Below are 55,064 nucleotides of genomic sequence, written 5' to 3'. Positions count from 1 at the left end.
GCCTGGGCGTCGAGATCGACGAGGAGCGCGTCATCGAGGCCAGCAAGAACCCGCCCGACTGGCGCAACCCCGTGTGGCGCCACGCCGACGGCTCGGTCGCCGAATGGTGATGGCTGCCGCCCGGCTCATCGCGCTCGACTGGGGCAGCACGCGGCTGCGTGCCTTCCTGCTGGGCGACGGCGGCGAGGTGTTGGCGACGCGCCAGTCCAACGACGGTGCGGCCACGCTGAAAGGGGCCGATGCCTACGCCGCGGCGCTGGCCGCGCTGGTGGGCGACTGGCGCGCCGAGCACCCGGCGCTGAAGCTGCTGGCCTGCGGCATGGTGGGCAGCCAGTACGGCTGGCGCGAGGCGCCCTATGTGCGCTGCCCGGCCGACGCGGCGGCGCTGGCGGCGCAACTGCTGACGCTGGATGACCAGCTCGGCATCGTGCCCGGCCTCGTCGACGACGCGGCGCAGCCCGACGTGATGCGCGGCGAGGAGACGCAGATCGTCGGCGCGCTGGCGCAGCATCCCGAGCTGGCTGAAGAGGCCTGCCTGGTGCTGCCGGGCACACATTCCAAGTGGGCGCGCGTGAAGGCCGGCCGCGTGACGGGCTTTGCCACGCACATGACCGGCGAGCTGTTCGCGCTGCTGCGCCAGCATTCGGTGCTGAACCGCCTGATGCCGGCCGACGGCAGCTCGCCGGCATCGCCCGAGGCCTTCCTGAAGGGCGTGGACGCCGCGAAGCAAGAGGGCGGTCTCGGCCACCAGCTGTTCGCCGTGCGCACGCTGGGCCTGTTCAAGCAGCTGTCTGCCGAGCAGCTGCCCGACTACCTGTCCGGCCTGCTGATCGGCCATGAACTGGCGAGCGAGCTGAAGGGCGATGTGCCCCGCGTGGCGCTCATCGGCGACCCCGCGCTGTGCGCCCGCTACGCGCAGGCGCTGACGCACTTGGGCCAGCCCGCGCCGCTGCTGCTGGACAACACCGCGCCGGCCGGCCTGTGGGCGCTGGCGCAAACGATGAATTTCTGAACCGACATGCTCGAACAAGCCCTGCAACACCTGCCCCTCGTCGCCATCCTGCGCGGCGTCAAGCCCGATGAGGTGGAGGCGATTGCCGACGCCGTCTACGCCGAGGGCTTTCGCGTCATCGAGGTGCCGCTGAACTCGCCCGACGCGCTGGACTCCATCGCCCGCCTGGCGCGCCGCATGCCGGCGGACGCCGTCGTCGGCGCCGGCACCGTGCTGAGCGTGCAGGCCGTGGCCGACGTGCAGGCCGCGGGCGGCCGCGTCATCGTCATGCCGCATGCCGACGTGGAGGTCATCCGCGCTGCCAAGGCGCGTGGCCTGTTCTGCGTGCCCGGCGCGGCGACGCCGACGGAGGCCTTCGCCGCCGTCAACGCCGGCGCCGATGCGGTCAAGCTGTTCCCGGCCGAGCTCATCACGCCCGCCATCGTGAAGGCGATGCGCGCGGTGCTGCCCAAGGCCTTGAAGCTGCTGCCCGTGGGCGGCATCACGCCGGACAACATGGGCCCGTACGTCAAGGCCGGCGCGGCCGGCTTCGGGCTGGGTTCGGCGCTGTATGCCCCGGGCCTGACGGCGGCCGAAGTCGCCCAGCGCGCCAAAGCCTTTGCCCAAGGCTGGCGCTCGCTCTAAGAAAAAAGCAAAACCTGGAGACTGCATGTTCTGCATCCGTCCGCTGACCGCGGCGCTGCTGCTGGGGGCGCTCGCCTCTGCGGCCGGCGCCGACACGCTGCTCAAGCTCGACGCCCGCGCCGCCGTGCCGGCGCCGACGACCGGCTACCTGAAGCTGGGCGCGGCCACGTCGCCCAAGGGCGAGACGCTGGCCGCCAACAGCCAGTACCTGCTGAAGGACGGCAAGCCCTGGCTGCCGGTCATGGGCGAGTACCACTTCACGCGTGCGCCGGCCTCGCAGTGGGCCGACCAGTTGCGCCTGATGAAGGCCGCGGGCCTGGACGTCGTGGCGACCTATGTGTTCTGGAACCACCATGAGGAACAGCCCGGTGCGTTCAACTGGCGCGGCAACCATGACCTGCGCCGCTTCGTGCAGCTGGCGCAGGCGGCGGGCCTGAAGGTGGTCGTGCGCCTGGGCCCGTGGTGCCACGGCGAGGTGCGCTACGGCGGCATCCCCGACTGGGTGGTGGACGCCATGCCCACGCGCGGCAACGACCCCGAGTACCTGGCGCTGGTGGACCGGCTCTACGGCCAGATCGGCAAGCAGATCCAGGGCCTGCTGTGGAAGGACGGCGGCCCCGTCATCGGCGTGCAGCTGGAGAACGAATACAACCTGCGCGGCCCCGGCCGCGGCGAGGAGCACATCAGTGCGCTGAAGAAGCTCGCGCTGAAGGCCGGCATGGACGTGCCCATGTACACCGTGACCGGCTGGGACGGCGCCGTCTACCCGTCGGGCGAGGTCATGCCCGTGTTCGGCGGCTACCCGGACGAGCCCTGGGCGACCAGCACCCGGGAGCTGGCTCCGAAGGAGACGCACGCGTTCCGCTTCAACACCCGCGTCAGTGGCGACCTGGGCGCGCAGACCAAGTCCCACGGTGCCGGCACCGCCGAGACCGACAAGGACAAGGTGCCCTTCTTCGGCGCCGAGTACGGCCCCGGCCTGCCGGCCATGTACCGCCGCCGCACGCTGGTGTCGCCGGACGACATCGCCGCCATGCTGCCGGTGCAGATCGGCTCGGGCGTGAACCTGCTGGGCTATTACATGTTCCACGGCGGCCGCAACCCGGTCGGCGCGGGCGGCACGGGCCTGGAGGAAAGCAGCTTGAGCGGCGGCTACAACGACACGCCGCGCATCAACTACGACTTCCAGGCGCCGCTGGGCCCGGATGGCCAGCAGCGCGAGGTGCTGACCAGGCTGCGCCCGTTCCACTACTTCCTGCGCGACTACGGCGCCGCGCTGGCGACGATGACCGTGCGTCAGCCCGAGCGCTCGCCCGCCAACCCGGCCGACCTGCAGACGCCGCGCTGGGCCGTGCGCGCCAACGGCGACAGCGCCTTCCTGTTCTTCAACAACCATGTGCGCCAGTACGCCATGCCGGCGCAGGTCGGCGTGCGCTTCGAGGTGCAGCTGCCGGGCGGCCCGGTCACGCTGCCGAGCAAGCCGGTGGACCTGCCGAACGGCGCCTACTTCGTCTGGCCCGTCAACCTGGACCTGGACGGCGTGAAGCTGCGCTACGCCGCGGCCCAGCCGGTCGCGCGCGTGGACGCCGGTGCGCAGGGCATCGTGCACGTGTTCGCGGCCACGGCCGGCGTGGAGGCGGAGTTCTCGCTGCCCGACGGCCTGAAGGCGCTCAAGCCCGACGCCACGCAGCTGCAGCGCCTCGGCACCGGCGCCAACGGCCGCGCCGTCAGCGTGCTGCTGCTGGCGCCCGAGCAACTGGCCCAGCTGAACGTGCTGGAACTGGCTGGCCAGCGCCGGCTTGTGTTCTCCGAACAACAGGCCTGGGTGGCCGACGGCCGCCTGCAACTGCGTGGCGTGGGCCCGCAGCCGCTGCGCGCCGCCGTGTTCCCGGCGCTGGCCAAGCCGGCTGCCGCCGGCCTGAAGGTGTCGCAGGACGGCGTGCTGCAGCGCCTGGATGTGGCCGGCGACCCCGCCCAGCCCGCGCTGCACATCGCCGCCACGCGCGCGGCCGGCAATGCGCCCAAGGTGCTCAAGGGCGGCCTGGCCGGTGCGGCCGTGCAGCCCATCCCCGAGGCATTCGCCACGGCGGCGACGTGGTCGCTGCAGCTGCCCGCGCAGCTGCCCAGGGACGAAGACGTGCTGCTGGAGCTGGACTTCGTCGGCGACATTGGCCGCGTGTTCTCCGGCACGACGATGCTGGACGACTGGTACTACAACGGCCAGCGCTGGCAGATCGGCCTGAAGCAGTTCGGCCTGAAGCCCGGCGCCGAGCTGAAACTCAGCGTGCTGCCGCTGCGCGCCGACGCGCCCATCTACATCGACGCCGCCCACCGCCCGGCCTTCGCCGCCGGCCAGACCCAGGTGGCCGAACTGCGCGGCGCGCGCCTGCTGACCGTCCGTCGGGTCGCCATCGCGCCGTGACCTATACGGATTTCAGATAGTTAAGACCTGATATTCGATTAGTACGGAATGAAACAGATCCGTAACTTACGGGCTGCCGGACGCTGAGCCGGCAGGGCTCCCAGCCCATCAACGATAAGACCCGGAGATCCGATGTCCCGCCGAACCCTCAACCCGTCCCGCCACCGCTTTGCCCTGGCCGCCAGCATGCTGTTCGCTGCCCCGGCCTGGGCCCAGCAGGCCGCGCCTGCCGCCCCCGCCGCCGAGTCCCTGGAGACCGTCGTCGTCACCGGCATCAAGGCCAGCCTGTCCAAGGCGCAGGACCTCAAGCGCAACGCCGACCAGATCGTCGACTCCATCGTCGCCGACGACATCGGCAAGCTGCCCGACGCCAACGTCGCCGAGGCGCTGCAGCGCATCGCCGGCGTGCAGATCTCGCGCAACCGCGGCGAAGGCGACCGCGTGCAGGTGCGCGGCCTGTCGCAGACGCAGACGCTGCTGAACGGCCGCTCCATCTTCACCGCCGGCAAGGAACGCGGCCTGTCCTTCCAGGACGTGCCCGCCGAGCTGCTGGCCGGTGCCGACGTCTACAAGACGCCCACGGCCGACCAGGTCGAGGGCGGCATCGCCGGCCTCATCGACCTGCGCACCCGCAAGCCGTTCGACTTCACCGGCACCAAGCTGGCCGCCACCGTCAAGAGCACCTACGCCGACCTGGCCGGCAAGAACAAGTTCGAAGGCTCCGTGCTGGCCAGCAACCGCTGGGACCTGGGCGGCGGCCAGCAGTTCGGCGCCCTCGTCAGCCTCGCCAAGCAGAAGCGCGCCTACCGCGCCGACACGCAGGAGCTGAGCGCGCCGGCGCAGATCGCCGACGGCTCCGGCCCGTTCGCGCCCACCGGCGTGTGGAACGCCTACGAGCTGGGCACGCGCGACCGCACCGGCGTGACCGCCGCGCTGCAGTACCGCCCCAACCGCGACACCGAGTACGCGCTGGACCTGCACCACACGCGCCTGAAGACGCAGACCGACACCTACGGCTTCTTCGGCTCGCCGTTCTGGGCCAACTTCAACGCGACGACCAACCTCGGCGCGCTGTGGCCCAACGGCGCCATCACCAAGGACGCCAACGGCAACCTCGCCAGCGGCAAGTTCTGGGGCGCCAGCATGAGCACGTCGGCCTTCGTTGCCGACAACGACACCAAGACCACGCAGGCCGCCGTCAGCGGCAAGTGGAAGGTGCAGGACTGGACCGTCAAGTCCGAACTGGGCCACACCCAGAGCGACTTCAGCCGCATCTACCAGGAAGCCCGCCTGGGCGTGTGGACCAACAACCCCGGCTTCGGCTTCGACCTGACGACCGAGCTGCCGTCGGCCTACCCGGTGCTGGCCGGCGCGGCCGACCTGACGACGCCGTCGCAGTACTGGGCCGACAAGGCGCTGTACTTCAAGCAGGAAAACACCGGCAAGGAAACCACCTTCCGCCTGGACGGTGACCGCCGCCTGGACGGCGTGCTGGCGCGCGTGCGCACGGGCCTGCGCCTGTCGGACCGCAAGGCGACCAGCGCCGAGATCAACACCATCGACAACCTGTGGAGCGCCACTGCCACGGGCCCGGTCGCGGGTGCTGCGCCGGCGCTGGCCGCCAAGATCGGCGTCATCGGCTACGACGACCTGCTGAAGAACGCCGGCGCCGGCAACACGCCGCGCCAGTGGCTGTCCGTCACCGACCTGGCCTGGCTGCGCGACCCCGCCACCGCGCGCGCCGCGATGGGCCTGACCGTGCCGGCCTTCGACGCCGCGCAGACCTTCGACTACCGCGAGAAGACGCAAGCCGCCTACGGCGTGGCCGACTTCGACAGCGAGCTGGCCGGCCTGCCGCTGTCCGGCAACGTCGGCCTGCGCTACGTGCGCACGCAGGGCGAACGCCGCTACACCACGGCCGCCGGCACGCCCACCACGCTGAAGACCAGCGACAACGAGTGGCTGCCCAGCCTGAACGCGCGGCTGGACCTGACGGACAAGCTGGTGGCCCGCTTCGGCGCGTCCAAGGTCGTCACGCAGCCCAACTTCGACCAGCTCACGCCGTCGCTGAGCCTGAACGCCAACGACCGCACCGGCTACCTCGGCAACCCGACGCTGGGCGCGCTGCATGCCCGCCAGCTGGACCTGTCGCTCGAGTACTACCTGAACAAGAGCGACCACGTCTACGGCGCCGTCTTCCACAAGCGCGTGGACGGCTTCCTGCAGACCCAGACGCAGAGCCTGGCCTACCAGGGCACCACCTACACCGTCTCCACGCCCGGCAACGGCGAGGACGGGAGTGTCAAGGGCATCGAGGTCGGCTACCAGGCCTTCTTCACCAGCCTGCCCGGCGCGCTGCGTGGCCTGGGCCTGCAGGCCAACGCCACCTACGTCGACAGCTCGGCGCCCGGCCCCATCAACGGCCAGAAGACGCAGCTGGAAGGCCTCTCGCGCAACAGCTACAACCTGGTGGGCATGTACGACTACGAGCAGTTCGCGCTGCGCCTGGCCTACAACTACCGCAGCAAGTACCTGGCCGGCACCAGCAACTACTACCCGAGCAACGGCACGGTCATCGCGCAGACGCCGATCACGATCAAGGGCTACGGCATGCTGGACGCCTACGCCAGCTGGGCCATCACGCCGCAGCTCAAGCTTGCCGTCGAGGCCAACAACCTGACGCGCACGGTGCGCCGCAGCACCTACGGCGTGGGCGACCTGGCCCGCGGCGCCTATGCGGACGACCGCCGCTACGCGGTGTCGCTGCACCTGGACCTGTGATGCAGCCAGGCGGCGAACTCGACCTGGCGCTGCCGTTCGGCGCCACCCTCGGCGAAGGCCTGCAATGGCAGGCCGGGCGCTGGTGGTGGACCGACATCGAGGCGGCCACGCTGCATGCGTGGCGGCCCGGTGCGGCGGCGCCCGAGTCCTGCCGCCTGCCGGACCGGCTGGGCAGCTTTGCCCACACCCGCTCCGGCCGCGTGCTGCTGGGGCTGGCCAAGCGCCTCTGCATCGCCACGCTGGGGGACAACCTGGCGCTGATGCAACTGCAGACACTGGTGCCGGTGGACGCCGCCGAGCCGCGCACCCGCATCAACGACGGCCGCACCGACCGGCGCGGCTACTTCGTGTTCGGCACGCTGAACGAGGCGAAGGAAAAGCGGCCCATCGCCAGCTTCTACCAGTTCTCGCTGCAGCATGGCCTGCGCCGGCTGGCGCTGCCGGCAGTGGCCATCGCCAACAGCATCTGCTTCAGCCTGGACGGCCGCACGATGTACTTCTGCGACTCGCTGAGCCAGCGCATCCAGCAGTGCGACTACGACGCCGAGACCGCCCAGGTCGACAACGTGCGCCCGTTCACGCAGGTCGAGGCCGGTGCCTCGCCCGACGGTTCGGTCATCGACGCCGAAGGCTGCCTGTGGAACGCGCAGTGGGGTGCCGGCCGTGTGGCACGCTACGACCCCGCCGGTCGGCTGTTGGGCGCATGGCGCGCCCCGGCCGCCCACACCACCTGCCCCGCCATCGGCGGCGAGGATGCAGACCAGCTGATGCTCACCACCGCCCGGGCGGAGCTGGGCCGCGATGCGCTGGCCGCGCAGCCGCTGTCCGGCAGCCTGTTCGGTCTGCGCCTGCCGAAGGCGCTGGGTGTTGAAGACACTTTGTTCGAAGACTAAGGAGACGACCATGAAGATGCAACGACGCGCGCTCACCCTGGCCCTGCTGGCCTCGCCCTTCGCGGCGCGGGCCGCCGATCCCGTCAAGGTCGGCTTCCTCGTCAAGCAGGCCGAGGAGCCCTGGTTCCAGGACGAATGGAAGTTCGCCGAACAGGCCGCCAAGGAGAAGGGCTTCACGCTCGTGAAGATCGGCGTGCCCAACGGCGAGAAGACGCTGGCCGCCATCGACAACCTGGCCGCGCAGAAAGCCGTCGGCTTCGTCATCTGCGCGCCCGACGTGAAGCTGGGCGTGGCCATCAACCGCGCCGCCAAGCGCCACAACCTGAAGGTCATGTCGGTCGACGACCAACTGGTCGACGGCGCCGGCAAGCCCATCGCCGACATCCCGCACATGGGCATCTCGGGCTACGAGATCGGCAAGCAGGTCGGCGCCGGGCTGCTGGCCGAGATCAAGGCCCGCGGCTGGAAGCTCGACGAAGTCGGCGTGCTGCGCGTGGCTTTCGACCAGCTGCCCACCGGCCGTGACCGCACCATGGGCGCCGCCGACGCGCTGAAGGCCGCCGGCATCCCGGCCGCCAACGTCGTCGACGCGCCGCAGGCCAAGACCGACACCGAGAGCGCCTTCAACGCGGCCAACATCGCGTTCACGAAGAACGCCAAGTTCAAGAAGTGGGTCGCCTTCGGCCTCAACGACGAAGCCGCCTTAGGCGCCGTGCGCGCCGGCGAAGGCCGCGGCATCAAGGCCGACGCGATGCTGGCCATCGGCATCGGCGGCAGCCAGACGGCGCTCAACGAGTTCACCAAGCCCACCGCCACCGGCTTCTTCGGCACCGTGCTGATCAGCCCCAAGCGCCATGGCTACGAGACGGCCGTCGCCATCTTCGAATGGGCCACCAAGGGCAAGACGCCGCCGCCCGTCACGCTGACGAGCGGCGTGCTGATGACGCGTGCCAACCAGGCCGAGATCCGCAAGCAGATGGGCTTGTGATGGTGCGCCGCGCGCACGCCGTGCCGGCTCGGCACCGGCCCGGCGCGCGGCTCGCAAGTGCCCAGAATCCAAAGTGAATCACTGAGATGTCTTCCCTGCAGTTCGACAACATCAGCAAGGTCTTCCCCGGCGTCAAGGCGCTGAACGGGGTGAGCTTCGAGGCGCATCCAGGTCAGGTCATGGGCCTGCTCGGCGAGAACGGCGCCGGCAAGAGCACGCTGCTGAAGATCCTGGGCGGCCAGTACAAGCCCGACGGCGGCCGCCTCGTGGTGGACGGCCAGGAGCGCCACTTCACGTCCGCCGGCGATGCCATCGCGGCCGGCGTGGCCATCATCCACCAGGAGCTGCAGTACGTGGCCGAGCTGACCGTGGCCGAGAACGTGCTGCTGGGCCGCCTGCCCACGCGCTTCGGCCTCGTCGACCACAAGGCCGCCCGCAAGATGGTGGCCGAGCAGCTGGCGTCCATCGGTGTCGAGCTGGACCCGGCGGCGCGCCTGTCGGACCTGTCCATCGCGCAGCGCCAGATGGTGGAGATCTGCAAGGCTGTCATGCAGGACGCCAAGGTCATCGCCTTCGACGAGCCCACCAGCAGCCTGTCGCACCGCGAGACCGAGATCCTGTTCAAGCTCGTCAAGCGCCTGCGTTCTGAGGGCCGCACGCTGATTTACATCTCGCACCGCCTCGAAGAGCTGTACGAGCTGTGCGATGCCTGCACCATCTTTCGCGACGGCCGCAAGATCGTCACGCACGACGTGATGGCCGACGTGCCGCGGGACCGCCTCATCAGCGACATGGTGGGCCGCGAGGTGAAGGACATCTACGACTACCGCGAGCGCCAGCATGGCCCCATCCGGCTGGAGGCGCGTGGCCTGCACGGCGACGAGCTGGCGGAGCCGCTGAGCTTCTCGGTGCGCGGCGGCGAGGTGCTGGGCTTCTTCGGCCTGGTGGGCGCCGGCCGCAGCGAGCTGATGCGGCTGCTGTACGGCGCCGACCCGCGCCGCGCCGGCACCGTGCTGCTGGACGGCCAGCCCGTCAACGCGGGCAGCCCCGCCGACGCGATCGCCGCCGGCATCGTGCTGTGCCCGGAGGACCGCAAGGAGCAGGGCATCCTGGCCCACTCGTCGGTGGCCGAGAACATCAACATCAGCTGCCGCCGCCACGGCCTCGCCGGGGGCGTCTTCCTGCGCCACGGCCAGGAGGCGCAGCGCGCCGACGACTTCATCAAGAAGCTGCGCATCAAGACGCCCAACCGCGAGCAGGAGATCCGCCTGCTGTCGGGCGGCAACCAGCAGAAGGTCATCCTTGCGCGCTGGCTGGCCGAGCCGGGCCTGAAGGTGCTCATCCTCGACGAGCCGACGCGCGGCATCGACGTGGGCGCCAAGAACGAGATCTACAAGATCATCCACGACGTCGCCGCCTCGGGCTGCTGCGTCATCGTCATCTCCAGCGAGCTGCCCGAGGTGCTGGGCATCTCCGACCGCCTCATCGTCATGCGCGACGGCCGCATCAGCGGCGAGCTGGACCGCGCCAACGCCAGCGAGACCGCCGCGCTCGCGCTCGCCCTTCCTGACGGAGCGCCTGTCGCGCCCCTGCACTGACATGAACACGACCACCCAAACGACCCCTGCGTCGCCGAGCCCTGCCATGAACTCAACCTCCCGCGCCCTGCTCAAGGAACACAGCATGACGCTGGGCTATGCCCTGCTGTTCGTCGTGCTCGCGCTGACGGTCGAGAACTTCTTCTCCGGCGCCAACATCGTCGGCCTGCTGCTGTCGGTCGCGCAGATCGGCATGGTGGCCTGCACCATGATGCTGTGCCTGGCCTCGCGGGACTTCGACCTCTCCGTCGGCTCCACCATCGCCTTCGCCGGCGTGCTGGGCGCCATGGTGCTGGAGCGCACCGGCAGCGTGGGCCTGGCCATCGGTGGCGGGCTGCTGGCCGGCGCGCTGATCGGCGCGGGCAACGGCGTGCTGATCGCCTACCTGCGTGTCAACGCGCTGATCGCTACGCTGGCGACGATGCTGATGGTGCGCGGCCTTGCGTTCATCGCGTCGCAGGGCCAGGCGGTCGGCATTGCCGACGAGCGCTTCTTCGCCTTCGGCGACACCGTCGTGCTGGGCCTGCCGCTGCCGATCTGGATGACGGGCGTGTGCTTCGTCATCTTCGGCGTGCTGCTCAACCACACGGTGTTCGGCCGCAACTCGCTGGCCATCGGTGGCAACCCCGAGGCCGCGCGGCTGGCGGGCGTGCGCGTCGAGCGGCTGCGCGTGTGGATCTTCCTGCTGCAGGGTGTCGTCGCCGCGCTGGCCGGCCTGATCCTGTCGGCGCGCATCACCAGCGGCCAGCCCAACGCGGCCACCGGCTTCGAGCTGGACGTCATCTCCGCCTGCGTGCTGGGCGGCGTGTCGCTGGCCGGCGGCAAGGCGCGCATCTTCGGCGTCGTCATCGGCGTGCTCATCATGGGCACGGTCGAGAACGTCATGAACCTGTTGAACGTCGACGCGTTCTACCAGTACCTCGTGCGCGGCCTGATCCTGCTGGCCGCCGTTCTTCTCGACCAACTGAAGACCCGCGGTGAACGTCGTTCATAACGTGAAGCCCCTCGCCCAAGGCAAGCCTTGGTCGGTCCCCCGAGGGGACGGCGATGCTCGCGGGGCGTGCCCCGCTCGCACATCGCCAGACGGGCCGGCTTGGGAGCGGCCCGGCGCTCGGCCCGCGAGAAACCACTGAGATGTCTATGCAACGTCGTACCCTGCTGGCCGCCGCGCTGGCCAGCGCGCTGCCGGCAGCCCACGCCGCCAAGGCGCCGCTGCTGGCCGGTGGCGACATCTCGGCGCTGACGTGGATGGAGCGCGCCGGCGCGGTCTACCGTGACCGCGACGGCAAGCCCGGCGACTGCCTGGCCATCCTGAAGCGCTACGGCCACAACATCGTCCGCATCCGGCTGTACGACCGCACCGGCTCCGGCACGGGCGCCGACGGCTGGTACTGGCCCGAGGGCTCGATGGACCTGCCCGACGTGCTGGCGCTCGCGCGCCGCGCCAAGGCGCAGGGCCTGCAGATCCAGTTCAGCTTCCACTACAGCGACTTCTGGACCAACTCCAAGACGCAGGACCCACCGCACGCGTGGCGCCGCGAACTGGCCCGGCTGCCCGACGACACGGCGCGCTTCGAGCGTCTGTTGGCGCTCGTCGAGCAGCGCACGAAGGAAGTGATGCAGGCGCTGGTGAACCAGGGCACGGCGCCCGAGTTCGTGTCGCTGGGCAACGAGATCGAGATGGGGATGCTCTACCCCTGGGGCCGCACCAGCGACTGGCCGCGCCTGGGCGCGCTGCTGAAGGCGGGCCACGCGGCCGTGAAGGCCGTCAGCCCGGCGTCCAAGGTCGTGCTGCACCTGGACGGTGGCGGCGACGTGCCCAAGTACCGCGACTGGTTCGACAACGCGCGCGCGCAGGGCGTGCCGTGGGACGTCATCGGCCCGTCGTACTACCCGTTCTGGACGCAGAAGAACGTCGCCCAGCTGATGAGCTTCTGCGACACGGTCTCGGCCCGCTATGACAGCGACCTCCTCGTCATGGAGGCCGGCTTCAACTTCGCGCCCAACCGCGCCGACGGCTGGCCCGGCCAGCTGGAGAACAACGGCCCGTACCCGGCCAGCATGAGCAGCCCCGAGGGCCAGCGCGACTTCATGGCCGAGCTGCTGGGCGCCTGCAAGGCGCATCCGCGCGTGCTGGGCGTCCTGTACTGGGACCCGATCATGATCGCCAACCGCAACGTCGGCTGGGCGCTGAAGGAAGGCTCCGGCGAGCCGGGCCCCAACGTCGTCTCCAACACGACGCTGTTCGACTTCAAGGGCCGGGCGCTGCCCGTGCTGGACATCTGGAAGCAGTACACGCAATGAGTTCCCGTCTGCAAGGCAAGGTCGCGCTGGTCACCGGCGCCACCCAGGGCATCGGCAAGGCCATCGCGCGGCTGTTTGTCGCCGAGGGCGCCCAGGTCATCCTGAACGGCCTGGCCGCCGACGAGCGCCTGGGCGTTGAACTCGTGCAGGAGCTGGGCGAGGACCACGCGCTGTTCATCGCCGCCGACATCGCCGACGAGGCCGCCGTGCAGGCCATGGCCGCGCGCGGCGCCGAGCGCTTCGGCCCCGTCACGGTGCTCATCAACAACGCCGGCATGAACGTGTTCGCCGAGCCGCTGGCGATGACCAGCGCGCAGTGGCAGCGCTGCTTCGCGGTGGACCTGGAAGGCGCGCTGCACTGCAGCCGCGCCGTGCTGCCCGGCATGCTGGCGGGCGGCGGCGGCAGCATCGTCAACGTGGCGTCCGTGCACGGCCATCGCATCATTCCCGACGCCTTCCCGTACCCGGTCGCCAAGCACGCGCTGATCGGCATGACCAAGGCGCTGGGCATCCAGTACGCGGCGCAGAACGTGCGCGTGAACTCGATCTCGCCGGGGCTGATCCTGTCGGAGCGCGTCGTCGAATGGCTGGACAGCGTCACGCCCGAGGAGCGCCAGCGCCAGGTCGACCTGCTGCCCACCAAGCGCATCGGTGAGCCGCTGGAGGTGGCCTACACGGCCCTGTTCCTCGCCACCGACGAGGCGCGCTTCATCAACGCCACTGACATCCTCATCGACGGCGGCCGCTCCCAGCTCTATCACGAGTGAAGCTGTGAGCCCCTCGCCCATTCCCGCGCCGCTGAACGCGGGCCGGCCTGGCCGGTCCCCCGAGGGGACGGCGATGCTTGCGGCATTGAACCGCAAGCACATCGCCAGACGGGCCGGCTTGGGTGCGGCCCGGCGCTCGGCCCGCGGATGGCGCCGCGTGGAGCTGACAAACTCCGTGGCATGACCGACCCGCGCTCCGACCGCTTCGTCCGCTCCCACCTGAAGACGCGCCAGCTGGTGCTGCTGGTGGAGCTGGGGCGGCACGGGTCCATCCTGCATGCGGCGCAGGCCGCCAACCTGACGCAGCCGGCCGCGTCCAAGCTGCTGGCCGACCTGGAGCACGCGCTGGGCGTGAAGCTGTTCGAGCGCCTGCCGCGTGGCGTGGCGCCCACCTGGTATGGCGAGGTCATGATCCGCCGCGCCGGTGCGGCGCTGGCCGAGCTGGACGCCGGCCACCAGGAGGTCATGGAGCTGTTGTCGGGCCTGAGCGGCCGCGTGGCCGTGGGCTCGGTGCTGACGCCGTCGGCCACGCTGCTGCCGCGCGCCGTCGTCGCGCTCAAGGCGCGCCAGCCGCGCGTGCATGTGGCCATCACGGTGGACACCAGCAAGATCCTCACGCAGCAGCTGCAGGGCGGCGAGCTGGACCTGGTGATCGGCCGCGTGCTGGACAGCGAGTCCGCCGCGCAGCTGAGCTTCGAACCGCTGACCGACGAACCCCATTCGCTGATCGTGCGCGCCGGCCACCCGCTGGCCGGCCGTGGCGACCTCAGCCTGCAGGAGCTGGCCCGCCAGAGCTGGATCCTGCCGCCCACCGGAAGCATCCTGCGCGACCGGCTCACGGCCATGTTCCTGACCGCGGGGCTGGACCAGCCTCAGCAGGCCGTCGAGACGCTGTCGCTGCCCGTCGTTACCAGCCTGCTGGTGCAGTCCGACATGGTGGTGGCGCTGCCCGAGGAGCTGGTGAAGCCCTACCTCGACGCCGGCCTGCTGACCGTGCTGGACATCGACCTGGGCCTGCGCATGGACGCCTACGGCATCGTCACGCGCCGTGGCCACCAGCTGTCGCCGGGCGCGGAGCTGATGCTGACCTGCCTGCGCGAGGAAGCACAGCGCCGCTCGGGCTGACGGGCTGACGGTCGGCGTCGCGTCCTACCGCGCGGTGCGACTGGCGCTCACAAGCCCGCGGGCGTCGCGTGTGCACAGTGGTCGCGTCATCCTCGCGCGGAGCCACGCCATGTCGACCACGGATTGCCTGCCTCGTTCGGCTGCCGAGCCGGCCGCCAAGCCGGAGTTGCTGATCTGCGTCGTCGGCACCGCCGACGCGTTGCGGCGTTACGAGGCCGACCTCGCGCCGCTCGTGCGTACCGATGTCAGCCGCGTGGAGTGGCGGCTGGACGATGATTTCGGCGAACCGCCCGCCGCGGCGGACTGGGCCGACGGCCTCGTCGTGCTGAACTCCGACGTGTGGGCCGCGCCCACCGGCTGCGCGCGGCTGCATGCCCTGTTGAAGATGGCCTGGCGCTGCGGGCGCACGGTGGCGCTGTGCGGCGAGGCGGTGAACTCGCTGGGCGTGCTGGGCTTCCCGTCCGACGTGCCGGCCGAGGCCGAAGGCCTGTTCCTGTGCCCGCAGGGCCCTTGCCGCGAGACGCTGGCGGAGTTTCTGGACGCGGTGCACGAACAACCCCACAAACGTCGTTGACTCCTCGTCCGGTCTTGCCACGCTGGACGCGGTCAAGCCCAGCCGGCCCCCCGAGGGGGCGTCGATGCTTGCAGCATTGAGCTGCAAGCACATCGCCCTGACGGGCCGGCTTGGGGCGGCCCGGCGCTCGGCCCGCAGGTCAACCTTTTCGGGAGGGCAAGCTGCAATCCACCGGCGGCAGGTCCTCGCCCGGGTCGACGAAGGCCAGCAGCGCGGCCGGCGGCGCCAGCGAGCCCAGCGCCAGGGCCGCGACGGCGCGGCCGGCCAGGCGCCGGCCTTCCAGCGCCACGCGTGGGTCGGCCAGCGAGCCCTGCACGCGCACCGGCGCGCGCAGCGTCAGCGGCGAGAAGTCTTTGGGCCGCGCGACGACGCGCAGGTCCAGCGTCTCCGTGGCGAGGTTGACGCGGCCATCCAGGGCCAGGCGGCTGTCGCGGTTGTCGATGATGGCGGTGCGCGGCCGCAGCACGCCGGCGTCGAAGCGGCCGTCCAGCCGGGCGCAGTTCAGCGGCAGGTTGCTGTCGCCCTTGATGAGCAGGCCCAGCCCCTGCGCGAGGTCCAGCCCGGCGGCCTCGGTCAGCAGGTGCGACACGCTGCCGTTCTGCAGCCGCACGTTCAGCGGGCCGTTCAGGCTGGCCAGCAGTTCGGCGGTGCTGCGGCCGTGGCCCGTCACATCGAGCCGCGCCTTGAGCCGGCCGGTCACCGGGTGCGCGGTCAGCGGCTTCATGTCGGGTTTGAGCCAGCGCTCCAGGGCCAGGTTGGCGACGTCCAGGCGGGCCTGCCACGCGGGTGGCACGGGCTGCGTGTCCAGGCTGGCCGAGCCGGTCAGCTGGCCGCCGGCCACGCCGGCATGGAGCTGGCTCAGCGTCAGCACGCCGCCCTGGAGCTGCAGCTTGCCGTTCACCGGGGCCAGGGGTTCGAGGTGCTGCGTGCCCAGGTCCAGCTGGCTCAGCGCGACGTCGATGCGTGCGTCCATCAGGTTCAGCGCCGGCAGGTCCAGCGGCCGGTCGGGCAGCACGCGGCCCGGGCGGCTGGGCGGCGAGTCGGCGCCGACGGCGGGGCCCAGGTCGGCCAGGCGCAGCGGGCCACCGCTCAATGTGCCGGTCAGCACCGGGCGCCGCGGGCGGGTGTCGAACGCGTAGGCGCCACCCAGCCGGCTGTTGCCGATGCGGGCCTTCACGTCCTCAAGCTGCCACAGGCCCGCGGCGTGGCGGAGCCGGCCGGCGAGGTCGAAGGCCGGCGTGCTGGGCAGCGTGACGCCGAACGGCCGGCCGGCGGCGGCCAGCGATCGCCCGTGCACCTGCAGCTGGCCGTCGAGCGCGCGGGCGTCCAGCAGCGAGGCGGCCGTGCCGTCGAACGTGAGCCGCTCGGGCCCCTGGCTCAGCGCGACGCGCAGCTTAACCGGCGGCGCGCTGCCGTCGGGCGGCGACAGCAGCGCCATGCCTGCGCTGGCCTGGGCGTTCAGCGACAGCCGCTGGCCACGCAGCCGGCCCTGGACGTCGGCCGTCCAGACGCCGTCCGCCGCGGTCGAGAAGCGCGCGTCGCCCGACAGCTGCAGCGGCGCGTCGTCCAGCCACGCGCTGCCGTTGCGGATGACGAGTTGGTCGATCTGCGGCAGCGCCGCGGACTGCTGCGCGTCGCCCCGGGGCTGCAGCGGCCACGGCGTGCGGCCGTCGGCGTCGCGCTGCCAGGTGAGCGCCAGGCCGTCGGCCTGCACCACGCGCAGCCGCAGCGGCGCGCCGTGGCGCCAGTCCCAGACGTCGCCCCAGCGCCAGGCCAGCAGCACCCGGTGGGCGTCGGCCAGCGTGTCGCCCCGGGCGCTGACGACGCGCAGCTGCGGGGCCTCCAGGCGCGGCTGCCAGATCAGGTGCAGCCGGGTGTCGGGGTCCACGCGCAGGCCCGGCCCGCTGCGCTCGGCCAGGCGCGGGGCCAGGCCGGGCCAGCCGGCGTGGTCCAGGGCCGCGACGGCGGCCGTGACCGCCAGGGCCACGCCGGCGGCAATGAGGGCGGTCTTCTTCTTCATGGCCCCATGCTGGGAGGCGCTCCGTGCGGCGAGGGTGGGACGGTGGCGCCGGCCGCTGTAGGACGCAGCCGCCCGGCCGGGCTGTCGGTGCGGTCCGACAGGCGATCGGCGCGCAGGCTGAACCCGGCGCCCGCGGCGGGCGTCCACAGTGGTGTGACCCGGCCCGCGAGGCCGCAAGCCCCTGAAAGGACGACCCATGACACAGCCCACCCCCCGACTGCCGCTGCTGGCCGCCCTGGCCATCGCCGCCGCACTGACCGCCTGCGGCAAGCAGGAAGACGACCGCACGGCCGGCCAGCGCCTGGACGGCGCCATCGCCGAGGCCAAGCAGTCCGCCGAGGACACCCGGCGCGAGGCCAAGGAAGCGATGCACGACGCCGAGAACGCCGCCGCCCGCGCCGCCGACAAGACGGCCCAGGCCACGGGCGACATGGCCATCACGGCCAAGGTCAACGCCGCGCTGGTGGCCGACGACCGACTCAAGGCCACGCAGATCAACGTGGACACCCGCGAGGGCCAGGTCACGCTGACCGGCCAGGCGCCCGACGCGCAGTCGCGCGAGCGCGCCACGACGCTGGCTGCCGCGGTGGTCGGCGTGAAGCACGTCGACAACCAGCTGATCGTCAACGCGACGAACGGCTGACGACCGCCGGCTTCGCCGGATGGCAAGGGCGCCCTCGCGGGCGCCTTTCTTCTGGGTAATCCCGACCGCTCGGTCGGCGTATGGCCGATACCATCGGCGGCGACTTCACCCCGCAACGCGCCATGGACCTCACGATTGCCGCCATCCTGGGCCTGGACGGGCTGACCAACGGCGCCATCTACGCCCTCGTTGCGCTGGCGCTGGTGCTGGTCTTCTCGGTCACCCGGGTCATCTTCATTCCGCAGGGCGAGTTTGTCGCGTTCGGCGCGCTGACGCTGGCCGCGCTGCAGTCCGGCAAGGTGCCGGGCACCGTGTGGCTGCTGCTGATGATGGCCGTGGCCGCCGCGTTGCTGGACCTGGTGCAGGGGCTGCGCGAGCGCTGGCGGCCGTCGCGCATCGTCTTCAGTCTGCTGCAGACGCTGAGCTTCCCCTGTGTCATCGCCGCGCTGGCGCCGGTGTTCGTGCAGCAGCAGCACGCGCTGATCGTGCAGGTGCTGGTGGCGCTGCTCATCGTGACCTGCATGGGCCCGCTGCTGTACCGCCTGGCCTACCGCGCGCTGTCCGGCGCCACGGTGCTGACGCTGCTGATCGTGTCGGTCGGCGTGCACTTCGCGCTGACCGGTGTGGGCCTCGTGTTCTTCGGCGCCGAGGGCTACCGCACGCCGGCGTTCTGGGAGGCGCGTTTCGACGTCGGCCCGCTCAGCCTCACGGGCCAGACGCTCATCATCTTCGGCGCCTCCGTCGTGCTGCTGCTGACGATGTTCCTGTTCTTCGAGCGCACGCTGACCGGCAAGGCGCTGAAGGCCACGTCGGTCAACCGCACCGGCGCGCGGCTGATGGGCATCTCCGGCGACGCGGCCGGGGCCATGAGCTTCACGATGGCCGCCTTCATCGGCGCGCTGTCGGGCCTGCTGATCTCGCCGTCCACCACCATCTATTACGACACCGGGTTCCTGATCGGCCTGAAGGGCTTCGTCGCCGCGGTGTTTGGCGGGCTGGCCAGCTTCCCGATGGCGCTGGCGGGTGCGATCGGCGTGGGGCTGATCGAGAGCTTCGGCTCGTTCTGGGCCAGCGCATTCAAGGAGGTCATCGTGTTCACGGTGATCCTGCCCATCCTGCTGTGGCGGTCCTTCGTCGACCCGCATCACGAAGAACACTGATGACGACGATGAAGCGCTCCCCTTTCCCGGTCCCCGCGGCCGTGGCCGCCGTGCTGCTGCTGGGCCTGCCGCTGCTGCCCGTGCCGGACTTCTGGATCACGCAGCTCAACTACATCGGCCTGTTCTCGCTGGTGGTGCTGGGCCTGGTGCTGCTGACGGGCGTGGGCGGGCTCACGTCGTTCGGCCAGGCGGCGTTCGCCGGCGTGGGCGCCTACGCCACGGGCTACCTGACGACGGTGCTGGGCCTGTCGCCGTGGCTGGGCCTCGTGGCCGGGCTGGCCGTCACGGCCGTGCTGGCGCTGGTCATCGGCGCGTTGACGCTGCGCATGTCGGGCCACTACCTGCCGCTGGCCACCATCTGCTGGTGCCTGGCGCTGTACTACCTGGTCGGCAACCTGGAGGCGCTGGGCAAGTACGACGGCCTGCTGGGTCTGCCGGCCGTGACGCTGGGCGACTTCAGCTTCCAGAGCGAGCGGCGCATGTACTGGCTGATCTGGCTGGCGGCGCTGCTGGCGGCGCTGGGCGTCACGCGGCTGCTGGACTCGCGGCCGGGCCGCATCATGCGCGCGCTCAACACGCACCGCGGCGGCGGCGCTACGATGCCTGAGGCGATGGGCGCCAGCACCTTCCGCTACAAGCTGGTGATGTTCGTCAGCGCCGCGCTGCTGGCCTGCGTGTCGGGCTGGCTGTACGCCCACATGCAGCGCAGCGTGAACCCGTCGCCGTTCGGCATCAAGTTCGGCATCGAGTACCTGTTCATGGCCGTCGTGGGCGGCATCGCGACGGTGGGCGGCGCCTTCGCCGGCGCGGCGCTCGTGAAGCTGGCGGAAGACCAGCTCAAGGTCTGGCTGCCGCTGGTGTTCGGCGGCTCGGGCAACTACGAGATCATCGTGTTCGGCATCGTGCTGGTGCTGGTGCTGCGCTTCGCGCCGGACGGCCTGTGGCCGCTGGTGTCGCGCCTGCTGGCCCGCGTGCTGCCGGCGCGCGGCGCGAAGGCGGTGGACGAGCGCGCGCCGCCGCTGAGTTCGCGCAGCCACCCGCCACGCGGCGCGGCGCTGCTGGACGTGCGGGCCATCCGCAAGCAGTTCGGCGGGCTGGTGGCCGTCAACGACATCAGCTTCAGCATCAGCGCCGGCGACATCGTGGGACTCATCGGCCCCAATGGCGCCGGCAAGAGCACCACGTTCAACCTCGTCTCCGGCGTGCTGCCGCTGACCCGCGGCGAGGTCGAACTGCTGGGCCAGCGCGTCGACGGCCGCGGCAGCCGCGATATCGCCCGCGCCGGCCTGTCCCGCACCTTCCAGCACGTCAAGCTGGTGCCCGACATGACGGTGCTGGAGAACGTCGCGCTGGGCTGCTACCTGCGCACCAAGAGCGGCGCGCTGGCAGCCATGCTGGGCCTGGACCGCGCCGAGGAAGCCCAGGCCCGCGCCGAGGCGATGCGTCAGCTGCGCCGCATCGGCCTGGCCGACCAGGCCTTCGAGCTGGCCGGCAACCTGGCGCTGGGGCCGCAGCGGCTGGTGGAGATCGCCCGCGCGCTGGCCAGCGACCCGTCGCTGCTGCTGCTGGACGAACCCGCCGCCGGCCTGCGCCACAAGGAGAAGGAAGCGCTCGCGGAGGTGCTGAAGCAGCTGAAGGCCGAGGGCCTGTCGCTGCTGCTCGTCGAGCACGACATGGACTTCGTCATGAAGCTCACCGACCGCATCGTCGTCATGGAGTTCGGCCGCTGGCTGATGGAAGGCACGCCCGCCGAGGTACAGGCCAGCCCGGCCGTACGCGCGGCTTATCTGGGAGCGGACGAATGAGCGCTCTCCTTGAAGTTGCCGACCTCCACGCCGGCTACGGCCGCGCCGAGGTGCTGCAGGGCCTGAGCTTCTCGGCTGCCGAGAAGAGCGTCGTCACCGTCATCGGCCCCAACGGCGCGGGCAAGTCCACGCTGCTGGGTGCGCTGATGGGCCTGATCCCGTCGCGCAGCGCGGCGCTGAAGTTTGCCGGCGAGGACATCGCCCGGCTGACGCTCGAAGAACGCGTCATGGCCGGCCTGGCCCTGGTGCCCGAGAAGCGCGAGCTGTTCGGCACGATGACGGTGGAAGACAACCTGCTGCTGGGCGGCTGGCGGCCCAGGAAGCTGGGCGACCGGCGCTGGCGCGACGGGCTGGAGAGCGTCTACGCACGCTTCCCGCGGCTGAAGGAGCGCCGGGCGCAGCAGGCCGGCACGCTGTCCGGCGGCGAGCGCCAGATGCTCGCGCTGGGCCGCGCGCTGATGGGGCAGCCCAAGCTGCTGATGCTGGACGAACCCAGCCTGGGCCTGGCGCCGCTGATCGTGCGCGAGATCTTCGCCATCGTCGACGACCTGCGCGCCAGCGGCGTCGGCATCCTGCTCGTCGAGCAGAACGCCCGCGCCGCGCTGCGCGTGGCGGACCACGGCTATGTGCTGGAGACCGGCGAGTTCGGGCTGAGCGGACCGGCGGATCAGCTGGCGGCGGATCCGAGGGTCATCGAGACCTATCTCGGGGCTGGGCGGAAGGACTGAACCTTGGTCGCGGCTCTCACGGCGCAACGCGCCGACATCACGAAGTTGGCGGTCGATGTGATCGTCAACGCTGCGAACTCGTCGCTGCTGGGCGGCGGCGGCGTGGACGGGGCCATCCACCGCGCTGCCGGGCCGGACCTGGTGCACGAGTGCCGCCTGCTGGGCGGCTGCAAGATCGGCGAGGCCAAGCTCACCCGCGGCTATCGCCTGCCGGCGCGACACATCGTTCACACCGTCGGCCCGGTCTGGCGCGGCGGCGTGCACGGCGAGGCCGAGTTGCTGGCCTCCTGCTACCGGAACAGCCTGAAGCTGGCTGCGGCCCAGCACGCGGCGACGGTGGCCTTCCCGAGCATCAGCACCGGCATCTACGGCTATCCGATCGAGCAGGCCGCCCGCGTGGCGGTCGACGTGGTGCGCAGCGAAGTCGCGGCGCACCCCGGCATCCGGGAAGTCATCTTCTGCTGCTTCTCGGCTGAGGACCTGAGCGTCTACGAACGCGTGCTCACTGCGCCGTGAGCCCCCCGTCCACCGCCAGCGACTGCCCCGTCAGGTACTTCGCCTTGTCGCTGGCCAGGAACACGATGGTCTGAGCGATCTCGTCCACGGTGCCGGCGCGGCCGGACGGGTTGGCGGCGAGCATGCCGGCCTTGGCATCGCCGTTGCGGCCGACAAAGCGCTCCAGCATGTCGGTCTGGATGGGGCCCGGCGCGACCGCGTTGACGCGCACGCCGGCGGCCGCCCCTTCCAGCGCGGCGCTCTTCGTCAGGCCTTCCACGGCGTGCTTGCTGGCCACGTAGACCGAGGCCCCGGCAAAGCCGATCAGCCCCGCCACCGATGACAGGTTGACGATGGCGCCGCCGCGCTGGGCCAGCATGACGCGCATCTGGTGCTTCAGCGCGAACAGCATGCCGCGCACGTTGGTGTCGAAGATGGCGTCGTAGTTCTCGGCGGTCTGCTCGGTGAGCGGGCCGGTGGCGCCTTCGACGCCGGCGTTGTTGACGGCCACGTCCAGCCGGCCGAAGCGCTCCACGGTCTGCTCGACGAGCGAGCGCACCTCGGCCTCGTGGCGCACGTCGGCGCGGATGAAGGCGGCGGCCGCGGCGCCCCCGGCCTGCAGCTCGGCGGCCAGCGCCTGGCCGTCGGTGTCGCGGCGGCCGCTGACGACGACGGTGGCGCCTTCGCGGGCGAAGGCGAGGGCGGTGGCGCGGCCGATGCCGGTCAGCGCGCCGGTGACGAGGACGACGGGGGATGCAGTCATGTGAAGCTCCTGAAGGAGAAGTTGGTTGAGTGACCTGACTGTGATTGCCGCCGGTCTGCTCCGGTAGCCGTGGCAGCTGCCTATGATTTATTCCATTTGGGACTGAAAGGTGGACATGGCAGACCGGTTGCAGGCGATGCAGACGCTGGTGCGGGTGGTGGAGCTGGGCAGCTTCTCGGCCGCGGCGCGCGAGCTGGGCAGCACGCAGAGTGCCGTCAGCAAGCAGGTGGCCGCGCTGGAGCGGCAACTGGGTGCGCAGCTTCTGGCGCGCAGCACGCGGGCGCTGCGGCTGACCGAGGCGGGCGAGCGCTACGTGGACGAGGCGCGCCGGCTGGTGGCCGAGATCGCCGAGGCCGAGAGCCAGCTGCGTGCCGGCGAGCACCGGCTGCAGGGCTGGCTGCGCGTGGCGGCGTCGGGCAGCTTCGGGCGGCTGAAGCTGATGCCGCTGGTGCAGAGCTTCCTGGCCGCGCACCCGGGCGTGAAGATCGACCTGCGCCTCAACGACGGCTTCGTCGACCTCGTCGAGCAGGGCATCGACATCGCCGTGCGCATCGGCGAGCAGCCCGACTCCAGCCTGGTTTCGCGCCGCATCGGCACCGTGCGTCGGGCCGTCGTGGCGCGGCGGGGTTATTTCGAGCAGATCGGCAAGCCGCCGCCGGCCAACCCGTTGGCGCTGCAGCAGCACGACTGCATCGTCTACAGCGAGCTGCGCGCCGGGCCGACGTGGACCTTCGAGGCCGGGCCGGGCGTCGACGCACCACCGGGCAGCCTGGCCAGCGTGCGCGTGGACGGCAGCCTGCGCACCAACAGCGGCGAGGCCGTGCGCGAGGCGGTGCTGGCGGGCATGGGCCTGGCGTATTCACCGCACTGGCTGCTGGAGAAGGAGCTGGCCCGTGGCGAGGTGGTGCTGGCCATGCCGCACTGGCAGGGCCAGGCCTTGCCCATGCAGCTGGTCAGCCCGCTGCAGCGGCGGCTGTCGGGCAAGGTCAAGGCGTTTGGCGACCACCTGGCCGCCGGGCTGGCCGGCGGCTGACGCTCAGCCCGCGCGCCGCCAGGCCAGCAGCAGGTTGTTGGCCGGCATGTCGACGCGCTCGTGCAGCGCCAGGCCGGCGAGGGCGGCCTGCTCGGCCACGTCGCCGAGCCGGCGCAGCCCCCAGGCCGGATGGCGCGCGCGCAGGTCGGCGTCGAACGCGAGGTTGCTGGGCGCCGTGGGCTCGCCGTCGACGACGTAAGGCCCGTAGGTGATGAGCATGCCGCCCGGCGCCAGGTGGCGCGCGGCGCCCTGCATCAGCCCCGCCGTGCAGGCCCACGGCGCGATGTGGATCATGTTGGCGCAGTAGATGGCATCGACCCGCGCCGGCGCGCCGGCCCAGTCGCCGGCCAGCACGTCCAGCGTGATCGGCGGGCGCACCCGGGGCAAGCCCTGACACCACGCGGCGATGGAGGGCAGTGCGGCGGCGTCGAAGTCGCTGGGCTGCCACTGCCAGCCGGGCAGGCCTTCGCTGAGGAAGGCCGCGTGCTGGCCGGTGCCGCTGGCGATCTCCAGCATCAGGCCGGCCGGCGGCAGCAGCCGCTGCAGCTGCACGAGGATGGGCGGGCCGTTGCGTTCGGCGGCGGGGCTGTGGCGGCGTGCGGGGATGTCCATGGCGGCATCTTGCCCTGCCGCCGCCGCGGGGGGCGCGCTAGAAGCTGGTCCAGTCGTCATCGCCGCCGGCGGTGGCCGGCGCCGGGGCGGGCCTGGGCGCTGCCGGTGCCGCGGTGGCCTGGGCCTTCGCCGTGACGGCCGGCCTTGCCGGCGCGGGCTTCGTGGCGGTGGGCCGCTTCGCTGGCGAGGCCGTCGGGGCGGGCGCCCGCGCGGCGTCACCGCCGACGCGGAACACCGACACGATCTCCACCATCTGCGTGGCCTGCTGGCGCAGGCTCTCAGCGGCGGCGGCGGATTCCTCCACCAGCGCGGCGTTCTGCTGCGTGACCTGGTCCATCTGCGACACGGCCTGCTCCACCTGGCCCACGCCGTCGGCTTGCTCGACGCTGGCGGTGCTGATCTCGCCGACGATGTCGGTGACGCGCTGGATGGCCTGCACCAGCGACTCCATGGACTGGCCCGCCGTGTCCACCTGCTGCGTGCCGCGCTCCACCTGCTCGACGCTGCCGGTGATGAGGCCCTTGATCTCCTTGGCCGCCTCGGCGCTGCGCTGGGCCAGCGTGCGCACCTCGCCGGCCACGACGGCAAAGCCGCGGCCCTGCTCGCCGGCACGCGCCGCCTCGACGGCGGCGTTCAGCGCCAGGATGTTGGTCTGGAAGGCGATGCCGTCGATGGTGCCGATGATGTCGGCGACGCGGCGGCTGGATTCGCTGATGCCGCGCATCGTCTCGACGACGTCACCCACGGCGCTGCCGCCCTGGCGCGCGGCCTCGCTGGCGCTGCGGGCGAGCTGGTCGGCCTGGCGGGCGTTGTCGGCGTTGCTGCGCACGGTGGTGGACAGCTCCGACATGGTGGCCGCCGTCTGCTGCAGCGCCGAGGCCTGTTCCTCGGTGCGCTGGCTCAGGTCGGCATTGCCCTGGGCGATCTGGCTGCTGGCGGTGGAGACGGACTCGGCGTTGGCCCGCACGCGCGACACGGTGGTCGAGAGGCCCTGCCGCATGCGCTCCAGCGCGTGCATCAGCTGCGCGGCCTCGTCGGTGCCCTGCGCGTGCACGGGCTGGCGCAGGTCGCCGTCGGCCACGGCATCGGCCACCTCGACGGCACGCCGCAGCGGCACCGTGATGGAGCGGATCAGCAGCCGCGACATCAGCAGCGCCATCGTGATGGACACCGCCAGCGTGACGAGCACCACCAGGCGCGCCGTGCCGAACGCGGCCTCGGCGTCCACGCCCGCCTGGTCGGCGCCGCGGGTGTTCATGTCGATGAGCTTCTGCAGCGTGTCCGACGAGCTGTTGAAGTACTTCAGTGACTCGCCGTCCAGGATGGCGCGGGCCTGCTCGGTCTCGTTCTTGCGCGAGTGCGCGTACAGCTTGTCGTGGGCGGCCATGTAGGCCTTCCAGTCGGCCATGAAGCTTTCGTAGAGGCGGCGCTCCTCGGGCGAGTTGATGAGCTTCTCGTAGGCGGCGCGGTTCTTGTCGAACTCGGCCAGCACGGCCGTCATCTCCTTGTCCTTGGCGGCCATGGCTGCGTCTTCCGTGGCCAGCACATGGCCGGTCTCGGCGATGCGGTAGTCCGACGTGTTGGTGTCCATCTGGTTCACCAGCGACACGCTGGGCAGCCAGTTGCCGGTGATGTCCTGCGTCTGCGCCCGCATGCGCAACATCTGCAGCATCGCGATGCCCGACAGCACGATGAGCAAGGCCAGCATCACGCCCATCGCGGCCGCCAGGCGCGGCCCGATCTTCCATTGCATGGGATTCATGAGCACTCCTCTTTGGGGTGCGTCAGTCTCTCTTGCAGGGCCTCACGTTGTCCATCGATTGCAGCGTGCGTAGTTATCGCGTTGATCGATTCGTCACGCCAGGCGCCCGGCCTGGAAATCCCGCACCGCCTGCACCAGCTCGGCCTCGGTGTTCATGACGAAGGGCCCGTACTGCGCGATGGGCTCGCCCAGCGGTTTGCCGGCCACGAGGATGGCGCGGGTCGGCTGCTCGCCGGCCGTCAGGCGCACGCCGTCGCTGGCCGCCGTGTTGGCGAGGATGGCCATGCGGCCGGCGGGCTGCAGGCAGCCGCTCTCGAACTTCAGCGCGCCGTCGTACACGTAGACGAAGGCGTTGTGCGTGGCTGGCAGCGGTTGTTCGAAGCTCGCACCGGCGGGCAGGTGCACGTCCAGGTACAGCGGCTCTGTCACGTCGCGCTGCACGGCGCCCTGCACGCCGTGGCTGGCGCCGGCGATGACGCGCACGGTGACGCCGTCGCGCTCGAACTCGGGCACGTCGGCGCCCTGCACGTCCCGGTACCAGGGCTCGCGCATCTTGTCCTTCGCGGGCAGGTTCAGCCACAGCTGGAAGCCGGCCATGCGGCCCGCCGTCTGCTCGGGCGTCTCGCTGTGGATGACGCCGCGGCCGGCCGTCATCCACTGCACGCCGCCGTCCGACACCAGGCCCTCGTTGCCGGCCGAGTCGCGGTGGCGGATGCGACCGTTGAGCATGTAGGTGACGGTCTCGAACCCGCGGTGCGGGTGGTCCGGGAAGCCGGCGATGTAGTCGTCGGGGTTGTCCGTGCCGAAGTGGTCCAGCATCAGGAACGGGTCCAGCCGGCGCTGCAGGGTGTTCGTCAGCACGCGGTTGAGCTTGACACCGGCACCGTCGCTGGTCGGCTGACCGGCGACGAGGCGTTCAACCTCGCGTGGCTGGTTCAAAAGAGAAGTGGCGACGGTGCTCATGGCGTGCTTTCAGGCGGTCAGGAGTTCGGAGATCTGCGCGCGGGCCTGGGCCAGGCCTTGCTCGGCGGCGAAAGCCATGCCCTCGGCGTAGACGAACTCGACGTCCGTCATGCCCAGGAAGGCCAGCACGGTGCGCAGGTAGGGCGTCATCTGGTCGCTGGGCTGGTCGCGGTGGACGCCGCCGCGGCTCGTGACCACGTAGACCTTCTTGCCGGTCAGCAGGCCGACGGGGCCCTTCTCGGTGTACTTGAAGGTCACGCCGGCGCGGGCGACCGCGTCGATCCAGTTCTTGAACTGGGCCGTCACGTTGAAGTTGTACATCGGCACGCCGATGACGAGGGTGTCGGCGGCCTGCAGCTCGGCGATCAGCGCATCGTCCAGCGCAACGCGGGCGGCCTGTTCGGGCGTGCGCTTGTCGGCCGGCGTGAAGAGGGCGCCCAGCGCGGCTTCGTCCAGCACGGGCTGGGGCGTCACGGTCAGGTCGCGCACGGTGACGGTGGCGGCGGGGTTGGCGGCGCGCAGGCCGGCGGTCAGTTCGCTGGCCAGGCGGGTGGAGACGGAACCGTCGGCATCGGTGGCACGGCGGGCGCTGGCGTTGATTTGCAGGATGTTCATCTGAAGCTCCGGAAAGAGGTCGGTTGCGATGGGATGAACTCTAGGATTGCTCGGTCAGCACCAGAAGCCGTCGATTTGCATAAGATTGTTCCACTGATGGATCAATGAGGCCGTATGGAACCCGATGCCGATGACTTGCTGCTGTTCGCCCGCGTCATGGAGGCCGGCAGCTTCAGCCGTGCCGCCGAGCGCGTGCACTGGCCCAAGAGCACCGTGTCGCGGCGCATCGCGGCGCTGGAGGCGCGGCTGGGCGAGAAGCTGCTGCAGCGCTCCACGCGGCGCCTCGCGCTGACCGACTTCGGCGCCGGCGTGCTGGAGCACGCGCGTGTCGTGGCCGCCGAGGTGGACGGCGCACTGGCGCTGGCGCTGCACCGCCAGCGCAAGCCCAGCGGCCGGCTGCGCGTCAGCATGCCGGCGGACTTCGCCGAACGCGTGGCCGCCGGCATGCTGGGCGAGTTCGTGCGGACCTATCCCGAGGTGCAGCTGGAGCTGGACCTGACGCCGCGGCGCGTGGACGTCATCGGCGAGGGGTTCGACCTGGCCATCCGCATGGGCCAACTGGACGACGACAGCCAGCTCGCCGCGCGTAAGCTGGCAACGACGCACTGGGGGCTGTACGCGTCTGTCGACTACCTGGCCCGCGTCGGCGAGCCGCTGTTGCCGCAGGCGCTGGACGCCATGCACGGCCTGATGCTGCGCAGCCGCACCGGCGAGCCGGTGCCCTGGCATCTGCAGCGCGACGGTGCCGAGCCCTACGTCGCCAACCCGGCCCAGCGCACGCTGGCCAACTCGCCCAGCCTGCTGGCGCAGATGGCGCTGGACGGCGTGGGCATTGCCGGCGTGGACCGGCTGCTGGTGCGCCACTCGGTGGAGCTGGGCCGGCTGCAGCGCCTGCTGCCGGCGTGGGAGCTGCCCGGCTCCAGCTGCTGGGCCGTGTTCCCGGAGCGGCGGCTGATGCCGCTGCGCACCCGGGTGTTCCTGGAGGCGATGTCAGCGCTGCTGCAGGCGTGCCCGACGCCGGGCGCCTAGCGCCACGACGCCCAGCCCCAGCGCCATCAGGGCGGTGGTGGCCGGCTCCGGCACGGCGGTGGCGAACACGGCTTCGGCGAGGCGTTGCTGGCCCAGCGTGGTCGGGTGCACGCCGTCCCAGAACAGGGAGGTCGACTCGTCGCAGGCGTTGACCGCTGCCCCGCAGGCATGCAGCACGTCGCTGAACCCCGACGCGGGGCCGGCGGCGACGGCGGCCGTGAGGAAGCTGAACGTGTCGAAGATCTGCACGGGGCTGCCCTGCAGTGCGCTACCCAGCGCCTGGTTCATGGCCTGGCTCAGCAGCGTGCTCTCGGTACTCAGGCCGGCGCCGCGGATCCACGGCGTGAGGCCGTAGTTGGGGACGTTCAGCACCAGCACGTGGCGGGCACCGGCCTGCATCAGGTCCTGCGCCTGCGTGGCGATGTCCTGGGCGTAGGCCGTGGCGGTGCTCGTGGCGAGCGCGGCCAGGTCCGTGGTGGGCGTCACCTGGTCCAGCAGCACGCGGATGTTGTTGCCGCCGCCAGCCAGCACGTACAGCGCATTCGGGTCCGCCAGGTGGTTCACGGTGCCCATGTACGAATTGAGCTGCGTGCGCATGCTCGGCGGGAAGCCGCTGACGCCGGGCAGGTCGGCGCCGTCCGTGCCCGTCTGTGCGCCACCGTAGGCGTAGTTCGTGCCGCCCAGCATGGACGGCGCCAGCGACACACCCATCGACTGGGCGAGGTACTGCGTCCACACCGGGCCGTTGGAGTAGGTGCCGAAGCTGGACGGGATCTGGGTGCGCGTGCTGTCGTCGGTGATGACGACGCCCGGCACCGGCAGGTTCAGGGACGCGTAGTAACGAGCCAGCAGCGCGGCGTTGTTGCCACTGTCCGACAGGCTGTCGCCGAACACGACGAGGCTGGAGTACGCCGATGCGGTCAGTGCCGACGCGCAAAGGCCAAAGCCCGCGATGGCGCGGGCGAGCAGGCGGATGGACATGGAGACTCCCTTGAATATGCGGCAAAGAAGATGCCGTCGGGCAGCATCTTCAGTGCATTCAAAAGCGTCAAGAGACTTCAGTTGTAACCGCTGGCATCGGCCGCGCACTGTGGCGCTCGTGCCATGCCGGCGGGGCTGCCGTGCCGGCCTGGCACCAGGCCGGGGCGCGTCAGTCGTCCGTGTTGTTGAACGCGAACTCGATGGCCACCTCGCGCGGCGCCTTGATGGGTTCGAAGCGCCACTGCCGCACGGCGTCGACGGCCGAGATGCCCAGCCGGCTGTGGCTGGCGGCGATGGTCTCGGCCTTGCTGACCGTGCCATTGGGCGCCACCGTGAACTTCACGCGCGCAAAGCCGTCGCGGAAGGCGACCTGCTGCATGGCCCGCGGGATGCTGGGGTTGACCCGGGACAGCAGCTTGAGCGGCACCTCTTCCTCCTCGGCCGCCGGCGGCGGCGGGGGCGGCGGTTCCACGGCCGCGACGGCCGTGGGGATGGGCGCCGCCGGCGCGGGGGTGGGCGACGCCGCGGCCACCAGCACCGGGGCCGGTTCGGGCTCGGGCGGCGTGGCCACCGTGGCGGCGGCCTGCACCGTGGCCGGTGCGGTGGCTGGGGTGGCAGCCGGCTTGGGCGCGGCCGCCACCGGGGCGGCCACGGGCTTGCGTGCCACCGGGGCCGGGGCGGGCGGCGGAGGTGGTGGCGGCGGTGGGGGGGCGTTCGTCGGCTGGCGGTTGGCGCCCTTGTCGCCGTTGAGCTTGATCCAGTGGAAGACGGCGTCCGCCGCCTTCTGCGCGCGCTCCAGCCCGTTGCCGGGCTTGGGCGGCTCCGTGGTCTGGGCGCCGGCGGGCTGGCCCAGCAGCAGCAGGGCGGTCGCAACGGCAGTCAATTCGAGCGTTAGGGCAGTACGCGGTCCGGAGCGCATGGCAGATTCACGTGAGCGAATTGGGGGGAGGGGCGGGGGCCGACTCTAGTCAAGCCTGGCCGCCGTGACAGCGGGGTTTGCCCCGCGAAACGTGCAGTTTCCTGCGCGTTTGCGGCAAACCGTCACGCCGGCCCGAGCAGCGCGCGACAGCGCTTCTCGTGCTGGCGGATCTCTCCCAGCGTGACCTCGATGTCGTCGCGCTGCTGCTCCAGCTGCTCGCGGTGGCGCGCCAGGATGGCGAGGAAGGCCTTCAGCTGCGGTGCGGCGCTGGCCTGGCTGTCGTACATGTCGACGAGCTGCTTGATCTCCTGCAGCGCCAGCCCCAGGCGCTTGCCGCGCAGCGTCAGCTTCAGCCGCGTGCGGTCGCGCGGCGTGTAGACGCGGTTGCGGCCCTTGCGGCCCGGCTCCAGCAGGCCGGCTTCCTCGTAGAAGCGGATGGCGCGCGGCGTGATGTCGAACTCGGCGGCGAGCTCGGTGATCGTGAAGGTCGGCTGCTGCGGCTCGGTCGCGGCGGAGACAGACTTGCGGGGGGGCATGGCTACACTGAATTGACGTAAACGTCAGTCTAGGGCCGTCATGGGCAATCCGAGAGAGTCTGAACTTCACTACCCCCTGGGCGAAACCCTGCCCCAGCCCGGCGAGGCGCTGGACCTGGCGCCCGGCGTGCGCTGGGTGCGCATGGGTCTGCCGTTCGCGCTGGACCACATCAACCTGTGGCTGCTGCGCGATCGCATCGATGGCCGCGAGGGCTGGACCATCGTCGACTGCGGCATTGCCAGCGACGACACGCGGGCCAACTGGGAGAAGGTGTTCGCCGAGCGGCTGGACGGCCTGCCGGTGCTGCGCGTGATGGCCACCCATTTCCACCCCGATCACCTGGGGCTGGCCCATTGGCTCACCGAGAAATGGGGCTGTCGTCTCTGGATGAGCGCGACGGACTTCAACCTCGCCCGGCTGGCCAGCAGCTCCACCGTGGGCATGGGCGGCGCCAGCGCGGCGGCCTTCTTCGGCAGCCACGGGCTGATCGACCCGGACTCGCTGGACAAGATCCGCGCCCGCGCCGACTACTACCCGAAGATGGTGCCGGTCGTGCCGTCCGCCTACCGGCGCCTGATGGATGGCACGACGGTGGAGATCGGTGGGCGCAGCTGGCGCTGCATCGCCGGCTACGGCCACGCGCCGGAGCACATCAGCCTGTTCTGTGACGACGCCAAGCTGCTGATCTCCGGCGACATGGTGCTGCCGCGCATCTCGACCAATGTGTCCGTCGTCGACGTCGAGCCTGAGGCCGACCCGCTGACGCTGTACCTGCAGTCGCTGACCCGCTACCTGGACCTGCCCGCCGACACGCTGGTGCTGCCGTCGCACGGCAAGCCCTTCACCGGCCTGCACGAACGCATTGACCAACTGCGCGAGCACCACGACGAGCGGCTGGCCGAGGTGATGGCGGCCTGCCGCGCCGAGCCCACGCATGCTGCCGGGCTGCTGGGTGTGCTGTTCAAGCGCAAGCTGGACCTGCACCAGACCACGTTCGCGATGGGCGAGGCCATCGCCCACCTGCACGCGCTGTGGCTGCACGGCGGCCTGACGCGCAACCTGGGCGACGACGGCGTGTACCGCTTCTCGGCGGTCTGAGTCGCCCACAAAGAAAAACGCCGCCCCGGATGCTCCGGCGGCGGCGTTCATTTTTTGCCCGGTACCTTCTCTCCCTCTGTGCTGCTGGCGTCAGGCCAGCTGGCGGGTACCCGTGGTGACAGCGTCGGGGCGAAGTGTTGCTGAACGTGAACGGCTCATTGCCATGTCGGCGAGGGAATATTCACTTGCAATCCATTTCAGTGGCCGCGCCCGGCCGGCCGCTCCCGAGCCCAGGGGGCTCACTGGACCACGATGGATTCTTCCCGCAGCGCCTCGCGGGAGCGCTCGAAGTCGGGCAGCACCGAGCGCACCGTGTCCCAGAACGCCGGGCTGTGGTTCATCTCGCGCAGGTGGGCCAGTTCATGGGCGACCACGTAGTCGATGATGGCCGGCGCGAAGTGGACGAGGCGCCAGTTCAGCCGGATGGAGCCGTCGGCGCTGGCGCTGCCCCAGCGTGTCTGCGCGGAGGACAGCCGCAGCGACTTCATCGCCACGCCCAGCTGCGCGGCGAAATGCCGGCAGCGCGGCAGGAAGTCTTCCTTGGCGCGGGCCTGCAGCCAGGCCTGGGTCAGGTCACGGATCTGCTCGGCCGCGGCACCATGCGGCAGCGGCAGGCGCAGCTCACGTGTCGCCTCGTTCCACACGACCTCGCGCTCGCCGGGGGACACGGCCAGCGTCAGCGGCTGGCCCAGGTAGGGCAGGCGGCCGCCGTCCACCCACTCGATGCGGGCGGCCTGCACGCGCTGCTGGCGCTCGCGCTGCTCGACGAGCTTGCGCAGGATCCAGTCGCCCTTGTGATGCAGCGCGCGTTCGATCTCGGGGATGGGCACCCAGCGCGGCGCGCTGACGCGCAGCCCCTGCGGGCCGACGACGAAGCCGATGCTGCGCCGCCGCGCGCGCTTGAGTTCGTAGCCGATGCGGTGCTGGCCCAGGTAGAGCTCGCGCCGCGAGCGCGCGGCGCCCGGGTCGGCAGGCTCGACGTCGGCCACCGCCTCGAACAGCGACAGCTGGCTGTCCTGCAGGAGCGGGGCCGGGCGCTTGGGCGGCATGGACGTCAGTGCTGGTTGGCGGTGCCGGCCACGCCGGCGGGCGGAGGGTTGCGGTAGGCCTCCGGGTCGAGGCGGCGCATTTCGCTCTCGATCCAGTCCTTGACCTCGTTCATCAGCTCCGCCGGCGCGCGGCCCTCGGGGCGGATCTGGCGGCCGATGGAGATGTCCACGATGCCGGGCTTGAGCAGGAAGCTCTTGCGCGGCCAGCAGCGCGCGGCCGTGGCGGCGATGGGCACGACGGGCAGGCCGGCCTCGATGGCCAGGCGGGTGCCGCCGGTCTTGTAGTCGCCCACCTCGCCGCGTGCGATGCGCGTACCCTCGGGGAACATGATGACCCAGTTGCCCTGGCCGCCCAGGCGCTTGCCCTGCGTCAGCACCTTGTTCCAGGCCTCGGTCCGGCGGCCGCGGTCGATGTGGATCATGTCCATGCGGGCCATGGCCCAGCCGAAGAACGGCACGTAGAGCAGTTCGCGCTTGAAGACATAGGCCAGCGGGTGGCTGAACAGCGCCGGGTAGGCGAAGGTTTCCCACGTGCTCTGGTGCTTGGACAGCAGCACGACGCCGGCGCGGCGGTCCGACGCCGGCGGCAGGTTCTCCATGCCCTGGATGCGCCAGCGGATGCCGCAGATGATGCGCGCGCTCCAGATGGCGAGCTTCAGCCAGCCGGCGCAGGCCCAGTAGATGGGGTCGCCGCGGCGGAAGATGGACAGGATGACGACCGCGGTAGCCCAGGGGATGACCGTGACGATGAGGACGAGGACGAAGATCAGCGAGCGGATGGCGCTCAACAAGTTGGACATCAGAGCAGGTCTCCGGCCTGGGTATCGGGGGTGAGGGCCTGGCCGCGCTGCTCGGCGACGCGGCGGCGTTCTTGCTGGATGAGGGTCTCGGCGAAGCTCATCAGGTCGTCGTGCACGCGGGCGCCCGGCACCTGCACGAGCAGGTTGGCGAGTTCGTCGGTGCTGAGGCTGCCGAACGGGCCGGTCAGCACCAGGTGCGGGATGCAGCCGGCGTTCTGCGCCGTCAGCAGGTCGGTCAGCGACGCGCCGACCATGTGCACGTCCGGCAGCTCCACGTCGAAGCGCTCGCCGATCTGCTGGATCAGCCCGGGCAGCGGCTTGCGGCAGTCGCAGCCTTCCTCGGGCGTGTGCGGGCAGAAGAAGGCCGCGTCCAGCCGCCCGCCTTTTTCGGCCAGCAACTGGTTCAGCCGCAGGTGCACGGCGTTCAGCGACGCCATGTCCAGCAGGCCGCGGCCAATGCCGGCCTGGTTGGTGGCCAGCACGGTGTGCCAGCCGCTGTGGTTCAGGCGGGCGACGGCTTCCAGCGCGCCGGGCAGCGGGTCGAGCTCCTCGGGCGCCTTGACGTGGTCGTCGCGGTAGCGGTTGATCGTGCCGTCGCGACCGAGGATGACCAGCTTCATGCCGTGGGCGTGGTCGGCGCGCATCGTGGGCACGGGCTCAGGCCGCCAGCCGCGACAGGTCGGCCACGCGGTTCATCGCGGCATGCAGGCGGCCCAGCAGCGCGAGGCGGTTGGCGCGCAGCGCCGGGTCCTCGGCGTTGACCATGACGCCGTCGAAGAAGGCGTCGACCGGCGCCTTCAGCGCGGCCAGGGCCTTCAACGAGCCGGTGTAGTCATGCTGCTCGAACAGCAGGTCGGCGGCGGGCTGCACCTCGGCGATCGCGGCGGCCAGCGCCTGCTCGGCGGCTTCCTGCAGCAGCGCGGGCTGGATCTCGGTCGGCAGCTCGCCCTCGACCTTCTTCAGGATGTTGCCGACGCGCTTGTTGGCGGCGGCCAGCGAGGCGGCTTCCGGCAGCGCGGCGAAGGCCCGCACGGCCACCAGGCGCTTGGGCACGTCGCCCAGGCGCGTGGGCGCCAGCGCCAGCACGGCGTCGACTTCCTGGGCGCTGTAGCCCTGGTCGCGCAGCGAGACGGCCAGGCGGTCGGCGAAGAAGCCGAGCAGCGCCTCGCGCGGATTGGTGATGAGCTCGCCGAACGGCGGCACGGCGGCGTCGATCAGCGCCGGCAGCTCCAGCGGCAGGTTCTTCTCGACGAGGATGCGGATGACGCCCAGCGCGTGGCGGCGCAGTGCGAACGGGTCCTTGTCGCCGGTGGGCAGCTGGCCGATGCCGAACAGGCCCACCAGCGTCTCCAGCTTGTCGGCCAGCGCGACGACCGTGCCGGTGTGGTTGCGCGGCAGCGCGTCGCCGGCAAAGCGGGGCTTGTAGTGGTCCTCGATGGCGATGGCGACGCCGTCGCGCAGGCCTTCGTGGCGGGCGTAGTAGCCGCCCATGATGCCCTGCAGCTCGGGGAACTCGCCGACCATGTCGGTCAGCAGGTCGCACTTGGCGAGGCTCGCCGCCTGCTTGACCTTGCTGTCCAGCACCTTGAACTCGTCGTCCGCCTCCACCGTGTAGGGCAGCGTGGCCATGCTGAGCTGCTGCACGATGGCATGCGCGATGGCAGCGACGCGTTCGGCGCGTTCGCCCTGCGAGCCCAGCTTGCCGTGGTAGACCACCTTGGCCAGGCCGGGCAGGCGGTCTTCCAGCTTCTTCTTGCGGTCCTGGTCGAAGAAGAACTTGGCGTCGGCCAGGCGCGGGCGCACGACGCGCTCGTTGCCGCCGGTCACGGCGGATGCGTCGGCCGGCGCGATGTTGCTGACGACGAGGAAGTGGCGTGTCAGCTTGCCTTGCGCGTCCAGCAGCGGGAAATACTTCTGGTTGGCCTTCATCGTCAGAATGAGGCACTCCTGCGGCACGGCGAGGAACTCGGCCTCGAACGCGCAGGTCAGCACGTTGGGACGCTCGACGAGCGACGTGACTTCGTCCAGCAGCGCGTCGTCATCGATGGGCGTGAGGCTCAGCGCATCGGCGGCGCCCTTGAGCTGGCGCGAGATCTCGGCGCGGCGCTCGGCAAAGCTGGCGATGACGGCGCCCTGCTCGAACAACTGGGCGGCATAGCTGTCGGCGTTGTCGACACTGACGGTGGGCTGCGCGGCCTCGAAGCGGTGGCCGCTGGTCGTGCGGCCCGACGTCAGGCCCAGGGCCTGGACGGGCACGACGTCGGCGCCGTGCAGCGCGATCAGGCCATGCGCCGGGCGCACGAACTTCACGTCGGTCCAGCCGTCGGCCAGCTGGTAGGCCATGACCTTGGGGATGGGCAGCTTGGCCAGCGTCTCGTCCAGCGCCTTCTGCAGGCCTTGCGCCAGCGTCGCGCCGGGCTGGATGCTGTCCCAGAACAGCGCCTCGGCCTTGCCGTCGGGCTGGCGCTTGAGCTGCGGCACCGCCTCAGGTCCGGCGCCGATGGCGGCAAGCTTCTTCAGCAGCGCGGGCGTGGCCTGGCCGTCGGCGGTGAGGGCCACGGCGACTGGCATCAGCTTCTGCTGCACGGCCTTGTCGGCGGCCTTGGCGGCGACATTGGCCACGTGCACGCCGAGGCGGCGCGGCGACGCGAACGACGTGACGGCGGCATCCGCGGCGGCCAGGCCCTGGGCCTTGAGGCTGTCGGCCAGCACGGCGGCGAAGGACTCGCCCAGCTTCTTCAGCGCCTTGGGCGGCAGCTCTTCGACAAACAGTTCAACGAGCAGGTTGGTCATCAGGCGGCCGCCTTCTTGCTGTTCTTCAGTTCGATCTGTGCAACGACCTCATCGGCCCAGGCCTTCGGCGCCATCGGGAAGCCGAGGCGCGCACGGCTGTCGAGATAGCTCTGCGCCACGGCGCGCGCCAGGTTGCGGATGCGGCCGATGTAGGCGGCGCGTTCCGTCACCGAGATGGCACCACGCGCGTCCAGCAGGTTGAAGCTGTGGCCGGCCTTCAGCAGTTGCTCATAGGCGGGCAGCGCGAGCTTTTCGACCATCAGCTCCTGGCTCTTGCGCTCATGCGCGGCAAAGGCCGACAGCAGGAAGTCCACGTCGCTGTGCTCGAAGTTGTAGGTCGACTGTTCGACCTCGTTCTGGTGGAACACGTCGCCGTAGGTCAGGCCGTCGGTGTAGACCAGGTCGTACACCGATTCCTTGCCCTGCAGATACATGGCCAGGCGCTCCAGGCCGTAGGTGATCTCGCCGGTGATGGGCTTGCAGTCGATGCCGCCGACCTGCTGGAAGTAGGTGAACTGCGTCACCTCCATGCCGTTCAGCCACACCTCCCAGCCCAGGCCCCAGCAGCCGAGCGTCGGGTTCTCCCAGTCGTCCTCGACGAAGCGCACGTCGTTCTTCTTCAGGTCGAAGCCGAGCGCCTCCAGCGAGCCGAGGTACAGCTCCAGGATGTTGGCCGGCGCGGGCTTGAGCACGACCTGGTACTGGTAGTAGTGCTGCAGGCGGTTGGGGTTCTCGCCGTAGCGGCCGTCCTTGGGGCGGCGGCTGGGCTGCACGTAGCCGGCCTTCCACGGCTCGGGGCCGAGGGCGCGCAGGAAGGTGGCGGTGTGGCTGGTGCCGGCGCCGACTTCCATGTCGTAGGGTTGGAGCAGGGCACAGCCCTGTTTGGACCAATAGTCCTGAAGCGTCAGGATGATTTGCTGGAAGGTCAGCATGGGGCAGGTGAGAACAGGGGTGGCCGATTCTATTGGGCGGCTCTGCGCACGGCCGCCAGCGCCAACAGGGACAAGATCCACAGCGGCCACAGGCCCAGCGCCGCCAGCCAGCGCGCGTAGGGCGTGGCGCCGCTGCGGCCTTCCACCTCGGCCTCCAGCACGCCGCGCTGCAGCGCCGGCAGGCGGGCCGTGATGTGGCCCCGGTGGTCGACGACGGCCGTGGCGCCGGTGTTGGTGGAGCGCGCGACGGGCCGCTGGAACTCCAGCGCGCGCATCTGCGAGAACTGCAGGTGCTGGTCCTGGATCATCACGGTGCCGAACCAGGCCAGGTTGCTGACGTTGATGAACATCGTCGCCGCTTCGGGCCCGACGGCGCTCTGCACGACGTCCTCGCCGAACAAGTCCTCGTAGCAGATCAGTGGCCGCAGCTTCTGGCCGGCGACGGCCCAGGGGCGCTGGTGCTGGCCGCGGGCCTGGTCGTCCAGCGGGATGTTCATCGCGCGCACGAACCAGCCGAAGCCCGGCGGGATGAATTCGCCGAAGGGCAGCAGGTGGCGCTTGCCGTAGTGGTAGCCCGTGCCCAGGCCGACGACCGAATTGACGAAGCCTTCGTCCGCATTGCCCAGGAAGGTGCCCAGCAGCGCCGGCCGCTCGGGGCGGGACAGGCGCACCAGCGTGGCCCGGTCCAGCTCGGCCAGCGGCAGCGGCACGACGGATTCGGGGGTGATGACGACCTGGCCCTGCGACGACTCGACAAGCCGGGTCAGGATGTCCAGGTTGGCGCTGAAGCGCTCGGCGTCGAACTTCTGGTCCTGCGGAATGCTGGGCTGCACCAGCGACAGTGCGACGCGGCCGCTGGATGTCGTGAAGTCCTGCGGCAGCAGCACGCCGGCCAGCGGCAGCAGCAGCGCCGGCACGCCCCAGGGCCAGTCGCGCGCCTTCAGTAGCACCAGGCCGGCCGCCGCCAGCGCGGCCAGCGCCGTGATGCCGTAGACGCCCACCCACGGCGCCCAGCCCGCCAGCGGGCCGACCGTGTGCGCATAGCCCGACGCGATCCACGGGAAGCCGCTGAACCAGGTGGCCCGCGCCAGCTCCGCCAGCAGCCAGGCCGGCACGAGTGCCAGCAGCCGCCAGCGCCCCGGCGCGATGAACCGGGCCGTCAGGCCCAGCGCCAGCGCGTAGTAGCTGCTGAGGAAGGCAGCCAGCAGGGCGACGGCCAGCGCCGCGGCAACCCACGGGATGCCCCCGAACTGGTGCATGCTGATGTGCAGCCACCACAGGCCCGACGCCAGCCAGCTCCAGCCGAACAGCGCGCCGCCCAGCGCGGCCGCCTTGGGCGTGGCGCGGGCGACGGTGCCGAACAGCAGCGCCAGCGCGGCGATCTGGGCCCACCAGGCGTCGGTGGGGGCGAAGGCTGCGGTCTGCAGCAGCCCGGCAGCCAGCGCAATGGCCGCGGCGACCGCGGGCCTCACGCCGCGGACTCGTCGTCGGGTGCCCGCGTGACCTTGAACCAGCGCACGGCGCCGCCGCGCGTCAGCATGACGGCGAAGTTCAGTCCGCCCACGCGCACGGACTCGCCGCGGCGCGGCACGCGGCCATGCTCGTGGGCGACCAGGCCGCCGATGGTGTCGAAGTCGTTGTCCGGCAGGCTCAGGCCGAAGGCGCCGTTGACGGTGGCAATGGTCGCGTCGCCGGCCACGCGCTGCGTGCCGTCGGCCAGCGTGTAGATGCCGGTGTCGGAGCTCTGCTCGTCGAACTCGTCCTCGATCTCGCCGACGATCTCCTCCAGCACGTCCTCGATGGTAATGAGGCCGGCCGTGTTGCCGAACTCGTCGATGACGATGGCCAGGTGGTTGCGGTTGGAGCGGAAGTCGCGCAGCAACTCGTTCAGGCCCTTGCTTTCGGGCACGAAGACCGTGGGCCGCAGCAGCGCACGCAGGTTCAGCTCGGGCGCGCGCTGCATCTTCAGCAGGTCCTTGGCGAGCAGGATGCCGATGATGTTGTCGCGCGTGCCTTCGTAGACCGGAAAGCGCGAGTGGCCGGTGTCGATGACGATGCCCAGCAGTTCGTCGTAAGGGGCATCGATGTCCAGCAGGTCCATGCGTGGCGCCGCCACCATGGCGTCGCCGGCCGACAGCTCGGCCATGCGCAGCACGCCTTCCAGCATCTGGCGCGATTCGGGCTCGATCAGCTCGCGCTGCTCGGCGTCGGCCAGGGTTTCGATGAGTTCGGTCTTGGAGTCGGGGCCGGGGTGCAGGAACTCCAGCATGCGCTCCAGCAGGCCTCGGGCCTCGGGCGGGTGTTTGGCGGCCCCGCGAACTGGGGGCCGGCCTGAATGCGGTTCGCTCAAGGGGCGCTGTCAGGGTATTGCGGAAGGGACAGAATAGCCGATTGGTTTGACAAGCCCCGTCACCGCCCCTTGCTTCCCGGCGCCCAGGCCCTATCTGGGTTGCCTTCTTTCGAAACGGTCCCCGCCATGTCCAGCAACAACGGCCTCATCCCCGCAACCATCCTCACGGGCTTCCTCGGCGCCGGCAAGACGACGCTGCTCAAGCGCGTGCTGACCGAGGCCCACGGCCAGAAGATCGCCGTCATCGAGAACGAGTTCGGCGAAGAGAACATCGACACGGACATCCTCGTGTCGGATACCAACGAGCAGATCATCCAGATGAGCAACGGCTGCGTCTGCTGCACGATCCGCGAAGACCTGCGCACCACGCTGAGCGACCTGGCCGCCAAGCGCCGCAAGGGCGAACTGCAGTTCGACCGCGTCATCATCGAGACCACCGGCCTGGCCGACCCCGGCCCCGTGGCGCAGACCTTCTTCATGGACGACGAGATCGCCGAGGCCTACCTGCTGGACTCCGTGCTGACGCTGGTGGACGCCAAGCACGCCGACGAGCAGCTCAACACGCGCCAGGAAGCACGCATGCAGGTCGGGTTCGCCGACCAGCTCTTCATCAGCAAGAGCGACCTGGTGGAGCCGGCGGCCGTGGAGGCGCTGATCCACCGCATCAAGCACATGAACCCGCGCGCGCCCATCCAGACCGCGCATTTTGGCGAGGTGTCGCTGGCCAAGGTGTTCGACCTGCGCGGTTTCAACCTCAACGCCAAGCTGGAGATCGACCCCGACTTCCTGAAGGCGGACAGCCACGACCATCACCACCACCATGACCATGATCACCACGACCATGAGCATGGTGAGCATTGCGACCACCCGCACCACCATCACCACGATGATGATGTGAAGAGTTTCGTGTTCCGCTCGGACAAGCCCTTCAACCCGGCCAAGCTGGAGGACTTCCTGGGCGCCATCGTGCAGGTCTACGGCCCCAAGATGCTGCGATACAAGGGCGTCCTGCACATGAAGGGCACCGAGAAGAAGGTCATCTTCCAGGGCGTGCACCAGATGATGGGCTCCGATCTCGGCCCGCGCTGGATGCCGGGAGAGAAAAAACAGAGCAAGATGGTGTTCATCGGCATCGACCTGCCCAAGGACGTGCTGATGCAGGGCCTGGAAGGCTGTTTGGCGTGATTTTTTGGCCCGCGAGGGCCACTTTTCTGGGGTGCGTTTGCGCTGGAATCCACATGGCTACAATCCGCCGCGCTCAAAATCGGGCAGCCGGCTGAACAGTAGTGGGATCAAGGTCTGACACCGCGCCGATGCAACCCCAGAGCGAGGAGAAGACTGTGAGCAAGACCCCGGCCCCCAAAACCGCCGCCGCATCCACCAAGGGTGCGAAGAAGACCGATGCCGGCGCCGACGTCGCCATGTTGGAGGCGCCCGCACCCGCGAATCGCTTTGCCGACCGCTTCGCCCCGCCGAAACCGCCCGCGCGCGGTGCCAACCAGGCCGACGAAACGCCGCGCGTGGCCGCCAAGGGCGACCCCAAGCTGGCCAACGCCTGGAAAACCAAGTCGGGTGCCGAGCTGAGCGACGCCGAAGTCATGGCCATGCCGGACTCGGAGTACATGAACGCCAAGCAGGTCGAGTTCTTCCGCGCCAAGCTGGAAGGCCTCAAGAACGAGGTGCTGTCCAACGCCGGTGAGACGACCGAACACCTGCGCGAAGACACGACCATCGTGCCCGACCCGGCCGACCGCGCCACCATCGAGGAAGAGCATGCGCTGGAGCTGCGCACGCGCGACCGCGAGCGCAAGCTGCTGAAGAAGATCGTGCAGTCCATCGGCCGCCTCGACAGCGGCGACTACGGCTACTGCGACGAGACCGGCGAGCCCATCGGCCTGGGCCGCCTGATCGCCCGCCCGACGGCCACGTTGTCGCTCGAAGCGCAACAGCGCCGCGAGCTCAAGCAGAAGATGTTCGGGGATTGAGATGGGGAGCCCCTGGTCCGGTCACGCCCCGCTCGCGCATCGCCATGGCGGGCCGGCTTGGGCGCGGCCCGGCACTCGGCCCGCACACCGCACCATCGTTGCATAAGGCATATTTCAGCCCATGACCGAGTCCAAGCCCGCAGACCCGAAGGAAGGCGACAGCTTCTTCCGCAAGGTTGCGCGCTTCGTCGCCAACCCGACGACGGACTGGTCCGAGATCAACTCGCGCCAGGACGACCCCGAGGGCGACCTCGCGAAGGCTGAGCTGCGCGCCATGGTGGAGCGCAAGCGCCGCAACGACTTCGTGCGCAAGCGCGAGCTCGACATGCTGCGCCGCATCCGCCGCGAGGGGCTGACGCCCGAGCAGCTGGCCGCGCTGGCCTCGTCGCCGTCGCGCATGGGCGATGACGAGCGCATCAGCGAACCCAGCTCCAAGATCGACCTCGGCGTGAAGGCCAAGATCGACGAGATCGAGCAGCAGATGGTGGGCGAGAGCTTCGCGACGACGCAGGCCGTGCCCAAGCAGCAGCCGGGCTTCTTCGAGACCAGCACACGCCCGGTGGCGTTCGCGTCCACCGTCGCGGCGCCGCCGGCCATGGACGCTTCCGGTGGCCGCGTCAGCGAGTTCTCCACGCCGCAGGAGGTGCAGCGCCTGTCCGCGCCCACGCCGCCCGCGGCCGTGACGATGGGCGCGGCCATCTCGCCGCTGTCCGACTCGCCTGCCAGCCTGCTGCCCGACCTGCCGCCGCTGGACATGCCGCTGTCGTTCACGCTGGCCGAGCCCGGCGGCGCGCCGATGGAGGTGCAGGAGGTCGTGCACGACCCCGAGCTGGACGAGGCCGTCATCGCCTTTGCCAATGCCGACTACGACAGCAGCGAACGCGCGCTGACCGAGCTGGTGCGTCCCGGCGGCAGCCGTAACCTGCACGGCGAGACCTGGCTGGTGCTGTTCGACCACTACCGCGCCACCGGCGCCCAGGGCAAGTTCGAGGTGCTGGCCGTCGAGTACGCGCAGCAGTTCGGCCTGTCGGCACCGCAGTGGTTCTCCATGCCCAAGCTGGTGGCCGAGTCGGCCCGCCAGGCCAACCGCACGCCCATGGGCCGGGCCGGCCAGGTCAGCTGGACGGCGCCGTCGCTGCTGACGGCCGAGGACGTGACGCTGCTGCAAAAGCGCAGCGAGACGCTGCCGATGCCCTGGGTGTTCGACTGGAGCCCGCTGGACGACGTCGAGATCGAAGCCGCCATCCAGCTGCGCCAGCTGTTCCGCCACTGGGCCCAGCAGCAGGTCGACCAGCGCTGGATGGGTGGCGACCATTTCCTGAACCAGCTCAAGGAACTGGCCCCCGTCGGCGAGCGCGACACCGACCCCGCGCAGTGGATGCTGCGCCTGGAGGCGCTGCGCCTGGCCAACCGGCCGGACCAGTTCGACGAAGCCGCCATCGATTACTGCGTGACCTACGAGGTCTCGCCGCCGTCCTGGGAGCGCGCCAAGTGCCGCGTGCGCATCGGCGGCGAAGGCACGTCGACCAACAGCCCCGCCATCAGCACGATGCAGAGCGAGGCGCAGTCGTCGTTCCTCGACACCAGTGTTCACGAGTCGGCCAGCGTGGCGGCGCAGCTGGAGCTGCTGGGTCAGCTCAGCGGCGACATCTCCGAGACGCTGCGCGTCATGGGCGGCGAGGTGGGCGATGCGACGCTCATCAACATCTCCTGCACCAAGCTGATCCGCCTGGACTTCATGGCCGCCGGCGACCTGCTGAACTGGGTGCTGTCGCGCCGCAGCGAGAACCGCACGGTGGTCTTCAACGACGCCCACCGGCTGGTGGCATTGTTCTTCGGTGCGATGGGCATCAACGAGCACGCCAAGGTGAAGGTCAGAATCAACTGACCGGCCTTGCGAAACTCGGGCCGAACCTCATCTGGAGCGGCCTATGTCTTCTGATTCCTCTTCCGCCGTCTACCACGGCACAACCATCGTCTCGGTGCGCCGCCAGACGCCCACCGGCTGGCAGGTCGCCATCGGCGGCGACGGCCAGGTGACGCTGGGCAACACCGTCGTCAAGGCCAGCGCGCGCAAGGTGCGCAAGCTCTACCGGGACCAGGTGCTGGCCGGCTTCGCCGGCGCCACGGCCGACGCTTTCACGCTGTTCGAGCGCTTCGAGGCCAAGCTGGAGAAGCACCAGGGCCACCTGGTGCGCGCCGCCGTCGAGCTGACGCGCGACTGGCGCACCGACCGCGTGCTGCGCCGCCTGGAGGCCATGCTGGCCGTGGCCGACAAGACCGCCTCGCTGATCATCACCGGCAACGGTGACGTGCTGGAGCCCGAGCAGGGCATCGTCGCCATCGGGTCGGGTGGCGCCTTCGCGCAGGCCGCAGCCAAGGCGCTGCTGGCCAACACGGAGCTCAGCGCCGCCGACATCGTCAAGAAGTCGCTGGAGATCGCCGGCGAGATCTGCATCTACACGAACCAGAACCACACGCTGGAGGTGCTGGAATGAGTCGCGCCGCGCCGGGCCGCCCCAAGCAAGCGACCATCCCCTCGGGGGATCGGTCGATGGTCTCATCGAACGAGGGCCTCCAATGAGCAGCATGACGCCTCAAGAAATCGTCTCCGAGCTGGACCGCCACATCGTCGGCCAGAACGCCGCCAAGCGCGCCGTCGCCATCGCGATGCGCAACCGCTGGCGCCGCCAGCAGGTGGACGACAAGCTACGTGGCGAGATCACGCCCAAGAACATCCTGATGATCGGGCCGACCGGTGTCGGCAAGACCGAGATCGCACGCCGCCTCGCCCGGCTGGCCGGCGCGCCCTTCATCAAGGTCGAGGCCACCAAGTTCACCGAGGTGGGCTATGTCGGCAAGGACGTGGATTCCATCATCCGCGACCTCGTCGAGGTGGCCGTCAAGCAGGAGCGCGAGGTGGCCATGCGCCGCTGCCAGACGCGCGCCGAGGACGCCGCCGAGGACCGCATCCTCGACGTGCTGCTGCCCGGCTCCGAGGCCGACAACGCGACGCGCCAGGCCTTCCGCAAGAAGCTGCGCGAGGGTCAGCTGAACGACAAGGACATCGAGCTGGACCTGCTGGCGCCCAAGCCCAGCCTGGAAGTGCTGACGCCGTTCGGCAACCAGCCCGGCATGGAGGACATGGCCGAGCAGTTGAAGGGCATGTTCGGCCAGATCGGCGCCGGCCAGAAGAAGACGCGCAAGCTCAAGATCGGCGAGGCGATGAAGCTGCTGGTGGACGAGGAAGCCGCCAAGCTCGTCAACGAGGAAGAGACCCGCGCGACCGCGCTGGCCAACGCGCAGGAGATGGGCATCGTCTTCATCGACGAGATCGACAAGGTTGCGTCGCGCAGCGAGCAGGGTGGGGCCGAGGTGTCGCGCCAGGGTGTGCAGCGCGACCTGCTGCCGCTGGTGGAAGGCACGACGGTGTCCACCAAGTACGGCCTCGTGAAGACCGACCACATCCTCTTCATCGCCAGCGGCGCCTTCCACCTCGCCAAGCCCAGCGACCTGATCCCGGAACTGCAGGGCCGGCTGCCCATCCGCGTGGAGCTGGACTCGCTGTCCGTTGCCGACTTCGAGGCCATCCTCACCAGCACGCACGCCAGCCTCGTCAAGCAGTACCAGGCGCTGCTGGCGACGGAAGGCGTCACGCTGGACCTGCAGCCCGACGCCATCCGCCGCCTGGCGCAGATCGCGTTCGAGGTGAACGAGCGCACCGAGAACATCGGTGCGCGCCGCCTGGCGACGGTGATGGAGCGGCTGCTGGACGAGATCAGCTTCGACGCCCCCAACCGTTCCGGCCAGACGCTGTCGCTGGATGCGGCGGCGGTGGAGGCCAAGCTGGGTGCGCTGGCCGCCAACGAGGACTTGAGCCGGTTCATCCTCTAGGCGGTAGCCTGGGCAGGGCTTGCTACCCTTCCCCGCGCTCAGTGCGGCAGCGCCTGGGCGCTGCCCGTCCAGCGCAGCAGCTGCATCAGGTTGGGGGCCTGCGTCTTGCCCAGCAGGCTGCGCACATGGCTGCGCACGGTGCTGACGCACAGCCCCAGGTGGCGCGATGTCGCCTCCACCGGTTCGCCGTCTGCCAGCAGCAGCAGCACGTGGCGCTCGGCCTGGCTGAGGCGGCACTGGCGGGTCAGCGCGTCGATGCGCGCCGCCTGGGTCAGCGCGGGCTGGTCCAGGTGCACGGCCAGCAGCACGCTCTGCAGCGGCCAGTCGCAGGCCTGCGTGATCGCTGGTGCCAGCGGCGCCGCATGCAGCCAGCCGGTGGCCAGGCTGGGGGTGAACCACAGGCCGGTGCGCGAAGACGTGCCCTGCGCGGCCTGGGTGAGCACTTCGCCCAGCTGTGCGGCGCCGAGCTGGCCCAGGCTCATCAGGTGGTCGGCGCGGACCTGGCCCAGCTGTTCGGCCAGCAGGCGCTCGGCGCTGGTATTGGCGAACAGCAGCCGGCGGTCGGGGCGCAGCACCAGCAGCGGCTGAGGCAAAGCGCCAAGCACTTGGTGCGGCGACGTGGCTGGGACGAACATGCGTTCGGACTCGGACGCGGCGGTGAGCAACATGGAAACCCCCTGAGCCTCAGCGGCGCGACGGCGCCGGCTTCTGTCCACAAGTTTGGTGAGCGTCCGTCGGCTCCGCCATTGACCAGAAGTACGCTGTGGCGCCGCCCGGGAGCCTGGGCCATTTGGCCAACCCAAAGGGCCGAGCCGTGCGCCGAAGGCGTCGATACCATGATCGCCAGCGGGGAGACTGCCCATGAAAATTCTGTTGATCGATGACCACCCCTTGTTCCGCGAGGGCGTGGCGTTGCTGTTGAGGCCGCTGCTGGAAGGGCTGGAGACCTGGGAGGCGGGCAGTTGCGAGGCCGCCTTCGAGCTGCTGGCGCAGCGCGGCAGCGCCGACCTCGTGCTGATCGACCTTGGCCTGCCGGGGCTGTCGGGCCTGGAGGGGCTGCAGCGGCTGCGTCAGGAACACCCGGAGGTGCCGGTTGTGGTGATGTCGTCGTCCGACGACAAGGACACCGTGATGGCCGTGCTGGACGCCGGTGCGATGGGTTTCATTCCCAAGAGCTCGACGTCGCAGGTCATGCTGGGGGCGTTGCGGCTCATCCTCGCCAAGGGCATCTACTTGCCGCCGTCGGTCTTCCTGGCAGCGCGCGCGGCGCCGGCCGTCGCCGCGGCACCCACACAGGTGGCTGCCGTTGCCGCAGCGCCCATCACCGCCCGCCGGCCTGCGGACCTCGGCCTGACGCCGCGCCAGGCCGACGTGCTGCACCTGCTGCTGCAGGGCAAGCCGGCCAAGCTCATCGGGCGGCAGCTCAACCTGTCGCTGAGCACCGTGAAGGCGCACACCTCGGCCGTGCTGCGGGCGCTGAACGTGACGACACGCACCCAGGCCGTGCTGGCGGCGGGCCGCATGGGGCTGCGCTTCGAGGAGCCCGTGGCCGGTCAGGACGCCAGTGATGCCTGCATCGCCTCCAGCAACCGCTGAAGCCCGATGGGTTTGTGCAGCAGCCGCGCGCCGGCCGCGCTGGCGCGAGGCTGCAGGTCGGCGTCGGTATTGGCGGTGACCATCAGCGCCGGGATGTCGTCGTCGTAGTGCTGGCGCAGCCGCGAGATGACTTCGAAGCCGTCGCGCCCGCTGCCTAGTTGATAGTCCGTGACGATGAGGTCGGGCACACGCAGATGCTGCTGCAGCTCGGCCAGCACCTGGTCGCAGCCCGCGCCAGCCACCACGTGGCAACGGCAGCCCTGCAGCGCGTTCACCAGTGCCTGCGCGTTCATGTCCTCGTCGTCGACGATGACGATGAAGCGCCCCTCCAGCGCCTGCTGGCTGGCCGCGTGGCGTGGTGACAGGCGCGACAGCGGAGCCACTGAGCCGCTGAGCGGCATGACCAGCCGGAACACCGACCCGCGCCCGACGCGGCTGGACACGATGAGGCTGTAGCCCAGCAGGTGGGCGCAGCGCTGCACGATGGACAGGCCCAGTCCCAGCCCCTTCTCTGCGCCCGTGCCGGGCGCCTCGATGCGGAAGAACTCCTCGAAGATCGCTTCGCGGTAGCGCGGCTCGATGCCGGGCCCGCTGTCCCAGACCTGCAGCTCGACATTGCTGCCGCGGCGCCGGCAGCCGACCACCACCCCGCCATGGTGCGTGTAGCGGATCGCGTTGGCGACCAGGTTGCCGGCGATGCGCTCCAGCAGCGCAGCATCGCCGCGCACGATGAGGTTGCACGCGCGCACGCGCAGCCGCAGCCCCTTCTCAGCGGCCTGCGGCGCCCAGGTCTGCTCCAGGCGATGCAGCAGCCAGCCGAGGTCCACGTCCTCCACATGCGCCTGCATCGCGCCGGCGTCCAGCTTGGAGATGTCCAGCAGGTTGCCGAACAGGCTCTCCATCGTCGCGACGGAGGACTGGATCTTGTCGGCCAACGCCATGTGCTCAGGGCTGTCCAGCCGGCTCTGCAGCACGCCCAGCAGCAGGCTGATCGAGTGCATCGGCTGGCGCAGGTCGTGGCTGGCGGCGGCCAGGAAGCGGGTCTTGGCGGCGTTGGCGCGTTCGGCTTCGTCGCGGGCGGCGCAAAGCTGGGCCGTGCGCTCGGCGACCTTGGCTTCGAGGCTGGCGTAAGACTCCCGCAATCGCGACGACATGTAGTTGAAGCCCTGAGCGAGGTCCTCGATCTCATCGTGGCGGGCCACGGTCACCACGCTGTCCAGATCACCTTCGGCCACGCGTGCCGTGGCATCCCGCAGCGCCACGATCGGGGCCGCCATGCGGCGTGCAAACAGGATGCCGAAGACCAATGCCGCCACGCCGCCCACGAGCATCAGCGCGCCTGTGCGTGCCAGTGCGCTCCATACCGAGCGCAGCGCCGTATCCTGCTTTTGCTCCATGAAAACGACCCAATCGACCTTCGGCACCGCGGCGGCCGTGACGATGACGGCCGCGCCCTTCAGATCGGTGGTGGCCAGTCCCCGCACCAGGACGGGCCTTGAGCGGCTCTCGCGGGCCTTGATCACGGCTGCGGACCGCGAGATGTCAGGGCGTCCGAGCACCCAGGTCGGCTGCGCATGGGCAATCAGGTGGTCCTGCGCATCCACCACGTAGGCCAGCCCGCCTTCCCCCGCATGCAGCCGGGACACGACCTCGTTGAGCAGCCGCAGGTCGATCGTCGCCACGATGCCCCCGCTGCCATCGAAGGCCGCCACGCGAACCGTCGGCAGGTGGCCATCGCGGAAGAACGTGCGACCCCTCAACATGCCCGTCGTGGCGGCGTTCGGCACCAGCTCGGGTTCGTCGAAGGGGATGCCCGAGGCGATCTGGTCGACGTTCGCCTTGGAGGTCAGCAACTGCTCTCGGGCGTGGGCATCCACGACGCGCAGCTCGATGATCGAAGGAACAAGCTGCATGAGGCGATGAAACTCTTCGCGCCGTTGCGCGGTGCCATACCCGGATTGACCCCAAGGCATCTTGGCCACGTCATGCAGTCCCACCTCGATGACGTTGAAGTAGGCCGATATCTCCCGGGCAGCGCCTTCAGCCTGGACCTCCTGCACTGCCTCCACCCTTTCGATGGAGCTGCGATACACAAAGACCGCTTCGATCAACCCCGACAGAAGCAGCAGGGTGAGCATCAGCCCGCACATGCGAACCGCGTAGCGATGGGCCAGCGGGCGATAGCGAAAGACGGACGCGCGCGCGCCGGAGCCTGGATCGGGCGTCATCGGATGACGATGTCCGCTTTGCGCACGACGGAAATGTGAGGGGGGGGCAGCCCGGTGTCCTGGGTCGCGCGCACCGAAAGCACGAAGCGCTGGGGCCGTTCGACGGGGAGGCTGCCCGCGAACTCACCTTGGCGGACTCGCCAGACCAGCGACGCCATGGCCGCCCAGACCTGCGACGTGTCGGGTGCATAGGCCACGGGGCCGCCGGCCAGCACCAGGTCATGGCTGCCGAAGATCACCGGCTTCCCCCAGTTGCGCAGCGTGTCGATGATTTCCTGGCCAGCCAGCAGCGCCGTGTACGAGCGCGGGATGCACCAGGCGTCGAAGTTCCTGGACTGCGGTCGGGACAGGATGGCCCGGGCTTCCTCCAGGGTGTCCGCCAGCAGCACGGTCACCTGGAGGCCGGCGATGAAGCGCCCCGTGGCCAGCGTGCGCGGTGCATCGACGTTCTTGCTCCAGGACCGGTCGCCCATCACCGCGATGCTTCGCATGCCCGGGTAGGCGTCGCTGAGGATCTCTATGCGCTTGGGGTCGAGTTCGTCCACGACCCAGACGCCCGTGGCGGCTTCCGGCCTGGGCAGCAGGCTGGACACGATGCCGCCGCGCACGGGGTCCAGGTAGCTGGCGAAGACCAGCGGGACCGCACCCCCGAGCCGCCGGGCCGCGACCGCTGCGGAGCCGTTCGGCGCGATCAGCAGGTCCGGCTTCGTCGCGATCGCACGCCGGACGAGTTGGTCATCGATCAATCCGTCGGCCCCGCCCACCGAAACGAAGTCGATGTCGATGCGGCTTCCCGCGGGCAGCTCCAGGCGCTTCATGGCCGATGTCAGCCGGCCGAACGAGGAATCGACCGCCGCGGAGACGCGGCCGAGGAACAGCCCGCGCCAGCGTGGCTCTGCAAGTGATTGGTCCGACCTGAGACAAAGGACGGCAATCAAGCAAAGTCCAAGTGCCAAGGTATCGGGCAAACGACCAATAGCCACACGCCTCCCTTGTTTTCTAAGCTTGCGATGCCGACGCTATGGCGGCGCAAACCCCATTAGAAAGGTTCAACATGGAGCGGATCAAGCATCATCACTGCTGGGTGAAGACGGTCAGCAGCACCGCCAAGCCTCGGGCGGCCAATGCGGACATCGATGTGGCGGACATGACGCTTGCCTGGGCGCCGGCGATCACGGACGAAGGCCGCGCCGATGCGGGCGATGCGGACGATGCAGCGGGGCGGGTCGCGGCGAGCTTCCGTCATGGCGGCGTGCCCCCGTCGATTCGCGCCTTCGACCCGCCGACCTCGATGCTGGTGCCGCCGCCGCCGGCGCCGGTCGAAATCAGGAATGGGCCGGTGCCGCCGTCCAACCGCAAGATGATCTTTGCGGGAGCCTCCCTGGCCGGCGCGTGGGGCTTCGACTCGCATGACGTGATTGGTGGCGATGACGACGGCGGCGACCTCAAGCATGAGTTCCAGGTCATCATCGGCAACAAGTCGGTGGCCTACCTCTGGCTGGACAGCCCCGAAGGGCGGGCCTGGAGCAAGGATGCGAAGGCACTGTCGCTGGTCACGTTCGCCGCGATGGGCGCGTTCTAGGAGCGACCATGCCTTGGTTCAAACCCAACCCGTTTCCGCGCGACGCCTGGAGCGGTGACTTCAGGACCTACAGCGGTCGAAAGCTGGAGCACCTGGATTCGACCTGGCCCAGCACCATCCATCTGGACGATCCCGACCCGAACCCACTGGAGAAGGAGTGCCGTGCGCTGCTGGCGGCCAAGGGCGAACGTGATGCATACAAGGGGGCGATCGACACGCAGGCCATCAACGCCTACAAGGCGATCGCGCCGGTGCAGAAGGTCATCGGGCCGCTGATACCGAACGTCTCGCCGCGTGCCACCGCCATGCTGATCGACGCCATGCTGCAGGACGCCGTGCCCGTCACGTTCAAGCTCAAGGAGCAGTTCAATCGCGGCCGGCCGCATCACTGCTGCGACTTGCCGCTGGCGCCGATGTTCCCCGACCCGAAGGATGCGCTGCATCCGGGCCATCCCGCCTATCCCAGCGGGCACTCGACGCAGGCACACATGATCGCCGAGCTCTATGCACGGATGTTCCCGGCCAAGAGAGACGAGTTGTTCGCCGAGGCTTACGGCGTGGCGCGCAACCGGGAAATCGCCGGCCTGCATTACGCCAGCGACACCGTGGCCGGCAGGGACCTGGCGGTTCAGCTGGTCGACGCGTTCTTGAAGGTGCCCGCACTGAGCCGGCTTTTTGAGCAGGCGAAACGGGAGTGGTAGGCCTGCGGCAGCGGCCCTCGGCGCGTGCAGCCGCCGCGACTCAGCCCCGCGCCGCATCCACCGCCAGCAACCCGTCGAAGATCAACCCTTCCACCAGTTCATGCGGCGCATCCAGCGCCGGCGCCACCTTCCAGCCGGCGCCACCGGTCATCAACAGCAGGGGCTCGCGGCCCTCGCGTTGGCGCAACAGGCGATGCATGCGCTCGATGGCACCGGTGATGGCGAAAGTGCCGCCGGTGGTCAGCGCGTCGCTGGTGTTGGTGGGAAAGTCGCGTACCTCGCCGGTGGGCACGCGCAGGCCGGCGGTGCCGCCTTCCAGCGCGCGCAGCATGATGCCGTGGCCGGGCAGGATCAGGCCGCCCAGGAACTGGCCGTCGGTGGACAGCGCGTCCACCGTCACTGCCGTGCCCACCATGACGGTCAGCACCGGGCCGTCGAAGCCGCGCTTCCTGGCGTGCGCGTGCGCGCCGATGACGGCCACCCAGCGGTCGGCGCCCAGGCGGGTGGGGTGGTCGTAGCCGTTGCGGATGCCGGCGGCCTCGGGTGACGGCACGACCCAGCGCGGCGTCAGGTCCCAGTGCTCCATCTGCTCCTCGACGCGGCGGCGCACGGCGTCGCCGGCGACGTTGCTGCCCAGCACGCGCGTCGGCGGGGGCAGGCCTTGCCAGGCCTCGTCGGCCAGCCGGTCGATGTTCTCTAGGAAGACGGCGCCATGCTGCAGCGGCGGGCTGCCGGGCTCGGCGCCGCTCGCGTAGAGGGCCCATTTGAGCCGGGTGTTGCCGATGTCGATGGCCAGAAAGCTCATGGTGGGCCGTGGCGTGAACGATGCCGCGAGCCTACCAGCAGGTTTTCCGGCTTGGCCGGGGGTTTCTGCTTCAATCAAATATTGCGCCTACGCGCTCAGGAGACTCCCCATGCTGCGCCGCCTCCGCATCCAAGCCCGGCTCTGGCTGGCCTTCGGCCTGATCCTGTTGCTGACCGCGCTGCTGGCGGTCGTCGGCGGCTTCGGGCTCAATGTGTCGCAGAAGGCCCTGCAGGGCATCACGCAGAAGCTCATCCCGGCGTCCAACATCACGATGGCCGCGCGCAGCTACCTGCTGCAGAGCAAGACGGCGACGTCGACGATGGTGGCCTCCATCTTCAACAAGGACGGCACGGCCCGCGCGCGCAAGGACTGGGACGCCATGCAGGCGGGCCTGGACAAGGCGATGGACGAGTTCGGCGCCATCTCCACCGAGGAGAAGGGCAAGCAGGGCCTGGTCAAGTTCCGCGGCCTGATGGCCGAGTACCGCAAGGCCGTGCTGCCGGTGGCCGAGAAGCTGGCCGCCGACGGCTACCCCGATGCGCAGGAGGCCTTCGAGGCGATGAAGGGCGCCGACGCCGCCTACGACCCCGCGCTGGCCATGCTCAACAACATCGAGAGCGACCTGAAGGCCCGTGGCGACGCGGTCTTTACGCAGGTCAACAGCCTGGTGGGCGGTGTCTTCGTCGGCTTCATCGTCGCGTTCGTCGCCTGCGTGGTCATCGGCGGCGCGCTGGCGGTGCGCATCTCGCGCTCCATCATCGGGCCGCTGATGGCGGCCAAGGGCTTTGCCGAGCGCATGGCCGGCGGTGACCTGTCGCGGGCGCCCGAGGTGAGCGGCACCGACGAGTCCGCCGAGATGATGCAGGCGCTGGCGGCCATGCAGAAGTCGCTGTCCGGCATCGTGGGCCAGGTGCGCGAGTCGGCCGAGAGCATCCAGGTCGCGTCCACCGAGGTGGCCACCGGCAACATGGACCTGAGCCAGCGCACCGAGCAGACCGCGTCCAACCTGCAGCAGGCGTCCAGCGCGATGAGCGAGCTAACCGGTACCGTGGGCCAGAGCGCCGATTCGGCGATGACGGCCAAGCAACTAGCAGGCGCCGCCGCCGAGACGGCGGGGCGCGGCGGCGAGGTGGTGTCGCGCGTGGTCAGCACCATGGGCGAGATCAACACGGCCAGCAAGAAGATCGCCGACATCATCGGCACCATCGACGGCATCGCGTTCCAGACCAACATCCTGGCGCTGAACGCGGCCGTGGAGGCCGCCCGAGCCGGCGAGCAGGGCCGCGGCTTTGCGGTCGTGGCCGGCGAGGTGCGGCTGCTGGCGCAGCGCTCGGCCGAGGCCGCGCGCGAGATCAAGGCGCTGATCGGCGCCAGCGTCGAGCGCGTCGAGGCGGGCACCCATCTCGTCAACGACGCCGGCACGACGATGACCGACATCGTCGGCTCGGTGCAGCGCGTGACGGACATGATCGGCGAGATCAGCGCGGCCGCTGCCGAGCAGAGCCAGGGCATCGCGCAGGTCAACGGCACCGTGACCGAGCTGGACCAGATGACGCAGCAGAACGCCGCGCTGGTGGAGCAGTCCGCTGCGGCCGCTCAGTCGCTGAAGGAGCAGGCGGTGCGGCTGGCGGGGCTGGTGTCCAGCTTCAAGCTGAACTGACGAGCGCCTCAATCTGGCCGGCCGCCGCGTGCGCGGCCACATCGCCGATGACCAGCAGCGCTGGGCTTTCCAGCCCCTCGCGGGCGATGCAGCCGGGCAGGCCGGCCAGCGTCGTCACCGCGTGGCGCTGGCGGGTGGTGTGGGCGGCGCTGACGATGGCGGCGGGCAGGCCGGGCTTCAGGCCGGCGGCCAGTAGCTGCGCGGTGATGTGCGCGGCGCGGGCCACGCCCATGTAGATGACCAGCGTCAGGCCGGTGCGGGCCAGCGCCGCCCAGTCGGGCTCGGCGCGGCCTTCGCCCGGGTGGCCGGTGACGAGGATGACGCCGGGCGACGCGCGCCGGTCGGTGACCGGGATGCCGACGGCGGCCGGACCGGCGATGCCGCTAGTGAGGCCCGAGACGATTTCCACATCGAGGCCGGCCTCGCGCAGCGCGTCGG

At 70.3% G+C, this 55,064-nt stretch carries 51 protein-coding genes (2 of these 51 only partly in view); 30 read left to right on the top strand and 21 right to left on the bottom strand.

The window, feature by feature from the left end:
- The 13 genes from dgoD to AC1Q7O_RS15045 form a co-directional block, all read left to right on the top strand.
- Positions 1-110 carry the final stretch of a galactonate dehydratase gene (gene dgoD / locus AC1Q7O_RS15105; RefSeq protein WP_492657919.1) on the top strand. Its footprint begins 1,039 nt before the window's first position, so 110 of the gene's 1,149 nt are visible here — the last part of the coding sequence; its start codon lies off the left edge, out of view; the stop codon is at positions 108-110.
- On the top strand, positions 110-1,012 hold the full coding sequence (locus AC1Q7O_RS15100; RefSeq protein ID WP_492657918.1) for a 2-dehydro-3-deoxygalactonokinase: 903 nt from the start codon (positions 110-112) through the stop codon (positions 1,010-1,012). The genes dgoD and AC1Q7O_RS15100 overlap by 1 nt, the downstream gene beginning before the upstream one ends.
- A 6-nt stretch (positions 1,013-1,018) precedes the next feature.
- Complete coding sequence (locus AC1Q7O_RS15095) at positions 1,019-1,636, top strand: 2-dehydro-3-deoxy-6-phosphogalactonate aldolase (protein ID WP_492657917.1); 618 nt, start codon at positions 1,019-1,021, stop codon at positions 1,634-1,636.
- A 25-nt stretch (positions 1,637-1,661) separates the two neighbouring features.
- A complete protein-coding gene (locus AC1Q7O_RS15090) occupies positions 1,662-4,058 on the top strand; it encodes a beta-galactosidase (RefSeq protein WP_492657916.1) in 2,397 nt (798 codons plus the stop codon).
- A 132-nt stretch (positions 4,059-4,190) separates the two neighbouring features.
- The gene (locus AC1Q7O_RS15085; RefSeq protein WP_492657915.1) at positions 4,191-6,839 is read left to right on the top strand and encodes a TonB-dependent receptor; all 2,649 of its coding nucleotides are present in this window, start codon (positions 4,191-4,193) and stop codon (positions 6,837-6,839) included.
- Positions 6,839-7,732, top strand: a complete 894-nt coding sequence (locus AC1Q7O_RS15080) for an SMP-30/gluconolactonase/LRE family protein (RefSeq protein WP_492657914.1) — start codon at positions 6,839-6,841, stop codon at positions 7,730-7,732. The genes AC1Q7O_RS15085 and AC1Q7O_RS15080 overlap by 1 nt, the downstream gene beginning before the upstream one ends.
- Positions 7,733-7,748: 16 nt before the next feature.
- Positions 7,749-8,720, top strand: coding sequence for an arabinose ABC transporter substrate-binding protein (locus tag AC1Q7O_RS15075; RefSeq protein ID WP_492658103.1), 972 nt, complete (start codon positions 7,749-7,751; stop codon positions 8,718-8,720).
- A gap of 86 nt (positions 8,721-8,806) precedes the next feature.
- Positions 8,807-10,318, top strand: a complete 1,512-nt coding sequence (araG, locus tag AC1Q7O_RS15070) for an L-arabinose ABC transporter ATP-binding protein AraG (protein ID WP_492657913.1) — start codon at positions 8,807-8,809, stop codon at positions 10,316-10,318.
- 1 nt (position 10,319) lies between these two features.
- On the top strand, positions 10,320-11,312 hold the full coding sequence (araH, locus tag AC1Q7O_RS15065; RefSeq protein ID WP_492657912.1) for an L-arabinose ABC transporter permease AraH: 993 nt from the start codon (positions 10,320-10,322) through the stop codon (positions 11,310-11,312).
- Positions 11,313-11,458: 146 nt separating this feature from the next.
- Positions 11,459-12,622, top strand: a complete 1,164-nt coding sequence (locus tag AC1Q7O_RS15060; protein WP_492657911.1) for a glycoside hydrolase family 53 protein — start codon at positions 11,459-11,461, stop codon at positions 12,620-12,622.
- Positions 12,619-13,389, top strand: coding sequence for an SDR family oxidoreductase (locus AC1Q7O_RS15055; protein ID WP_492657910.1), 771 nt, complete (start codon positions 12,619-12,621; stop codon positions 13,387-13,389). Before AC1Q7O_RS15060 ends, AC1Q7O_RS15055 begins: the two co-directional genes overlap by 4 nt.
- Before the next feature lie 180 nt (positions 13,390-13,569).
- Entirely contained in the window at positions 13,570-14,514 is a 945-nt protein-coding gene (locus AC1Q7O_RS15050) for a LysR family transcriptional regulator (protein WP_492657909.1), read from the top strand.
- Between the two features lie 109 nt (positions 14,515-14,623).
- Entirely contained in the window at positions 14,624-15,088 is a 465-nt protein-coding gene (locus AC1Q7O_RS15045) for a hypothetical protein (protein WP_492657908.1), read from the top strand.
- A gap of 139 nt (positions 15,089-15,227) precedes the next feature.
- Here the strand turns inward: AC1Q7O_RS15045 and AC1Q7O_RS15040 are convergent, their stop codons facing one another.
- Positions 15,228-17,108 (bottom strand): AsmA family protein, encoded by a 1,881-nt coding sequence (locus AC1Q7O_RS15040; protein ID WP_492657907.1) that lies wholly within the window; start codon positions 17,106-17,108, stop codon positions 15,228-15,230.
- Between the two features lie 196 nt (positions 17,109-17,304).
- Between AC1Q7O_RS15040 and AC1Q7O_RS15035 the strand changes: the two genes are divergently transcribed.
- The 5 genes from AC1Q7O_RS15035 (at position 17,305) to AC1Q7O_RS15015 (ending at position 21,960) form a co-directional block, all read left to right on the top strand.
- A complete protein-coding gene (locus AC1Q7O_RS15035; RefSeq protein ID WP_492657906.1) occupies positions 17,305-17,751 on the top strand; it encodes a BON domain-containing protein in 447 nt (148 codons plus the stop codon).
- A 122-nt stretch (positions 17,752-17,873) separates the two neighbouring features.
- On the top strand, positions 17,874-18,911 hold the full coding sequence (locus AC1Q7O_RS15030; RefSeq protein WP_492657905.1) for a branched-chain amino acid ABC transporter permease: 1,038 nt from the start codon (positions 17,874-17,876) through the stop codon (positions 18,909-18,911).
- An 8-nt stretch (positions 18,912-18,919) separates the two neighbouring features.
- Complete coding sequence (locus tag AC1Q7O_RS15025; protein WP_492657904.1) at positions 18,920-20,716, top strand: branched-chain amino acid ABC transporter ATP-binding protein/permease; 1,797 nt, start codon at positions 18,920-18,922, stop codon at positions 20,714-20,716.
- Entirely contained in the window at positions 20,713-21,444 is a 732-nt protein-coding gene (locus AC1Q7O_RS15020) for an ABC transporter ATP-binding protein (protein WP_492657903.1), read from the top strand. The genes AC1Q7O_RS15025 and AC1Q7O_RS15020 overlap by 4 nt, the downstream gene beginning before the upstream one ends.
- A gap of 3 nt (positions 21,445-21,447) precedes the next feature.
- On the top strand, positions 21,448-21,960 hold the full coding sequence (locus AC1Q7O_RS15015) for an O-acetyl-ADP-ribose deacetylase (protein ID WP_492657902.1): 513 nt from the start codon (positions 21,448-21,450) through the stop codon (positions 21,958-21,960).
- Here the strand turns inward: AC1Q7O_RS15015 and AC1Q7O_RS15010 are convergent.
- Positions 21,947-22,702 carry a glucose 1-dehydrogenase gene (locus tag AC1Q7O_RS15010; RefSeq protein WP_492657901.1) on the bottom strand — a complete coding sequence of 252 codons (756 nt, stop codon included), beginning with the start codon at positions 22,700-22,702 and terminating at the stop codon, positions 21,947-21,949. The genes AC1Q7O_RS15015 and AC1Q7O_RS15010 overlap by 14 nt on opposite strands.
- Positions 22,703-22,817: 115 nt before the next feature.
- Here AC1Q7O_RS15010 and AC1Q7O_RS15005 point away from each other — a divergent pair, with 115 nt between their 5' ends.
- Positions 22,818-23,735: a LysR family transcriptional regulator gene (locus tag AC1Q7O_RS15005; protein ID WP_492657900.1), complete on the top strand. Its 918-nt coding sequence runs from the start codon at positions 22,818-22,820 to the stop codon at positions 23,733-23,735.
- 3 nt (positions 23,736-23,738) lie between these two features.
- Here AC1Q7O_RS15005 and AC1Q7O_RS15000 read toward each other — a convergent pair whose 3' ends face one another.
- The 4 genes from AC1Q7O_RS15000 to AC1Q7O_RS14985 form a co-directional block, all read right to left on the bottom strand.
- Complete coding sequence (locus AC1Q7O_RS15000; protein ID WP_492657899.1) at positions 23,739-24,347, bottom strand: DUF938 domain-containing protein; 609 nt, start codon at positions 24,345-24,347, stop codon at positions 23,739-23,741.
- 37 nt (positions 24,348-24,384) lie between these two features.
- On the bottom strand, positions 24,385-26,109 hold the full coding sequence (locus AC1Q7O_RS14995; protein WP_492657898.1) for a methyl-accepting chemotaxis protein: 1,725 nt from the start codon (positions 26,107-26,109) through the stop codon (positions 24,385-24,387).
- Between the two features lie 93 nt (positions 26,110-26,202).
- Positions 26,203-27,072, bottom strand: coding sequence for a pirin family protein (locus AC1Q7O_RS14990; protein WP_492657897.1), 870 nt, complete (start codon positions 27,070-27,072; stop codon positions 26,203-26,205).
- Positions 27,073-27,081: 9 nt separating this feature from the next.
- The gene (locus tag AC1Q7O_RS14985) at positions 27,082-27,687 is read right to left on the bottom strand and encodes an FMN-dependent NADH-azoreductase (RefSeq protein ID WP_492657896.1); all 606 of its coding nucleotides are present in this window, start codon (positions 27,685-27,687) and stop codon (positions 27,082-27,084) included.
- 114 nt (positions 27,688-27,801) lie between these two features.
- On the opposite strand from AC1Q7O_RS14985, the gene AC1Q7O_RS14980 reads away from it, so the two are divergent.
- Positions 27,802-28,716, top strand: coding sequence for a LysR family transcriptional regulator (locus AC1Q7O_RS14980; RefSeq protein ID WP_492657895.1), 915 nt, complete (start codon positions 27,802-27,804; stop codon positions 28,714-28,716).
- Here the strand turns inward: AC1Q7O_RS14980 and AC1Q7O_RS14975 are convergent.
- From AC1Q7O_RS14975 to AC1Q7O_RS14965, 3 genes are all read right to left on the bottom strand, one after another.
- Complete coding sequence (locus tag AC1Q7O_RS14975) at positions 28,678-29,697, bottom strand: SGNH/GDSL hydrolase family protein (RefSeq protein ID WP_492657894.1); 1,020 nt, start codon at positions 29,695-29,697, stop codon at positions 28,678-28,680. The genes AC1Q7O_RS14980 and AC1Q7O_RS14975 overlap by 39 nt on opposite strands.
- Before the next feature lie 169 nt (positions 29,698-29,866).
- The gene (locus AC1Q7O_RS14970) at positions 29,867-30,580 is read right to left on the bottom strand and encodes an energy transducer TonB family protein (protein ID WP_492657893.1); all 714 of its coding nucleotides are present in this window, start codon (positions 30,578-30,580) and stop codon (positions 29,867-29,869) included.
- A gap of 158 nt (positions 30,581-30,738) precedes the next feature.
- Positions 30,739-31,152 (bottom strand): MerR family transcriptional regulator, encoded by a 414-nt coding sequence (locus AC1Q7O_RS14965; protein ID WP_492657892.1) that lies wholly within the window; start codon positions 31,150-31,152, stop codon positions 30,739-30,741.
- A 40-nt stretch (positions 31,153-31,192) separates the two neighbouring features.
- On the opposite strand from AC1Q7O_RS14965, the gene AC1Q7O_RS14960 reads away from it, so the two are divergent.
- A complete protein-coding gene (locus tag AC1Q7O_RS14960) occupies positions 31,193-32,251 on the top strand; it encodes an MBL fold metallo-hydrolase (protein ID WP_492657891.1) in 1,059 nt (352 codons plus the stop codon).
- A gap of 239 nt (positions 32,252-32,490) precedes the next feature.
- Here the strand turns inward: AC1Q7O_RS14960 and AC1Q7O_RS14955 are convergent, their stop codons facing one another.
- Genes AC1Q7O_RS14955 through AC1Q7O_RS14925 form a run of 7 tightly spaced genes read right to left on the bottom strand, consistent with a single transcriptional unit; the run spans position 32,491 to position 40,175 of the window.
- Positions 32,491-33,300, bottom strand: coding sequence for a M48 family metallopeptidase (locus tag AC1Q7O_RS14955; RefSeq protein ID WP_492657890.1), 810 nt, complete (start codon positions 33,298-33,300; stop codon positions 32,491-32,493).
- A gap of 5 nt (positions 33,301-33,305) precedes the next feature.
- Positions 33,306-34,100, bottom strand: a complete 795-nt coding sequence (locus tag AC1Q7O_RS14950; protein WP_492657889.1) for a lysophospholipid acyltransferase family protein — start codon at positions 34,098-34,100, stop codon at positions 33,306-33,308.
- Entirely contained in the window at positions 34,100-34,744 is a 645-nt protein-coding gene (gene gmhB / locus AC1Q7O_RS14945) for a D-glycero-beta-D-manno-heptose 1,7-bisphosphate 7-phosphatase (protein WP_492657888.1), read from the bottom strand. Before gmhB ends, AC1Q7O_RS14950 begins: the two co-directional genes overlap by 1 nt.
- 13 nt (positions 34,745-34,757) lie before the next feature.
- Entirely contained in the window at positions 34,758-36,893 is a 2,136-nt protein-coding gene (gene glyS, locus AC1Q7O_RS14940) for a glycine--tRNA ligase subunit beta (protein WP_492657887.1), read from the bottom strand.
- The gene (gene glyQ, locus AC1Q7O_RS14935; protein ID WP_492657886.1) at positions 36,893-37,825 is read right to left on the bottom strand and encodes a glycine--tRNA ligase subunit alpha; all 933 of its coding nucleotides are present in this window, start codon (positions 37,823-37,825) and stop codon (positions 36,893-36,895) included. The genes glyS and glyQ overlap by 1 nt, the downstream gene beginning before the upstream one ends.
- 29 nt (positions 37,826-37,854) lie before the next feature.
- Complete coding sequence (lnt, locus tag AC1Q7O_RS14930; protein WP_492657885.1) at positions 37,855-39,297, bottom strand: apolipoprotein N-acyltransferase; 1,443 nt, start codon at positions 39,295-39,297, stop codon at positions 37,855-37,857.
- Positions 39,294-40,175, bottom strand: a complete 882-nt coding sequence (locus tag AC1Q7O_RS14925) for a CorC family transporter (protein WP_492657884.1) — start codon at positions 40,173-40,175, stop codon at positions 39,294-39,296. The genes lnt and AC1Q7O_RS14925 overlap by 4 nt, the downstream gene beginning before the upstream one ends.
- Positions 40,176-40,301: 126 nt before the next feature.
- Between AC1Q7O_RS14925 and AC1Q7O_RS14920 the strand changes: the two genes are divergently transcribed.
- The 5 genes from AC1Q7O_RS14920 to hslU all read left to right on the top strand — a co-directional run bounded on the left by AC1Q7O_RS14920 (position 40,302) and on the right by hslU (position 46,054).
- A complete protein-coding gene (locus AC1Q7O_RS14920) occupies positions 40,302-41,360 on the top strand; it encodes a CobW family GTP-binding protein (RefSeq protein WP_492657883.1) in 1,059 nt (352 codons plus the stop codon).
- A 101-nt stretch (positions 41,361-41,461) separates the two neighbouring features.
- Positions 41,462-42,160 (top strand): RNA polymerase-binding protein DksA, encoded by a 699-nt coding sequence (dksA, locus tag AC1Q7O_RS14915; protein WP_492657882.1) that lies wholly within the window; start codon positions 41,462-41,464, stop codon positions 42,158-42,160.
- 121 nt (positions 42,161-42,281) lie between these two features.
- Positions 42,282-44,048 carry a hypothetical protein gene (locus tag AC1Q7O_RS14910; RefSeq protein ID WP_492657881.1) on the top strand — a complete coding sequence of 589 codons (1,767 nt, stop codon included), beginning with the start codon at positions 42,282-42,284 and terminating at the stop codon, positions 44,046-44,048.
- Between the two features lie 43 nt (positions 44,049-44,091).
- Positions 44,092-44,658 (top strand): ATP-dependent protease subunit HslV, encoded by a 567-nt coding sequence (gene hslV / locus AC1Q7O_RS14905; RefSeq protein ID WP_088486111.1) that lies wholly within the window; start codon positions 44,092-44,094, stop codon positions 44,656-44,658.
- Positions 44,659-44,740: 82 nt separating this feature from the next.
- A complete protein-coding gene (hslU, locus tag AC1Q7O_RS14900) occupies positions 44,741-46,054 on the top strand; it encodes an ATP-dependent protease ATPase subunit HslU (protein ID WP_492657880.1) in 1,314 nt (437 codons plus the stop codon).
- A 38-nt stretch (positions 46,055-46,092) separates the two neighbouring features.
- Here hslU and AC1Q7O_RS14895 read toward each other — a convergent pair whose 3' ends face one another.
- On the bottom strand, positions 46,093-46,722 hold the full coding sequence (locus AC1Q7O_RS14895) for a helix-turn-helix transcriptional regulator (protein WP_492657879.1): 630 nt from the start codon (positions 46,720-46,722) through the stop codon (positions 46,093-46,095).
- A 193-nt stretch (positions 46,723-46,915) separates the two neighbouring features.
- On the opposite strand from AC1Q7O_RS14895, the gene AC1Q7O_RS14890 reads away from it, so the two are divergent.
- Positions 46,916-47,650, top strand: a complete 735-nt coding sequence (locus tag AC1Q7O_RS14890; RefSeq protein ID WP_492657878.1) for a response regulator — start codon at positions 46,916-46,918, stop codon at positions 47,648-47,650.
- Here AC1Q7O_RS14890 and AC1Q7O_RS14885 read toward each other — a convergent pair.
- Both AC1Q7O_RS14885 and AC1Q7O_RS14880 read right to left on the bottom strand, forming a co-directional pair.
- A complete protein-coding gene (locus tag AC1Q7O_RS14885) occupies positions 47,608-49,878 on the bottom strand; it encodes an ATP-binding response regulator (RefSeq protein ID WP_492657877.1) in 2,271 nt (756 codons plus the stop codon). The genes AC1Q7O_RS14890 and AC1Q7O_RS14885 overlap by 43 nt on opposite strands.
- The gene (locus tag AC1Q7O_RS14880; protein ID WP_492657876.1) at positions 49,875-50,696 is read right to left on the bottom strand and encodes an ABC transporter substrate binding protein; all 822 of its coding nucleotides are present in this window, start codon (positions 50,694-50,696) and stop codon (positions 49,875-49,877) included. Before AC1Q7O_RS14880 ends, AC1Q7O_RS14885 begins: the two co-directional genes overlap by 4 nt.
- Positions 50,697-50,932: 236 nt before the next feature.
- Between AC1Q7O_RS14880 and AC1Q7O_RS14875 the strand changes: the two genes are divergently transcribed.
- Together AC1Q7O_RS14875 and AC1Q7O_RS14870 are read left to right on the top strand one after the other, a co-directional pair.
- The gene (locus tag AC1Q7O_RS14875) at positions 50,933-51,460 is read left to right on the top strand and encodes a hypothetical protein (protein ID WP_492657875.1); all 528 of its coding nucleotides are present in this window, start codon (positions 50,933-50,935) and stop codon (positions 51,458-51,460) included.
- An 8-nt stretch (positions 51,461-51,468) separates the two neighbouring features.
- Complete coding sequence (locus tag AC1Q7O_RS14870; protein WP_492657874.1) at positions 51,469-52,161, top strand: phosphatase PAP2 family protein; 693 nt, start codon at positions 51,469-51,471, stop codon at positions 52,159-52,161.
- A gap of 40 nt (positions 52,162-52,201) precedes the next feature.
- Here the strand turns inward: AC1Q7O_RS14870 and AC1Q7O_RS14865 are convergent, their stop codons facing one another.
- Complete coding sequence (locus tag AC1Q7O_RS14865; RefSeq protein ID WP_492657873.1) at positions 52,202-52,966, bottom strand: type III pantothenate kinase; 765 nt, start codon at positions 52,964-52,966, stop codon at positions 52,202-52,204.
- A gap of 109 nt (positions 52,967-53,075) precedes the next feature.
- Between AC1Q7O_RS14865 and AC1Q7O_RS14860 the strand changes: the two genes are divergently transcribed.
- On the top strand, positions 53,076-54,626 hold the full coding sequence (locus AC1Q7O_RS14860) for a methyl-accepting chemotaxis protein (protein ID WP_492657872.1): 1,551 nt from the start codon (positions 53,076-53,078) through the stop codon (positions 54,624-54,626).
- Here AC1Q7O_RS14860 and cobA read toward each other — a convergent pair.
- Positions 54,613-55,064, bottom strand: partial view of a uroporphyrinogen-III C-methyltransferase gene (gene cobA, locus AC1Q7O_RS14855; RefSeq protein ID WP_492657871.1) — the 3' portion only. Its footprint extends 295 nt past the window's final position; the window shows 452 of its 747 coding nt (coding positions 296-747); the start codon falls outside the window, past its right edge; its stop codon occupies positions 54,613-54,615. The genes AC1Q7O_RS14860 and cobA overlap by 14 nt on opposite strands.

This window comes from Roseateles sp. GW823-FHT07B05, from assembly GCF_058794515.1.
Note: the sequence above shows the minus strand (reverse complement) of the source record. Positions and strands in the feature narration are given on the sequence as shown.

What these genes read in the sequence shown, in the direction of transcription:
- AC1Q7O_RS15020 (WP_492657903.1), top strand. Translation starts at nt 20,713, where the DNA reads ATGAGCGCTCTCCTTGAAGTTGCCGACCTCCACGCCGGCTACGGCCGC.
- AC1Q7O_RS14920 (WP_492657883.1), top strand. Translation starts at nt 40,302, where the DNA reads ATGTCCAGCAACAACGGCCTCATCCCCGCAACCATCCTCACGGGCTTC.
- AC1Q7O_RS14895 (WP_492657879.1), bottom strand. Translation starts at nt 46,722, where the DNA reads ATGTTGCTCACCGCCGCGTCCGAGTCCGAACGCATGTTCGTCCCAGCC.
- AC1Q7O_RS15090 (WP_492657916.1), top strand. Translation starts at nt 1,662, where the DNA reads ATGTTCTGCATCCGTCCGCTGACCGCGGCGCTGCTGCTGGGGGCGCTC.
- araH (WP_492657912.1), top strand. Translation starts at nt 10,320, where the DNA reads ATGAACACGACCACCCAAACGACCCCTGCGTCGCCGAGCCCTGCCATG.
- AC1Q7O_RS14975 (WP_492657894.1), bottom strand. Translation starts at nt 29,697, where the DNA reads ATGTCCATCCGCCTGCTCGCCCGCGCCATCGCGGGCTTTGGCCTTTGC.
- AC1Q7O_RS14910 (WP_492657881.1), top strand. Translation starts at nt 42,282, where the DNA reads ATGACCGAGTCCAAGCCCGCAGACCCGAAGGAAGGCGACAGCTTCTTC.
- AC1Q7O_RS14885 (WP_492657877.1), bottom strand. Translation starts at nt 49,878, where the DNA reads ATGACGCCCGATCCAGGCTCCGGCGCGCGCGCGTCCGTCTTTCGCTAT.
- AC1Q7O_RS14955 (WP_492657890.1), bottom strand. Translation starts at nt 33,300, where the DNA reads ATGCCGCCCAAGCGCCCGGCCCCGCTCCTGCAGGACAGCCAGCTGTCG.
- AC1Q7O_RS15050 (WP_492657909.1), top strand. Translation starts at nt 13,570, where the DNA reads ATGACCGACCCGCGCTCCGACCGCTTCGTCCGCTCCCACCTGAAGACG.
- AC1Q7O_RS15075 (WP_492658103.1), top strand. Translation starts at nt 7,749, where the DNA reads ATGCAACGACGCGCGCTCACCCTGGCCCTGCTGGCCTCGCCCTTCGCG.
- AC1Q7O_RS15010 (WP_492657901.1), bottom strand. Translation starts at nt 22,702, where the DNA reads ATGACTGCATCCCCCGTCGTCCTCGTCACCGGCGCGCTGACCGGCATC.
- AC1Q7O_RS14890 (WP_492657878.1), top strand. Translation starts at nt 46,916, where the DNA reads ATGAAAATTCTGTTGATCGATGACCACCCCTTGTTCCGCGAGGGCGTG.
- AC1Q7O_RS14950 (WP_492657889.1), bottom strand. Translation starts at nt 34,100, where the DNA reads ATGTCCAACTTGTTGAGCGCCATCCGCTCGCTGATCTTCGTCCTCGTC.
- AC1Q7O_RS15005 (WP_492657900.1), top strand. Translation starts at nt 22,818, where the DNA reads ATGGCAGACCGGTTGCAGGCGATGCAGACGCTGGTGCGGGTGGTGGAG.
- hslV (WP_088486111.1), top strand. Translation starts at nt 44,092, where the DNA reads ATGTCTTCTGATTCCTCTTCCGCCGTCTACCACGGCACAACCATCGTC.
- AC1Q7O_RS15085 (WP_492657915.1), top strand. Translation starts at nt 4,191, where the DNA reads ATGTCCCGCCGAACCCTCAACCCGTCCCGCCACCGCTTTGCCCTGGCC.
- hslU (WP_492657880.1), top strand. Translation starts at nt 44,741, where the DNA reads ATGAGCAGCATGACGCCTCAAGAAATCGTCTCCGAGCTGGACCGCCAC.
- gmhB (WP_492657888.1), bottom strand. Translation starts at nt 34,744, where the DNA reads ATGCGCGCCGACCACGCCCACGGCATGAAGCTGGTCATCCTCGGTCGC.
- AC1Q7O_RS15095 (WP_492657917.1), top strand. Translation starts at nt 1,019, where the DNA reads ATGCTCGAACAAGCCCTGCAACACCTGCCCCTCGTCGCCATCCTGCGC.
- araG (WP_492657913.1), top strand. Translation starts at nt 8,807, where the DNA reads ATGTCTTCCCTGCAGTTCGACAACATCAGCAAGGTCTTCCCCGGCGTC.
- AC1Q7O_RS15060 (WP_492657911.1), top strand. Translation starts at nt 11,459, where the DNA reads ATGCAACGTCGTACCCTGCTGGCCGCCGCGCTGGCCAGCGCGCTGCCG.
- AC1Q7O_RS14860 (WP_492657872.1), top strand. Translation starts at nt 53,076, where the DNA reads ATGCTGCGCCGCCTCCGCATCCAAGCCCGGCTCTGGCTGGCCTTCGGC.
- AC1Q7O_RS14865 (WP_492657873.1), bottom strand. Translation starts at nt 52,966, where the DNA reads ATGAGCTTTCTGGCCATCGACATCGGCAACACCCGGCTCAAATGGGCC.
- AC1Q7O_RS15080 (WP_492657914.1), top strand. Translation starts at nt 6,839, where the DNA reads ATGCAGCCAGGCGGCGAACTCGACCTGGCGCTGCCGTTCGGCGCCACC.
- AC1Q7O_RS14875 (WP_492657875.1), top strand. Translation starts at nt 50,933, where the DNA reads ATGGAGCGGATCAAGCATCATCACTGCTGGGTGAAGACGGTCAGCAGC.
- AC1Q7O_RS15055 (WP_492657910.1), top strand. Translation starts at nt 12,619, where the DNA reads ATGAGTTCCCGTCTGCAAGGCAAGGTCGCGCTGGTCACCGGCGCCACC.
- glyQ (WP_492657886.1), bottom strand. Translation starts at nt 37,825, where the DNA reads ATGCTGACCTTCCAGCAAATCATCCTGACGCTTCAGGACTATTGGTCC.
- AC1Q7O_RS15035 (WP_492657906.1), top strand. Translation starts at nt 17,305, where the DNA reads ATGACACAGCCCACCCCCCGACTGCCGCTGCTGGCCGCCCTGGCCATC.
- glyS (WP_492657887.1), bottom strand. Translation starts at nt 36,893, where the DNA reads ATGACCAACCTGCTCGTTGAACTGTTTGTCGAAGAGCTGCCGCCCAAG.
- AC1Q7O_RS15100 (WP_492657918.1), top strand. Translation starts at nt 110, where the DNA reads ATGGCTGCCGCCCGGCTCATCGCGCTCGACTGGGGCAGCACGCGGCTG.
- AC1Q7O_RS14995 (WP_492657898.1), bottom strand. Translation starts at nt 26,109, where the DNA reads ATGAATCCCATGCAATGGAAGATCGGGCCGCGCCTGGCGGCCGCGATG.
- AC1Q7O_RS15040 (WP_492657907.1), bottom strand. Translation starts at nt 17,108, where the DNA reads ATGAAGAAGAAGACCGCCCTCATTGCCGCCGGCGTGGCCCTGGCGGTC.
- AC1Q7O_RS14880 (WP_492657876.1), bottom strand. Translation starts at nt 50,696, where the DNA reads ATGAAGCGCCTGGAGCTGCCCGCGGGAAGCCGCATCGACATCGACTTC.
- AC1Q7O_RS15000 (WP_492657899.1), bottom strand. Translation starts at nt 24,347, where the DNA reads ATGGACATCCCCGCACGCCGCCACAGCCCCGCCGCCGAACGCAACGGC.
- AC1Q7O_RS14960 (WP_492657891.1), top strand. Translation starts at nt 31,193, where the DNA reads ATGGGCAATCCGAGAGAGTCTGAACTTCACTACCCCCTGGGCGAAACC.
- AC1Q7O_RS14965 (WP_492657892.1), bottom strand. Translation starts at nt 31,152, where the DNA reads ATGCCCCCCCGCAAGTCTGTCTCCGCCGCGACCGAGCCGCAGCAGCCG.
- AC1Q7O_RS14980 (WP_492657895.1), top strand. Translation starts at nt 27,802, where the DNA reads ATGGAACCCGATGCCGATGACTTGCTGCTGTTCGCCCGCGTCATGGAG.
- AC1Q7O_RS14870 (WP_492657874.1), top strand. Translation starts at nt 51,469, where the DNA reads ATGCCTTGGTTCAAACCCAACCCGTTTCCGCGCGACGCCTGGAGCGGT.
- AC1Q7O_RS15045 (WP_492657908.1), top strand. Translation starts at nt 14,624, where the DNA reads ATGTCGACCACGGATTGCCTGCCTCGTTCGGCTGCCGAGCCGGCCGCC.
- AC1Q7O_RS14985 (WP_492657896.1), bottom strand. Translation starts at nt 27,687, where the DNA reads ATGAACATCCTGCAAATCAACGCCAGCGCCCGCCGTGCCACCGATGCC.
- AC1Q7O_RS15025 (WP_492657904.1), top strand. Translation starts at nt 18,920, where the DNA reads ATGAAGCGCTCCCCTTTCCCGGTCCCCGCGGCCGTGGCCGCCGTGCTG.
- AC1Q7O_RS14990 (WP_492657897.1), bottom strand. Translation starts at nt 27,072, where the DNA reads ATGAGCACCGTCGCCACTTCTCTTTTGAACCAGCCACGCGAGGTTGAA.
- AC1Q7O_RS15030 (WP_492657905.1), top strand. Translation starts at nt 17,874, where the DNA reads ATGGACCTCACGATTGCCGCCATCCTGGGCCTGGACGGGCTGACCAAC.